We start from the raw sequence: 54,598 nt of genomic DNA, 5'->3' as shown, positions 1-54,598 counted from the left end.
CGTGAGCCGGAACGCCCATTAAGCCAATGGCCGCGGGCATAGTTGGCCCCATCGCTCCACTGGCTGCGCAGGTTTGGAAAGGTCGGATAGGGCCGCGCATCCCACGCCCAGACATAGGCATTGGACACGTCCACCATCGGGCCGCCATAGCTGGATGAAACTGGATTGATATCTGCGTCGGACCAATAGCCAAGGACCGCCCTGAGGTATTGCGTCTGCAGAAAGTCGTCCCGAAGCCCGTTTGAATATTTCGGCAACCCGGATTCTGAAGATTTTGGGTCCAGAAACTTGTTGGGCTGGTTGGTGCCTTTGTCTACTGCCGCACAACCGAGCTCAGTGAACCAGATTGGCTTGGACTCTGGCAACCAAAGGGTCGGGTTATCGCTACGCACACCATTGATTCGCTCGTGATGCGGTTGTGACCACCAGTTGCGAACGTCCTTATAACGCCAGATCCACGGCTCGTTATGTGAACCATCCCCGATCGGCGTACGGATTTGTGCCGCCTCTTCTTCGGGCGAGGCATAATACCAGTCATAGCCTTCGCCACCTTCGATGTTCCCACGCAGATAGGAAAGATCGTAGATGGATTTTGCGCCGGCATCCGCATCCACGTGATCTTCACCGTCCCGCCAGTCGGACAGAGGCATGTAGTTGTCGATACCGACGAAATCTATGTTGTCATCCGCCCAAAGCGGATCGAGGTGGAAGTAGCGATCCCCACTGCCATCATTTGGCTGGTAGCCGAAATACTCGCTCCAGTCCGCCGCATAACCGATCTTTGTGTCTGGCCCCAGAATACTACGCACTTGCCCTGCCAAAACGCGCAGCTGCTCAACGGCCGGAAATCCGTTTAGGCCACGAATCTGGGTAAGACCACGCATTTCCGAACTGATACAGAAGGAGTCCACCCCACCTGCCGCCTTACACAAGGCAGCGTAGTGAAGAATAAATCGGCACAACCCCCATTCCTGCGGGCCAGAGTAGGAAACCGTGCCGTTTCCGATAACAAAATCATCCGCTCGCGCCTGACCAAAGAAATCGGACACCTGAACATTGGCCTCAGCCATCTGGTCCGGAGACCCGTCCCGCCCAGGCGCAACGCTCAGGGTGATGCGACCGCGCCAGGGAAGGTGCGGCTGATCGCTGGCGTCTGACCACGGGTCGGGCAATCCGTTTCCACCGATCTGATCCATCAGGATAAACGGGTAGAACATGACCCGCTTCGCCTCTTGCTTAAGGTGTTGGATCGCTTGAATGACCGACGCGTCCGCTGGTGTCGCGCCATAGACGGGCTCGTTATTTTCCTGACGAACGATCTGGGCGGTTGCCCTTGTCAGCCCCGCGACACCCCAGGGCATATTTTTGCCTTCGATACCATTTTGCAGAACCTTTGGTTGTATCTTGCATTGACCGCATCGCAGATCACTTCCGAACCAGGACACAACCAAAGAGGCGGCTTCACAGCCCGGAAGTTCACTTTTCAAGGCTTGTGTGGACGTCACGAGATCAGGCAAACCAGAGGTCGAATTCACATTGGCCGCCCAACTGCGGCCGCGGCCTTTTGTGTAATTCACCTGCTGGGACGCCAATGCATATTCACCGGTCCCAGGCATTAGCGCCACGCCTCGTACCATACGTGACAGGGAATTTTCGGTATTAGGCAAACTAGGCTGCTCTTGCCGCACGACCTCGAACGAGAACTGCGGGACGCGGTTTCCAAAAGCGCCCAGGTTCAAATTCTCGATCACAATATAGGCGGTGCCACGATAGGCCGGGACGTTTCCAGTCCCTTCGATTGCTTCGATCAACGGATCGGGCAGCTGATCGTCGGTGCCAGGATAGACGCGCATATTCAAACTGCTGCGCTCAATCTCTTCGCCATCCGCCCAGACACGCGGCACGTCAGATATTTGCCCCGCGCCCAACGCGACCGCTAATGAAACTGAATAGCTGTAGCTGTTGGTGGTCGTTGTAACCTCGGGCTGCTTGGGGGATCCCTTGCCACCCCCAACCGATTGCGTGGTAGAGCTGGTGCTGCGGGTTTCCAGAAAATCCGAAGCCCAGATAACCTGCCCCCCGATACGCATTCGACCAAAGATGTTGGCGACAGCGGCGCCCTCGCCTGTTTGGGTCAGGCGAAAACGGTCCAACCGACCGGTTTCCACAACTTCGCTGCCGCTGCCCATGACCGATTGGCTCATCAGCCGCTGGTCGATGACCCGGCCAAGCGTCGCGCCAATGGCACGGCCGATCACTGCCGTGGACAGGCCCGCAACCGTGCCGCCAATGGCTCCGCCAACTGCGGCACCCGCCGCAGACAGTAATATCGTCGCCATTTAGATATCCTCCGTGGGGAACTCAAAACAAGAAACAACCCGCCGTCGCCACGGGTCGCTTAGGGCGCTTTCAACGACGCCATGTCCAGAATACGCGTGAATGAAACGAGGGATGCCGCCACAGGTGCTGACAATCCCCAAATGCTTGGCAACGCCACTTTCCCGCATTCGAAACAGCAACACGTCTCCGACCGAAAACCATGCCGGATCTTTCTCGACAAGATGGCGGCGTGCTGCGGCCCACATACGCTCTTCGCCCTGCGGTTCAGACCAATCCATGCTATAGATCGGGACGGCCTCGGGTTCGTGCCCAAGCACCGAGCGCCATACGCCACGTAGCAACCCCAGACAGTCCGTACCGGCGCCTTTGACCGACGCCTGATGGACATACGGGGTGCCCAGCCAGCTTCTGGCCTCATCAACAATGCTTTGCTTTGTCGGGATCATCGTCTGCTGCCCCCCCTGTTTGCCCCGTTTTTCTTGGGAACCGCCATCACCCAATCTTCGGAAGGCAGGTCAGGAAAGCCCTGAAAATTCGTGATATTATTGAACTTCAAGCGGCAGGTCGTCATGCGCTTGTCGCAACCTGCGGTCAGCCTCACCCTGTCGCCTTCGGCCAATCCTCCGCTGATTGCAGACCACAAAACGACCGATCGACCTGTGTCGGTCTTTTGGTCCTTCTTGACCGCCCCCCACAGCCCAGCCGCACGGCCTGTCAGCACATCAAGCCGACCACGTTCGAACCATATCTCAAGGTGAGTTTCCGCCCCTCGCAGCTGCAAAATACTGCCACCCGTCAAACCGACGATCTCAGCTTCGGCAGAGTATCCCGGGGCATCGGTGTTGAACCCGCACGCCTTGTCGCCCAGCACGGCTGTGCAGGGCTTTTGGTAAATCCGGCCCAAAGGTCGGTTCAACTTATCTGTCAGGCCCCGCAGTTCGGCATGAAAAGCCCCACCTGCCCGTCGCAATTCACCAATTGATCCGCGGAACTGCAACATTCGCTGCGATGGATCGGCCCAGTTCACAAGCCATGCCCGCACCTCGGCCCCGTCGAAGCGACCGGATTCGATATCCTCTTCGGTTACCGCGACATCCGATAACGCACCCATTGCTTCCGAGTTATCAATGGACAGCCCCGTTGCCTGCTCGATCGCGGCCGCCGTCAGACCCGAACTTGCATTGAAGTCCAGGCCTTCAAAGCTCAGCTTCAGGTCATGGTCGGTAAAGCCAAACTGAACACCGTCTGTGCGCGTAATAGCCCAACACCGACAGGTCGTTGACAGACCACTCTGCAGATGGGCCTGCAGTGCCTGTTTGTCACCAGCCATCAGACACGCACCTCGACCACTGGCACGTTCGGAACGTCCCCTGCCTGAAAACTCGCGACACTTGTCTGGATCTTGTCGGTGTCAAACCTCACTGGCACATCGAATTCAAAGCCGGCGGTGATATCAACCCGTTCAGGCGGAGGCGAATAGAACGTGACCAACCCCGAGTTCAGATCCACCTCGAAGTCGACACCTTCACGCATCTCATCCTGCTCGACGCCCACGCGGACGGTTCCCAATACGGGTTTGACGACCGGCCTTATATAAGTGAATCCACCCGAGGAATAGGTCTTTACCAGCTGGAATTCTGTCGCTACGCCATCACCTTGCGCAATGATCTGGTCGCCTTGGGCAACTTCGCCCGTAGCCGCACCAGATTTGAAATCGGACCAGTCTTTCCAGCGAAATCCAAACATCTGCCCCTGCCTCGCCTCGAAGAACGAGATCAACGTTTCGATGTCATCCAAGGATCGCATACCCAGACCGGCATCATAGCGACGCCGCGAATGCGCCCAGGGGGTATTGCGCTCTTCGAACCCGTTCGCCAGCGTCACAATATCCGTGCGCCTCTCGGGCCCACCGACCGAACCAAAACTCAGGCTGGCCGGAAATCTCACCTCGTGGAAATTCATGGTCTGCTCCCTGATCTACCTATTGCGATTGCCACGGCCCAGCGCGCGGCTCATCTGGGCCGCGATCTGGCTTTGGCTTCGACGGAAACCCTGCACGTCCGGGGTCGTGATGTTCATCACCACGTTCACCGCAGAGCCTCCGCCAGACATGCGCACGCCCAACTTCCCATCGGTACCGCGGGCCAGCGGCATGATGGCCTCGGGGCCAGCCTCGCCCATCAGCCCGGTGCCGCCACGCATTGGAAACGTGGTTGGACTGCTGATCACTCCGCCGTTGGCAAAGGGCATCACCCGTCCTTGGCTGAAGCTGCCGCCGTCAGCAAAAGGAAGAATGCCCTTCACAAAACCTCCGATCCCATTGGCTAGAAGGCCGCCGAAATGATCCGTGACCGGTTTGATCGCAGCAGAATAAGCGGTACGGATCATCGAGTTCTTCAACACGTCCAGCGCATCGGACAGGTTCATTCCGTCCATCACGACGCCATCGAACGCCCGTCGCAGGCCACCGGACATGCCACGCTCCAGCGTTGCAACATCCTTGCCCGTTTCCTCAAAGGCTGCTTTGATGCGCTTCATCTGCCCATCAAATGCCGCAGCCATCGATGCCGCATCACCCAACGAGTCGCCAAGCGCCTCGCCCCGCTCCTGCAGGTCTTCCAACCCGTTACGATCCGTCATCACGCTCTCCTTTTGTCTTGTCCGGATAGGCCGCCAGCAACGCATCCAAACCCATTCTGTTCATCGAAGGCATGCCCGCGCCATGCCCCAGCATCAGCCGCAACTCGGCCGGGGTAAGGCTCCAGAATTGATCCGGTGTCAGGCGTAGGCTGAGGTATCCGGCCCGCATCAATGCGGGCCAGTCGAACCCGCTCATGCCTGCCCCGGCACCATGAAGGCCCTTGCCAACAACTCGGCCGCAGCACACGCGCCGTGCATTGGCCCCCCCTCAATTTCGGCACTTAGCAGATCGGTGCGGGTGACATTGGCCCCGCCCCCCCGCAGTCCGGCGACGATAAGCGCCAGAACATCACCGCTGGAATAGGCGCCGCCTTCGAACCTTTGCACCAGTTCAACCAGTGTCCCTGTGCCCAATTCCCGTTCCAGTTCCGCCAAAGCGCCCAACGTCAGCTTCAGAACTCGTTGCTCTCCATCGATGGTCAGTGCCACCTCACCTGTCCACGGATTGGCCATCGTTACAGCGCCGTAAAGGCCAGAGCACCGGCGCTTGCCATGCTCATTTCATAGGTCGCTTCGCCATTGTGAGAGCCCGCATATTCGATGCCGGTCACCTGGAACGCACCCTCAACAATCCCGAAATCCGGGATGATGATCTGGAAACCCGGTGTCTCACCGTCAAAGAACAGCTGTCGCGCGCGCTCATCCGTTCCCGCGTCCTTGAATACGCCCGAGCCCGAAATCGAGGCCGACTTGACCCCCGCGCCCGACAAAAGCTCGCGCCAACCACCCTGGCTTTCCAGGCTGGTCACATCGACACTTTCCGCGTTGAAACTGACCCGCGTGGCACGCAGCCCCGCAATGGTCTCGAACAGACCTGAGCCGTTCATATCCACTTTGACCAACAGGTCTTTTCCGTTCTGGGCAGTCATTTGCTCTCTCCGTTGATTGCTTAATCGTCTTCCACGCGGGCGCGGAATTTCAGGTCGATCTGGCGGATCGCGCCGCCCGTTCCGGTCCGACGGGCGGAGGCACGTTCGAACCACAGCCCGACCAATCGGCCTCGATCCAGGGTCAGCCCCGCACTGTCCAGGGCGTCACAAACTGCCCCCGCCAGCGTTTTTGCTGCACCGAACCCGGCAGCTTCGGACACGACGGACACCGTGAAACGATGGACGGCACCGGTCCCCGATCGGTCCGAGGCATCGCGCACCTCTTCCGGGCCCAGCGTGACATAGGTTTGCGGAACTGAACCCGCTGGAACGGCGTCATAGATCGCTCCACTTGAAAGAGTGCTGATCTGTGTGTCTTCCGACAATTTCTGGTAAATTGCCGCCTGCAACGCGGCGGAAACGCCATAGCTCATACCGCCACCTCCTCATCCGCAAAGCAGATCAGGTACTGGCCGCACAGGTCTCGCTCGGCGACGGCGCGGATAACGAAACGGCGTGTGCCTTCCGCAAACCGCTGATCCGGCGAGGGGCGCATGGTCGATCCTTCGGGCGCGCCACGAACCACAATCCGGTAGCCGACACGCGAAACCGGCAACCCTGCAACATTTCGCTCTGACCCGCTGCGCGCAGTGACTTCGGCCCAAACCGAGCCCAAGGCGACCCATGTTTCCAGATACCCACCGGCGCCATCAGCGGTGCGCACGGAGGATTCAAGCAACAGTTTTCTATTCAGCCGGGGCGCCTTCATTGGGCCACCCCTGCACCAAAACGAACCACACGATAGCGTTGGATCAGGCTGGTCACGCCAAAGGGCATACAGCCGGCACCCAACGTGGTCTCATCCCGATATTCATAGTAATGCGCTGCCAACAGTAGAGCCGCCTGCCCAAGATCTGCCGGCAAGCTTGACCATTCCCTGGCAATACCGGCGATAAACGCGATCTTCACGGATCCGCCGGTCGAAATAGCGGGCAAGACAGCCCCGGCAGGGCGTATCCGCGGGCGCTGGCTATCGCGATCCAATCTGTATCTGTCAGACGAAACGGCGGTTTCAGTACCCGCTGCATCCGTCAAACTGACCGTATTGATAGTCGAGACCGGTGCCACAGGCAGCACTTCGCCCGCAGGGTCACGCCAACTGTTAAGGCTCCAGGAAAACTCACGTGTTATAAGTACCTTCCCGGTACGCGCCTCAATCGCAGCAATCGCCGCCCTTAAGAAGCCCTTGAGCACCTCATCCTGCACGCTGGCACCAGTAAAGCCTGTTCCCAGCCTCAAATGCGCCTTGAACTGATCCACCGGCAGCGCCGCATCCGCGATGGCGGTTTCTTCGATCAACATCATCCATTCACTCCGCAATCTCGGACCCCTCCGGGGCCGTAACTTCAGGAATTGACGGGCACGCGCCGCCCCACGTTGCTCGGACGGAGGGGAGCAGCTAGACAACGCAGGGGATCTCACCCCGACCCGCGCCCGCCGCCCCGAGGGGCAAAGGCCCCCCAGGAATTCAGCCCGCTTTAGGCGGTGCCGAATTTCACCAGCTTGATCGCAGCAAAGTCGCTGACATCGCCGCCGACGCGCTTGGTCGCATAGAACAGGACATGCGGTTTGGCGCTGAAGGGATCGCGCAATACGCGCAGGTCCGGGCGCTCGGCAATGGTATAGCCCGCCTGGAAGTCACCGAAGGCAATCGAGAAACTGTCGGTTCCCGCATCCGGCATGTCTTCGGCGATCAGCACCGGATAGCCCATCAGACGTGCCGGCTCACCCGCTGCCAGACCGTCCGACCACAAGAAGCGGCCATCGCTGTCTTTCAGCTTGCGGATCAGACCAGCAGTTTTCGAGTTCATCACGAAGGTCCCGTTGACCCGGTACTGCGCACCCAGAGCATAAACCACGTCCACAATGGCATCCGCCTCGACACCGCCATCGATGCCGGTGGGGACATAACCAATGTTACCCCAATCCCAAACATCGTTGTCGACCTTGGCGTGGTTCAGAATACCCTTGGGTTTGTCCGCACCGTCGCCGTTGATAAAGGCCGAGGCCTCGGCGCGTGCAAACTTGTCCGCGATACGACCGGCCAGCCAACCCTCGACATCGAACGCGCTGTCATCCAGCAGTCGCTGCGAGGCTTTGGGCAGTGCGCTCAGCTCGTGCAGCGGGATCGAGATCCGGTCAATCGACGGGGTGCTGGTTTCGCTCGCCGCAGCATTTTCATCTGCCCAGCCCGCACCGACATCCGTGTGGTCGATCAAAACATCGAACGAGTTCGCCTCGACATTTACGATCGAAGCAATCGAGCGGATAGAGGCCGTAGATTTCAGCACCGATTTGATGATCTCGGCGGTTTGCGGGTCAATCAGGTACCCACCGTCACTGTTCACAGCGCTCGAGAGGGATTTCACCTCCATCTCAAGCCCACGCAGGCCGTCATCCTCACCCGAACGCACATAGGCATCAAAGGCCTTCTGATGCGGTGCGCCGTCCTCGATTGAGGCCGCAAGATGCGGACGTGCCGCGATGGTTGATTTACGATCCAGCATGGTCAGTCGCTCTTCTGTCTGTTGCAATTTGGTCTTAACTTCAGCCTTGAGGCCCTTGAATTCGTTCACGAAGCCAGTCATCGCCTGCTTCACCTCCTGAACCAGGGGCACACCCTCTCCGGTCAAGGCCGGGGTTTCGGTCTTGCTCATCAGCACTTCCTTTTTGGGGGTGAGGTTTCGGCGCGCTAGGTTCGCGCCAGCTCCTGCCGGGCGTGATCAAACACCTCGGCAATACTGCGCCAGGTGTTCTCGGCCTCGGGGTCCACTCCCTTTGCCGCCACCCGCGCACTGGGCAACATCGGGAAGGTCACCAAAGACACTTCCCACAGCTCCAGTTCGGTCAGGACCCGCTGGCCCTTGTCATTCTTCACGGCGCGCTTGGTACGATAGCCAATCGACAGGCCATCCATTGCGCCCGCCCGGATCAACTCGGCCGCCTCGCGACCTTTCTGAGTGCTTTCCAGCAGACGTCCCTTGACCCATAAGCCCCGGTCATCCTCGTGCACCTCATTCCAGACACCAATGGGCTGCGCCGGGTCATGCTGCCAGAGCATCTTGACCCGTTGACCCGCTATGGCCAGCCCCTCAAGCGAACCGCGATACGCACCTTTCTGCACTACGTCACTGCCCTGATCTATCTGTCCAAACAGGCTGGCATAACCTTCGATCACCGCGTCCTCGGTCACCGAAAGACCCTCTCCGAACCGTGCGAACTTATGCTCCAATTCCATAAACTTCTCCATGTAACTTGCTGAATTCATGGCGTTACTGAAAGGAATGACTGAAACGCCTGCGCCAGGATCACCGCTGCCACGCCATACACCGTCAACCACAACCGCCTCTCCAGCCGCTCCATCATCTCTTCGATCTGATCCAGCCGCTGGCACAAATGCGCATGCTGAATCTCGGCCACCCGCTCATGCGCGGCCAGACGCAGGCCCGGCGCGCATTCGAACGGAGGATATGCGTCACCCATCCGCACGCTCCGGCAGCCCCAGCAAGGCGCGCTTTTCGGCATCGCTCAGGAATTCGGCCCCATTGACCCGCGCCCATTGCGCGTCCCGTTCCGCCGACAGCGCGGGCACCTGATCCAGATCGGGCTTCAGCACCAATTCTTCACCGGAAAAACCCGCCAGCCACTCCGACACCGCCGCCGCCACCCGCGTCACCAGAGGCAGCACTGTCAGGCGATAGAACGCCCGGTTGGCCTCCTGATAGTTCGAATAGGTCGCGTCGCCTTGTATCCCCAGCAGCATCGGCGGGACCCCAAAGGCCAGCGCGATCTCGCGGGCGGCGGCTTCTTTAGTCTTCTGAAACTCCATGTCAGAGGGCGAGAAACCCATCGGCTTCCAATCCAGCCCCCCCTCCAGAACCATCGGACGACCCGCATTGCGCGCCCCGCGATAGTTCTGCTCAATCTCATCCGAAAGACGCCTGAACTGATCTTCAGCCATGACCCCATGGCCATCACCGCCCTTCCAGACAAGCGCCCCCGAAGGCCGCGCCGCATTATCGAGCAGCGATTTCGACCACCGAGACGCGCTGTTATGCACATCAATCGCCATCGCCGCCGCCTGCATCGGCGAGAACCCATAATGATCGTCTTGCGGGTGGAACGACTTGATATGGCAGATATTTTCCGCCGCGAACCGGTGCTTCTTACCGCCCACAGCGTAATCATACGCCTTGGGCCACCCATCCGCCCCCGGCACCACGCTCATCCGGTCCGAGCGCAACACATGCAGCTCAACCGGCAGCCCTTCTTCGGCCTGGACCGCTTCGACATAGGCATTGCCCGACAGCAGCAACTGCCCAAACAAGGCCTCCATCAACTCCGCCCGCCCCTGCGCCGCATTCGGACGGCGCATGAGGCTCAGGATCGGATGTACATCAAACCGCTGCGCCTGATCCTGCAGCACCAACGGCAAAGCCGCCGCTGCCTCGGCAATCAACTTGACCGAGCGGAACCCCACCGGGTTCCCCGAAAACCCCGTCCGCGTCAGCGAGACCGTGTCCCGAGGGCTCCACGCCACGCGCCCACCCGTCTGCCATGCCACCACAGGCCCCGCCGCGCTCGCCTTCGCCTCGGGCGCCTCATCAGCCGATCCACGACGCAAGAAATCGAATACCATCTGTGCTCCTTTCTGCCGCCGCTCTGCCCGGCTTGTTGAAAAGAGTTATGACGGAAAGAAGTTTAAGCCTTGGGAATGGGGCGTACGGGGGTTGGGCAACGGATCGCGAGCATCAATTTTGTGTATTGCTAACTTCACCTTCGATCCGCCAGTCGCGCAATAGATTTAGCAAACGGCGTTCAAGTTCTTCGGCGTCCTCGAGGGTGATAAATTGGGATTTGATTGCGTAGTTGAGCTGGCCAAGCTCGGTGTCGGTTCTGACGCGACACCTTTCCCCATCGCTGTATGTTGTACACGAAACTTCACGTTGCTGGCTGAGCTCTCGATAAAAGGGAGAACTCGCATGCGCGACATGAAAAAACTGACGCTCGCATCTTTTGCCACCCGGTCTCCGGGCCCCGCTAAAGGTATTGGCGCAATATACTGCCTGCAACCCACCCCCCGGCGGCCCATAGTCCAAGCCGGCGGCATATGCCCGAGGGACTCTGTATCCTTCGCTGCCAATATGCTGGAACCGCCAAGGTTCGTCTTTGACCACATGATAGCCGACTAGCAGCACCATTGCCCCGACTATTAAGATTATAAGCGGTGCAAAAATAATCTTTTCAGTAAAGCTGAACAAGGCTGATGTCATGAGCAACAAGGCAATAAATGCGCAAACTTTTGCCGCGAAGAACTTGTAGGCTAGGCCAGAATTATTGACGTCATCGTGGTAGTCCCACATCGCGTGGCCGAGGAAATAGAGGGCGAGAAAAAAGAAAAGTATGCCCGCACTAATTGCCAACAAATACAATTTTTTCTTCATGGACGCCTCAGTGGACTTACGAGAAGGAACTATAAGATCTTGTTTCAATTTGATTTTTAAGATCAAAACTCAAGATTGCCAAACCCAGTTAAATCAAAAGCTGTTTACGTGTCGAAACAAACACCTTGTAGATGAAGGTAGCCTAACAGTCCTCAAGCCACCTCAAAAGTGTGGATTTCATGCCCTTACTCTCACAACGCCCGCACCCTCGGCCGCCGAAACGCCCCCGCAGGCCCCACAACCAACTCATGCAACGCCCAGACCAGTGCGTCGACCCGGTCGGGTGAGCCCTGACCCTCGAACCCCCGCGCGGTCATCTGGCACATCTGCTCCTCCAGCGCGCCCAGCCCAGCCACATGGCTTATCCGCCCCTGTTCGTACAAAGCCGCCACAGGCTCGGCCCGCGCAACCTTGCCGCGTGACGCTCGCACCGCGCGGTACGGGACCAAAGGGTCCACCTGCCGCACGACCTCTTCCACCAGTTGCCCACCCTGATTGACCTCGGCAACCAACCGCTCGGCCCCAAACTCATCCATCGCGTCAATCGCCGCCTGCGCCCAGCCCGCCGGGCCAACGCCTTGCACCGTCCGGTCAGCCAAGACATAGCACCGCCAGTCCTCGGGCTGCCCTTTCAAGCACGCCCCAACGACGACGATCCCACAAGCATCCGCATCCGATCCCGCCGTCACCGCCGGGTCCAGCGCCACCACGATGCGGTCCAGCTCGGGCACCTGCGCGCAGCGCGCTGCCTCTAGCATAGAACCCGTCCACAGCGCCCCCTCGGCATCCGACAGCAGCACCCCGTCCAACTCCTGCCGCCCCAGCCGTGTACCGGCATAGCGCGCGCGCACCTCGGCTAGAAACGACCCCGCTAAATTGGCCCGGTTCGCCTCGGTCGGCGCATGGGTCTGCACCGTGGACGGCGACGCCAGCAGATCCTTCAAAACCTTCACATTGCGCGGCGTGGTCGTCACACAGACCCGGGGCTGGTCCCCCAACCGCAGCGCAAATTGCAACATGTCCCAGGTCTCGCCCCCCTTTTTCCACTTAGCCAGCTCATCCACCCAGGCCGCATCGAATTGCGGCCCGCGCAACCCCTCAGGATCATGGGCCGAGAACGCCTGCGCCTCGGCCCCATTTGGCCAGACTAGTTTTCGCTCTGACGCCCTCCAAATAGGTCGACGATCCGGTGGTGAGCATTGCAATATCCCACTATCGCCAAAGATCATCACGTCGCGCACCTGATCAAACGTCTCGCCAAGCAGAGCCACCCGGCGCGCCTTACCCGTGTCCAACGGCAAAGACCCCTCAACCATCGACCGAACCCACTCGGCCCCGGCCCGCGTCTTACCAGCGCCACGCCCCCCAATGATCACCCATGACCGCCAATCGCCCTCGGGCGGCAACTGATGCGGCAGAGCCCAGAACTCAAACAGGAAAGGGAGGGCACACAGCCCCCCCTCCCCGATCTCACTCAGAAATCTGTCCTGCACCGCAACAGGCGCGGAGGCGAGCCAGCCTGCACCCGATCTCAGATCGTGCCCGATCAAGGTCGAGCGCATAGCCCCCTTGGGCAATTCCGGCTTGTCTGTGATGTTGTTCGACAAAGCTTGTCTCCACTTTTTGGCAACTTCGGATCAGCCCCTCAAGCTGTCCCAGTTGCTTGCCTGTACCAGCAAGATCTGCATCCTCCCCGGCACCGATCTGCTTGCGCAGTTCTTCCGCTGCTTTGCGCAGATCGCGAATGGATGTCTCGAGCGACCGCAACAAGTCAGCCGTCTGGGAAATCCGCTCTTCCGGGGTAATTAAAGTCATGTTTGCGTATTGACCTCATGCGTGAGTTTTCTCCGCACGAGAGAAACGAAAAACGGCCGCCGGGTGTTACCCCGGGGCCGTTGCCCACTTCTTCTAGCATGACACAGTTCGTACCAAATTAAGTTCGAAAAGTCAATGAATTGCGCAACACCCACGCAACAGGGAACGTGCGGTGCAGGTTAATATTTTCTTCCCTGCCGGAGTCTTTAGCTGCTGCCAGTCAAATCCTGCGCCAGCATCAGCGCATTCATATCCGGATCATAAAACGTGGCCGTGCTGACCATCCCTTCGATCGTTTCCGTCGCACCATCGAAGGCCACCCCTGCGGCCTCTAACGCACTGCGGGCAGTGGTGATATCGGCGACCTCAAACACTGGAACGCAGTTCCCCGGCGAAGGCTCGGCCTGCTCTCCTAACCCCAATGTGACACCGTCCACATTGGTGTGCATCTCACTCCAACCCGCTTCATCTATGTGGTGGGCAAGTTCAAACCCCAGTTTGTCATTGAACCATTCAGCGCTGGCATGGCGATCCCGAACCGAAATCGCAAGGGTGATCGTGTTTTTCAAAGAAACAAGGGGCATCAATCTTTCCTTTTGAGCTAAATTATATTAACTATACTTTATGGACATTAATTTGCTTGTCAAGCTGACCTCCCGAGCTTGGTCGCTGAATATTCTGGCACTCATGCATTCCGGCACTCCTGGCAGGCAGGCCGCTCTGCTTGCTGCCACCAGCGCAGGAAGAACTGCCTTCGCGGCAAGCCTGGACCATCTCATACGCCTTGACCTGATCGAAAGGAATCCGGGTCACGGGCACCCATTGCGCCCTGAATTCCGATTAACCCTGCCGGGGATCGAAGCCGCCAGTATGGCCAGCGCAATCGTAAACGCCGTTCCGGATGACACCAAGTTCAAGTTCGTCCGCAAATCCTGGACCGTTCCAATCCTGGCGCTCACCGGCACTCCGCATCGCTTTTCCGCCATCAAATCAGATCTGGCAACAATCACGGATCGGGCGCTGTCCTCCTCCCTTCAACAACTAGAGGCGCTGAACTGGATCCGAAGGGACATTGAAACTGCCGCACGGATGCCCTTCCCGACATATCGAGCTGTGAGAACCGGGTCTGCGATCAACCAGGCGGTCAATCTAACCGCTTAAAGGTTGCAAACAGCCCACAACGATCCTTTTCGCCGGATGCGATCCCTAACGCACAGCTTGACATTCCGCCCCGCAACCTGCATGAGCCCCCTAACAAAGCGCTGACGCGTGAGCATTGGCAGGTCCGACCTGCTCCACAGCGCTCGATTCACCCTATAGTTCCCCTTCACGCAGGGTTCTGAATGCGACGGCCGGATGCCGCGGGAAACGCCTGTGCATCCAGAGTCTTAGCGTAACCCTGTTGGCATCGCATATTGCGCTGCTGATTTATGTCGTCCGTGGTGATCCAGTCACCAGGGGCAAAAAAGGAATGATATTTGTTCGACTTTGATATGCTGGGCCTGGCCCCGGCCCTGAACGACGCTTTGAAACGCGCCAATTTTTCACAACCCACTCCGATTCAGAACCAGGCAATCCCCATGGCATTGCAGGGGCACGATATTCTGGGCCTTGCCCAGACCGGCACCGGCAAGACGCTGGCTTTTGGCCTACCCCTGATCGACCACCTGCTGGCTCAGACCGGCAAGCCTGCGCCGAAAACCGCCAAGGCTCTGATCCTTGCCCCGACCCGTGAACTGGTCAACCAAATCGCAGATAGCCTGCGCAATTTGACCACGAATACGAAGCTGCGTGTGGCGACAGTTGTTGGCGGTCAGTCCATCAGTAGGCAGATTTCGTTTCTGGCACGCGGCACAGACATTCTGGTTGCCACCCCTGGTCGTTTGATCGACCTGATGGAACGCAGAGCGGTCGACCTCGGCTCGGTACGTCATCTGGTACTGGACGAAGCCGATCAGATGCTGGACATGGGCTTTATTCATGCTCTGCGCCGGATTGCACCGCAGTTGGGCACGCCCCGCCAAACGATGCTGTTCTCTGCCACTATGCCCAAGCAGATGGAAGAACTCAGCCAGGCCTACCTGACAAACCCGCAACGCATTCAAGTGTCCCCTCCGGGTAAAGCCGCCGACAAGATCACCCAATCGGTTCATTTCCTGAGCCGCGCGGAAAAACCGAGCAAACTGCGGGAGATTTTATCTGCGGATAAAGAAGCTCTGACGCTGGTGTTTTCGCGTACAAAACATGGCGCCGAGAAGCTGATGAAGGGCCTAGTGGCCGACGGCTTCAACGCCGCCTCGATCCATGGCAACAAAAGTCAGGGACAGCGTGACCGGGCGATCAAAGCTTTCCGCGCAGGCGAGATAAATGTCTTGGTGGCGACAGACGTGGCCGCTCGCGGCATCGACATCCCGGGCGTTGCCTATGTCATCAACTACGACCTACCCGAAGTGCCGGATAACTACGTCCACCGCATTGGCCGAACCGCCCGTGCCGGTCGCGAAGGCGAGGCGATCGCTTTCTGTGCACCGGATGAACTGGATCAACTGAAGCAGATTCAGAAACTGATGAAAATTGAGGTTCCGGTCGCCAGCGGCACAATGCCCGAGTTCGCCGAACCCGCAAAATCGCGGAAAGGCGGAGGGTTCCGTCGCCGTGGTCCAAAGCCGCAAGCAGCTAACAAGTCGGGCAATCCCGGAGGCCCAAAACGCCGGCGACCGCGTCGATCCTCCGCCGCCTAAATCTAAAAGGCGCCGCTATTAGCGGCGCCTTTTTTAGTTTCCGGTGCTTTGGCGCTCGGCCTCAATCTCACGCCATTTGGCGACGTTTCGATTGTGCTCATCCAGTGTCTCGGCAAAAGCATGTCCGCCGGTGCCATCTGCAACAAAGAAAACAAAATCAGTCGCTTCGGGCGAAACTGCGGCTTCAAGACTTGCAAGACCAGGATTTGCGATAGGTGTTGGCGGGAGCCCATCAATCACATAAGTGTTCCAAGGCGTTGCACGGCGCAGTTCGCTGCGGCGCAGGCCTCGGCCCAACGCGCCCTGCCCCTTGGTGACACCATAGATTACAGTCGGGTCCGTCTGCAGCTTCATGCCTCGCTCAAGCCGGTTTACAAATACGCTGGCAACCTGTCCACGCTCATGCGGAACACCAGTTTCCTTTTCGATGATTGACGCCAAAATCAGCATCTCTTCGGGGGTATTGATTGGCAAATCATCCTGCCGCCCTTCCCAGGCGGCGTTAATGCGCAGTTGCTGCTTATCCTGCATCGACTGCAGGATTGCCGCCCGATCGGCACCTCGCACAATGTCATAGCTGTCCGGTGCCAGCGCCCCTTCGGCCGGTATTTCAGGGATATCTCCCGTCAACGCGTCGATCTGCTTAAGACCCTCGACCACCTGCCAGGATGTAACACCTTCAGCAATCGAGACCCGGTACCGTGTGTCTGAGTCTTCGCGCTTTTGGGTATAAGCCGCGGGTATTTCTTCTTCCGCTACATCGAACGATGCGATTTCATCGAAGTCCAATGTTGCGGGGTTCAATTCGCGTACACGGGTTTGTATGCGGGTTACACCGATCCTGTACTCAATCTCGGATCCGCAGGTACTGGCCCCGCTCCGCGTAATCTCATCAATGATCTGCTCCATCGAAGCACCCTCGCGGACCAGAAAGCTGCCTGCCTTCAGCTGAGGTGCCTTGTCGGTATAATCCGCCGCCATACGGAATATCGTAGCGCTGCTGATCGCGCCCTGATCCTCCAGCTGTCGGCTGACCTGCGTCATGTTCGAGCCACGTTCGACCTGCAAACACATCGCAGCTTCCAGAGGGCCCGCATTCTTGTATCGCGCCTGCCCCCACAAAATCAGTCCACCGGCAAGAAACAGGCCGACCACCAGGATGGTCAGCATGTTGGAGGCCAAAGCGCGCCACATTTAGCTGGCCTTTCCGAAGATCACACTTGCATTGGTGCCGCCAAATCCAAACGAGTTTGACAATGCGACATCAATCTTGCGCTCACGCTTAGCATTCGGAGCCAGATCAATCTGCGTCTCGACCGCTGGGTTGTCCAAATTGATCGTCGGTGGCGCAACCTGATCGCGGATTGCGAGGATCGAGAAAATGGCTTCGATCGCGCCTGCAGCGCCCAACAGATGGCCCGTGGCCGATTTGGTCGAACTCATCGTTACATTCGCCGAATGCTCGCCCAGGAGACGCTCGACCGCACCCAATTCAATGGTATCGGCCATGGTCGATGTGCCATGCGCGTTAATATAGTCTAGGTCCTTCGGCTCCAGCCCCGCGCTGCGTAGCGCTGCGTTCATAGAACGCTCTGCGCCATCGCCGTCCTCACTGGGTGCGGTGATATGATAGGCATCACCGGACATGCCATAGCCCAGAACTTCGGCATAGATTTTCGCGCCACGCGCTTTTGCGTGCTCGTACTCTTCCAGAACAACGATGCCCGAACCTTCACCCATGACAAAACCGTCTCGGTCGACGTCATAGGGGCGGCTGGCTGCTTTGGGGTTATCCGCGTATTTGGTCGACAGCGCCTTGCAAGCGTTGAATCCAGCGATACCGATTTCGCAAATGCACCCTTCGCCACCACCGGCAACCATTACGTCAGCGTCACCGGCACGGATAATGCGGCTTGCGTCACCAATAGCGTGAGCACCGGTCGAACATGCAGTCACAACCGAATGGTTCGGGCCTTTGAATCCATGGCGGATCGACACCTGACCCGAGGCCAGGTTAATCAGCGCGCCTGGAATAAAGAATGGCGACACCCGTCGAGGGCCCTTGTCGCGGATCAGGTTAGCCGTTGCTGCAATGGAGCCCAGCCCACCGATACCTGAACCGATAAGAACGCCGGTGCGCAAGCGCGCCTCTTCATCCTCGGGCAGCCAGTCGGAATCCTTGCAGGCCATTTCTGCAGCTGCAATCGAGTACAGAATGAAGTCTTCGATCTTGCGCTGCTCTTTCGGCGGCATCCAGTCGTCAGGATTGAATGTCCCGTCGGTGCCGTCGCCTCGCGGAACTTCGCAGGCATACGTTGTGGTGACCCCACTTGCCTCAGCATCAAATTGCGTGATCGGGCCTGCACCGGATTCCCCATCCAGCAACCGCGACCATGTTTCCTCGACCCCGCTGGCCAATGGAGTGACCAACCCAAGACCGGTTACAACGACTCTGCGCATAAAATGCCTCTTGCCTGCTTCCTGTTTGAGAAACGCTCATACCCCGGGCCGGGGTGCGGGGGCAAGAGCAAGGCGCAATCATCACACAAGCAGATTGAGCGGAACACCTACAGTATACACTCTTGCAATGCGGCTCCTGGCCAGATGAAAGCCCGCCCTTTCACTGGACATGAAAGGGCGGAACCTGTTGTTTTGGAAGAAATCTTACTGAAACGCCGCAACCGGTTCGTGCGCTGTGCTGGCAACATTCAGCGCATCTGAAAGCTCGAGCGTCTTTCTGAACAGCGCGCGGCCAACCAAGGCGCCCGAAATATTCGGGATATAAGCCAACCGCGAGATATCATCTGTCGTGCGGACCACACCGCTTGCGATGATCGGTGTGCGAGATGTCTCTGCCAGCCCCGAGATCAGGCCCAGCTGTGCCTCAACGTCTTCCATGTCGCTATCGATATCAGTGACCAGAATTGCCGCAAATGGCGTCTCTGAAAACGCTTCGATAAAGGCCTCTGGTGTAAACGCACTTTGACTACGCCAACCGTCGGTCATCACTAAGCCTTGCCAAACGTCTACGGCCAGAACGATTTGGTCCGGATAAAGTTTGGCCAATTCTTTCACCAGATTTGGATCCCACGCAGCCATAGTGCCGATAACAATCCGGCCTGCGCCCTTGTCGATCCAGTGCTCGACTTGCTCGCGCGTTCTCATACCACCTGCCAACTGCACAGGAATTTCGGCAGAACGGATGATCTCTTCAACCATCTCCGAATTGGTATCGCGCCCTTCAATCGCGTCAAAATCGGTCAAGTGCATCCACTCGGCTCCAGCATCGGCCCAACTGCGTGCCGTTTCTGCGGGATTCACGTGCCAAATCATGGCCTCATCCAGACGACCCTTGTCCAGTGTGACACAGCGGCCGTTCTGCAGTTCCATCGTAGGGTAAATCCTCATGAGCTTGCTCCTCCGCTCAATCGCAACGTCAATAGAGGATACCATACCCTCAACTCTATCGGCGAGAATTTCCAGTTTCGGCAAACCAAAGGCAATTTGCGGCACGATCAAGGAGAAAGGTTAAGCCAGTTTGGGCGGCCCGTTTCTTTTCAGAAGGTTCACCTGACTTCCCATATAGTCGCGCTCGGCCATGAGCTCATAACCCAGCTTTGCCGCCAGATTCTGCGACGCGTGGTTTTCAGCATCAATCAGGGAAACCAGTGGTCCAGGCATTATTCTGTCAAACCAATCATGTGCGGCCTGTGCCGCTTCAAAACCAAATCCCTGCCCCTGGGCTTCTGGTGCCAATAGCCATCCGGCCTCGGGAAAGCTGTCGAAGTCGTCGCCTAACCCTCGGTTACGATAGAAAAAGCCAGCTTGACCTATCATCTGACGATTCGACTGTCGAAAGACGGCCCATTGGCCAAAACCGGCCATCTGCCAGTGGCCGGCATTCCTCAGAAAGGATTCCCACGCTTCGCCCCGCGATAGCGGTTCCCGGCCAAGATGGCGCACAACACAAGGGTTCCGCCAAATCTCAGCGTAACGACTAAAGTCGTCGGGACGCATAGCGCAAAGCATCAGACGTGCCGTATTTATCATCGGGGTGGATCGTAGCATGCCCTGCCCGCTCAGAATTTCCTGCCTCGCGTAAATGGTTGCGGGTCAATAGCTATCTGGCAAGCGCGAATTCCGGCTGGGCAAAAAAAACGGCGCCTCCGTTGCCCGGAAGCGCCGTTTTAGCGGATAAAGAAGGTCTTAAGACGCTTCAGAGATGAATTTGACGGCGTCGCCAAAAGTTTGGATGGTTTCGGCTGCGTCATCAGGAATCTCGATGCCGAACTCTTCTTCGAAGGCCATAACCAGCTCAACAGTGTCCAGGCTGTCTGCACCCAGATCGTCGATGAAGGACGCGTTTTCGGTCACTTTATCTTCTTCAACACCCAAGTGCTCAACAACGATCTTTTTAACGCGATCTGCGACGTCGCTCATGTCTATTCCTCATTTCATTTCAGGGCATAGTGCCCGGTTCTGCCCTTGCCCGCTCAGGCTGGCCTTGATGTGCCCGTTCTGGGCGGTTTAGGTCCCCGATTACCGGGTAAGTAGAAGGTTGACCATCCGGCCAGCCCCTGCATATGTGCGCCGCCTATAACACAGACAACGCCCGAGGCAAACGCTTTCGCGCCCACCTCGATCCGCGCTCACAACATGGCCATACCGCCGTTCACATGCAAGGTGGTTCCGGTAACATATCCGGCTTCGGCACTTGCAAGATACAGCACAGCCGCAGCAATTTCCGAGGGGTCACCCATACGACCGGCAGGAACCTGCGTCAAAATCCCAGATTTCTGATCCTCGGTCAGTTTGTCGGTCATCGCAGTCGTAATGAAACCGGGTGCCACCGCATTGGCGGTGATTCCACGGCTGGCAACCTCATAGGCCAACGATTTGGTCATGCCCACCATGCCTGCTTTGGATGCAGCATAGTTGGCCTGACCCGGGTTCCCTGTCGCACCCACCACCGATGAGATATTAATGATCCGGCCCCAGCGCGCTTTCATCATGCCCCTCAAAACACCTTTGCACAGCCGGGCAGTAGATGTCAGGTTGACGTCGATCACGCTCTGCCATTCTTCATCGGACATACGCATGAACAGATTGTCTCGCGTGATCCCGGCATTATTCACCAGGATATCAACCGATCCCATTGCCTCAGCAGCCTGCTTCGGAAGGGCTTTCACCGCCTCGGCATCACTCAGGTTGCAGGGCAGAACATGGGCGCGTTCACCCAATTCGTCGGCCAGAGCCTGTAGCGGCTCAACTCGCGTTCCAGACAAAGCCACAGTTGCGCCGGCTGCATGCAAACTTCGCGCAATTTCTCCACCGATCCCGCCCGATGCACCGGTGATCAGTGCGTTCTTACCTGTCAAATCAAACATTCGGTTTTCCTCTTGATGCTCGGTGTCTCACGATTCGGCCTGTGTCACATTCTGCACGTCATCAGGCGTACCGACAGCTTTACCAACGATCGCACGGTCAATTTTGCGAATCATACCGGACAGAGCTTTGCCCGCCCCGATTTCCCAAGTTTCACTCACGCCTTGCGCAACCATGTACAGTACGCTTTCGCGCCAGCGAACCGAACCTGTGACCTGCTCGATCAGCAACCCACGGATCAGATCGGGATCTGTGACAGCCTCGGCCCGCACATTGGCAACCAATGGCACGGCAGGAGCTTTGATTTCGACATTTGCCAGGGCTTCGGCCATGACATCAGCGGCAGGTTGCATCAATGCACAGTGGAAAGGTGCGCTGACGGGCAACATGACCGCGCGCTTGGCGCCTTTTTCTTTGGCGATTTCTGCGGCGCGTTCCACAGCAGCCTTTGCGCCTGATACCACGACTTGTGTGGGATCATTGTCATTGGCAGCCTGACAAACTTGACCCTGCGCAGCTTGGTCTGCAACAGTGCGCACAGCATCAAGATCCAATCCAAGAATAGCGGCCATTGCGCCCTCTCCAACGGGAACCGCACTCTGCATCGCTTGCCCGCGGGTGCGCAAAAGGCGTGCCGTATCAGCGACCGACAATGCCCCTGCCGCAGCGAGCGCGGAGTACTCCCCCAGCGAATGCCCAGCGACAAAACCAGCATCCGCAATCGAAATCCCATTGGCCTCCAGGGCTCGCATCGCAGCCATCGAGGTCGCCATTAGCGCTGGCTGCGCGTTCTGGGTTAGGGTCAGGTCCGCAATATCACCTTCCCAGATCAGATCGCTCAGCTTTTCCCCAAGCGCCTCGTCCACCTCGTCGAATACAGCCTGTGCAGCCGGATAGGCCTCGGCCAGAGCCTTGCCCATACCGATAGTCTGGGCACCTTGCCCCGGGAAAACAAATGCGCGTGTCATTGCAACCTCTTGGATGACGTTAGGTTGCCGCGGGGTGTAAACCGACAGACCGCGCGGCACAAGCTTTGCCTGATCTCTGCACTTTGGCACCGGCTCTGTGCATCCCTTGCTATTGTGTCCTAGGCTTGTAGCGGTAGGTTGTTGCATACGATCCACCTTCCGGAGCCTCAGATGCCTTCGTCAAACACCTTCTCAAGCTATGGAAGCGTAACCAAGACTTTTCACTGGCTGACAGCGTTACTTATCTTCACCGCATTCCCTCTGGGGTGGGTCGCCAACGGATTGGCCCATGCGATTTATGATCCGGCCATAGCCACAACCGAAGATGACATTGCACGCGCCGCCAGCCTTTTTTCTCTCCATAAAACCGTCGGGGTCACTGTTTTCTTTGTCGCGCTCGCGCGTATCATGTGGGCGATAGCGCAAACCAAACCCGGTCTATTGAACGCCGAGAACAAGCCCGAGGCCTTTGCAGCTGAAACCGTGCATTGGCTGCTTTACGCATCTTTGGTTCTGGCCCCACTAACCGGGTGGACCCATCACGCTGCCGCCGAAGGTTTCGCTCCGATTTTGTGGCCCTTCGGGCAGGGCCTACCCCTTGTACCAAAATCCGAGTATCTGGCAGAGCTGACCGGAAGCCTGCATTGGCTGTTCGTCTGGACACTGGCCGGTTCAGTCGCGCTGCACGTCGCCGGGGCGCTAAAACACCACATTATCGATAAAGACAGCACGCTGCGCCGAATGATGCCGGGCGCCTCGGATGCACCGGAACCGCCAGAGCAAAGCCATTCAATGACCCCCGCATTGGCCTCTTTGGCCATTTGGGGTGCCGTTCTGGTCGGAGGATGGTCAATCGGCGCGTTTGACCACCAATCTACAGCTGGCACAGAGGTCGCAGAACTGACCCAGGTACAGTCCGACTGGAACGTCCAGGAAGGCAATCTAAGCATTACCATCACCCAGCTGGGCAGCCCGGTAACCGGCAGCTTTTCCGATTGGACCGCTGCAATCGCTTTCGAAGATCCGCCCATGCCGGGCCTAGCAGGATCAGCAGATGTCACAATCGCGATAACATCGCTCAAGCTCGGGACAGTCACAGATCAGGCAATGGGTGTTGATTTCTTCGACAGTGCGCAATTTCCAACCGCTCAATTCAAAGCTGATCTCTTCAAAACTGAGGACGGGTACGAAGCGCGCGGCGCGTTGACCATTCGCGACAAGAGTGTGGACGTAGTGTTGCCATTTACCCTCGACCTTCAGGGTGACAGCGCAGCTATTTCAGGACAGCTTGAACTGAACCGGCTGGATTTCGACATCGGCACTTCGCAGTCGACCGAGGATTCGCTGGGTTTTGTTGTTACAGTATCAGTTGATCTTACAGCAAAACGTGGCAACTAAGAAAATGGGCCGCCGAAGGGTTACTCCGGCGGCCTCGTTTCAACTCGTTGTAATGGTATTAGTCGGCCTTCTGGGCTTCGACTGAAATCTGAAGCTCAACTTCGTCGCTTACGAATGGCGCAAACTGACCAAGGTCGAACTCACTACGCACTAAGGTGGTGGTTGCGTCGAAACCGGCCCAGGGCTTTCCTGCCATAGGATGTTCACCCACCTGGTTCAGCTTGGCATCAAGAACAACCGATTTGGTCACGCCGTTCATAGTCAGATCGCCAGTGATGTTGGCAGTGTTTTCGCCCGTGACTTCGATACCAGTAGAGGTAAAGGTCACCATTTCTCCTTCGGTCACACCAAAGAAATCCTCGGACATAAAGTGGTCTTCACGTGGCTTCCAACCGGTAATCATCTCGACCACTGGCATGGATACTGTAACACTGGATGCAGCCGGGTTTTCCTGATCGAACATGATCTCGCCTTCAAACCCCGAGAACATGCCATGGGTGGTCGAGAAGCCAAGGTGGTTATAGCTGAAAAGAACTTGGCTGTGGCTGGAGTCCAGAACGTATTTTTCGGCGCCGGCAAATGCCGTTGTGGCCGAAACCGCGAGCGCTGCTGCAAGAAGGGTGGATTTCATGATAATCTCCGCAATTTTGTAGATGCAAACCTCTTGGGTTGCTCGACAACGAAAATGTGCTGCCCTAGGGCAGCACACAAGTAATATTATTTCACAATATCTGTTCTTAATTGAACAGAATAAAACTCAGGCGAAAATTGTTACACTTCCGCTAAGTTGACCTTTGAGCGCTCGGCTGACATCCGCCGATTCAAGCGGCAATTTCATCAACAAGCTGCCGTCCACATCGAACAACTCGATCTGGTCTTCAATGAAACGGGCACCACCCAGGCTGTCATAGCTCCGGCGCAAAACTGTCTGCGGGCGGCCATTTTCATTCTTTTGCAATACCCGGACCTCGCGGCGGATCGGGTCAAAATACGCATCAGGACGCGCGTCCAGAACTTCGATGGTCAGAAGGCTGACACCTACCAGAAGGAACATCAGCGAGGCCGCCAATTTGATCGGCCAGACTTCGGTGGCCATTGCCGTGCTGGGCATCAACCACATGGAAAAGGCAGAAACTATCAGTAGCGCACCGGCCAGACGGGCCAGAACCATCCGAGCTTTCCAATTTGGTGCAAAGCTAATGAGCACCGGCACTGACTTTTCAAAACTTACGCCTGTGGCGGATTTCTCGAAGGTATTTGTGTTAATCGCGGTCATTTTCAGTACCCTGTTTCTCAGGTTGCCGTTCCAACTTTTGTCAGTCCGGTTAATTTCCGGTATACAAAACAACTTTGAGCCGAAAAGCGTCAGGAATTGGGCAGCGCAGAGGAAATAGCGCGACTTCACAAAGGCATCTGTGGCAGGCCTTGCCCCCAGCGTACAAACGTGTATATCGGGCCATCCTTCGCAAACGACATGAATCGCGCAGCCTCTCGTGGCAGGGTCGCGAAGGACGAAACGGCCCCGCCTATGAAATGCGCCTTGATAGAAACAGGAGTGCACATGCCACTATATGAGCATGTAATGATCGCGCGTCAGGATTTGTCCAACGCGCAGGCAGAAAGCCTCGTCGAACATTTCGGCACCGTTCTGGCTGACAATGGCGGCAACGTCATCGACAGCGAGTACTGGGGCGTCAAGACGATGGCCTACAAGATCAACAAGAACCGCAAGGGTCACTATTCCTTCCTCAAGACCGACGCTCCCGCTGGCGCCGTTCAGGAAATGGAACGCCTGATGCGCCTGCACGACGACGTTATGCGCGTTCTGACCATCAAGGTCGACGAGCACAACGAGGGCCCTTCGGTCCAGATGCAGAAGCGCGACGAGCGCGAAGGCCGCCGCGAGCGCCGTTGATTAACGCCTGAAGAAAGGACACTAAACCATGGCCGCAAAACCATTTTTCCGCCGCCGCAAGGTCTGCCCGTTCTCGGGTGAGAACGCGCCGAAGATCGACTATAAAGACACTCGTCTGCTGCAGCGTTACATCTCTGAGCGTGGCAAGATTGTACCTTCGCGCATCACCGCCGTTTCGGCGAAAAAGCAGCGTGAACTGGCCCGTGCTATCAAGCGCGCCCGCTTCCTCGCCCTGCTGCCCTACGCCGTTAAGTAAGGAGATACTGACATGCAAGTTATCCTGCTGGAACGCGTTGCGAAACTGGGTCAGATGGGCGACGTCGTTGACGTCAAGTCCGGTTATGCCCGCAACTTCCTGTTGCCTCAGGGCAAAGCGCTGAGCGCATCGGACGCCAACATCGCGTCGTTCGAAGCCCAGAAAGCGCAGCTTGAAGCCCGCAACCTGGAATCCAAGAAAGAATCTGAAGCGCTGGCTGAAAAGCTGGACGGACAGCAATTCATCGTGATTCGCTCGGCCTCGGATGCCGGCGCACTGTACGGATCGGTCACCCCGCGTGACGCCGCAGACGCCGCTACCGAAGCAGGTTTCACCGTCGACAAGAAGCAGATTGCCTTGATCGCACCGATCAAGGACCTGGGTCTGCACACAGTCGCAGTTAAACTGCACCCCGAGGTTGAAGTGAAAATCGAAATGAACGTTGCCCGTTCGCAAGAAGAAGCCGAACTACAGGCATCGGGCAAATCGATTCAGGAACTGGCCGCCGAAGAAGAAGCCGCCGCAGAATTCGAAATCGCCGAGCTGTTCGACGATATCGGTTCCGCCGCTTCCGACGACGACGATCTGGTTGCTCAGGATGCTTCGGCCGAAGAAGACGAAGCCAAAGCCTGATCCTCGGGTTTCGAATTGAACAAGAAAGGCCGCACGATCTGTGCGGCCTTTTTTATGCCTCCGCCCGGCGAAATCCAGCTTGGGCCCCGGCCTTTGCTTGCGGTCATCAATAGGTTTCCTATCATCGCATAATAACTATTCGGAGACGATCAATGACATTTCTTCTGCGCCGCAGTGTATTGGCATTATTGATAATTGCACCCTTTGCGGCGTGCGGAGGGCCCGATACCCCAACCCAGAACACGTTTGATCCTCCGCTCTATCCCAACGAAACACCGGAACTGCGGGCCTCCATAAACAAATGGGCCGACCACTACGAAGTGCCGCGCGAACTGGTGCACAAGCTAGCAATTCGCGAAAGCACTCACCGACCTTGGGCTGTGAATCGGCCCTATTATGGCTTGCTGCAAATCCTGCCGGCCACAGCTCGTTCAATGGGGTATACTGGAAACGCCAAAGGCCTTTTGGATGCAGACACAAATCTCGAATTTGCCGGGAAATATCTGCGGGGCGCTTGGCTATTGTCCGACGGGGACCAGCAACGCGCCATATTCCTTTACGCAAAAGGGTTCTATCCCGAAGCAAAGGCACGTGGGATGCTGGTCGAAACAGGGCTACGTCCGGAATAACCGGATTTACCCCGAAACGAATCATCTGAGACTTGCTGTTTCGGACCATTCTGTTGCCATTACATCGCAATATGACTACACAAGGCGAACAATTTGCTTGCACAATGCCCTGTGGTTGACGCAACGTATACCCCTAAGGACAAGTCTGGCATGTCTTGGGGGAGAGATATGCCGCCACAAGGGTTGGACAGGTGAAACTTATAGATTTGGCCGCGGTCGACCACACAGAGAAGTCGGCCGCTGACGTTATAAACGCCGTCTGCGAAGAGCTTGGCTTCGACTATGCGTCTTATGCCACCTTTAACCCTGTCAAAGGTGATGTGCAGGGCTATGCAAACTATCCAGATGAGTGGAAAATCCACTATGGCAGCCAGGGCTTTCATCACTTCGATCCGACGCTTTATCAATCTGTCCTAAGCATTGCACCCGTTGATTGGGGACGCTTTGATCAGGACGAGAAGTTCAACGCGGTATTTCGTGACGCCCATGATTTTGGCATTAGTTCCAGAGGGTTAACAGTTCCTGTTCGAGGACCTTATGGTGAATGCGGACTGTTAAACGTTACCCGGGACTGTTCGGATTCCGAATGGGATAAGCTAAAGAAACATGTCATGGGTGATCTGCAACTTGCTGCCGTTCAAGCCCACGATACTGTTATGCAATCCGGCTTGCTGGCCAAAGCTCTTTACCTGCCCACGCTGTCCACACGCGAACAGGAAATCCTCCAATGGGTAGCTGACGGAAAGTCGCAACAAGATATCGGTGATATTTTGTCTATTTCACACCGTACCGTCGAAGTTCATATGCGGTCCGGGCGTGAAAAGTTGGGCGCGCTGACCACCTCACAGGCTATTGGTCGTGCGATCGGCCTGGGCCTAATTGCCCCTGGTTAATCAAAAAAAAGCACTTCTACGGGAAATCCCTAATAGTCTGCGCTTATTTCTTGGTTAACCTAAACCCTACGGTAACCAGACTGTAGGGGGATGGAAATGATCATCGTTATTGATGGTATTAATCAACATAAGTTCAAAGATGTCTTGGATGACATGTTCAAACTGCGCGCTCGTGTTTTCGGCGATCGCCTTGGTTGGGAGGTCAATATTGAGGATGGGCGCGAGCGCGACCACTTCGATGATCTGCATCCAGCACATGTAGTCAGCATCGACGACGAGGGGGACGTTGTCGGGTGCATGAGACTACTGCAAACCAAAGGACCGCATATGCTGTCCGATGTTTTCCATTCGATCCTGGATGGAGAACCTCCAATTCGGAGCGCGCAAGTCTGGGAAGCCACCCGGTTCTGTGTCGATACTAAAAAACTGGGCCGAGGACGCGGTGAAAACTCTGTATCCTATGTGACCAGCGAAGTTATGATTGGCTCTTTCGAATATGCCAAAGCGGCTGGCGTTCTTGACTCGATCGCGGTGATTGATCCAGTTATGAACCGCGTTCTGCAAAGGTCCGGTAACGCGCCTTATGACTACCTCGGTAGCGCTAAGCCCATGGGTAAAGTCGTCGCCATGGCCGCTTTGATGGACTGCTCAGATGAGAGAATTTCCGGAATTCGGGAATATGCGAACATCGCTCACGATGTATTCCTGACGGACGAGAAGGCAATAGATCTGTATACCAGAAACAAAACACCGGCAGATACAGGTGTGGCGAATTACGACCACCAACCACTAAGCCAGATGGAAAAATACTTTGTCGAACAGATGAATTCGGCAACCACAAAAGCCGAAGTCGAAGCTGTATTGAACCTGATCGAAGCAGTTTCGGATCGGTTCACCCCAGAGCAGAAAACTGCTCTGCTAAGGACCCCCCGTGCTTTTGCTCATGAGGCCTGACCCCCTCACCTCATAAGCATAAAGCCACCCACACGGAGCCGTCTTTTTCAGACGGCTCCGTTTTTTGTGCCCATAAGAATTCTATGGGCAGAAGAGGATTACTCCTCTTCCAATGCCTCTACGGCTTTCTGCAGGTCGTCTTTGCTGACTTCTTTATCCGCAACCTGGGCCAGCTCGACGATATAGTCGATGACTTTGTCTTCGAAGATCGGCGCGCGCAGTTGCTGCTGCATCTGAGCGTTCTGCTGCACGAACTCAAAGAACTGGCGTTCCTGACCAGGGTATTGGCGCGCCTGGTTCATGATCGCTTGGGTCATCTCGGCATCGGTGACTTCAACTTCGGCCTTCTGGCCCAGCTCGGCCAGCAACAGGCCAAGACGCACGCGGCGTTCGGCCAGCTTGTTGTGCTCGTCAGTCGGCTCGATCTCATCGTGGTCGTGGCCTTCCACTTCCGGGTTTTCTTCGTGCCACAGCTGGTGTGCAATCTGCTTGGCCTCGGCCTCTACCAGCGACGGTGGCAGATCAAACGAAACCTTCACGTCCAATGCGTCCAACAGAGCACGCTTCATAACCGCCCGCGAAGCACCGCTATATTCCGCTTCCAGACGTTCTGAAATCTGGCCTTTCAGCGCTTCCAGGTCTTCTGCACCAAATTTGGTGGCCAGCTCGTCGTTGATCTCGGCGGCGACGGGTTCTTTCACATCCTTGACGGTGCAGGTAAACACAGCGTCTTTGCCGGCCAGATGCTCGGCACCGTACTCTTCGGGGAAGGTGACGTTTACGTCTTTTTCTTCCTCGGCCTTTACGCCAACCAGCTGCTCTTCGAAACCGGGGATGAAGCTGTTGGAACCCAGAACCAGCGGATAGTCTTCAGCGGATCCGCCCTCGAACTCTTCGCCATCAACCTTGCCGACAAAATCGAACACAATCTGGTCGCCGTCCTTGGCTTTCGAGCCTTTGCGGCGAGATTTGAAATCCTGCGCGGTTTCGGCCAGGTTGCCCAGCGCTTCTTCAACGGCCGCGTCATCGGCTTTGACAACCAGCTTTTCCAATTCAACCGATTTCAAGTCGACCTCAGGGATGGCAGGCAGGGCCTCATAAGACATCTCGACATGTACGTCGTCGCCTTCTTTCCAATCCTCATTGGTCATCTTCACCTGAGGCTGAAGTGCCGGACGCTCACCGCTGTCTTCGAAATGCTGGTTCATTGCACCGTCGATGCTTTCTTGCATCGCCTCGCCAAGCAGACGCTGACCGAACTGCTTTTTCAACAGTGCCATCGGTACCTTGCCTTTGCGGAAGCCCTTCATCTCGACTTCAGGCTGTGCTTCGACCAGTTTCTCGTTAACTTTGTCGTCCAGCTCAGCTGCGGATACGACAATGTTATAGCCGCGTTTCAGACCTTCGTTCAGCGTCTCGGTAACCTGCATTATGGTAGTCCCCATAGGATTCGGGGCGCGCAAAACGGCGCGCCGGGCAAATTTGAGGCCTTCTATTTGCCCAGCCGCCCGCGTGCAAGGGGCAAAGCCCGGATCAGCCTTGTTTTGCCGCCGATTTGACCAAAAAAACGCCCCGGACCTGGCCGGAGCGTTCTTGAGGAATTGTTCGCGGGATCAGAACTTCCAGCGCGCACCCAGCACCCAGGCCTCGTTGTCATCGAAACTCGTGGTGTCATCGAAATCATGGTTACGGTATTTCAAATAGGCATCGGTATTGATACTGTCGATGCGCTGTACGACAGCGATACCCCAGGCCTTAGTACTCGAGCCGTCGATCGAGAAATCAGATCCGTCGAAATAGTCGATGCCGATACCAGTCTTACCCCATGACACCCAATCGTCTTCATACGCAAGCTTCGCATACCAGTAATTCGGGTCACTGGCACCGCTGGAAGTGTCATCTCTTGAACCCAAAGCTGCGGTTACGCTGAAACCACTGGGCAGCAGAACCGAGGCGGACCCGATTGTGTCTTTTCTCTCCCCGGATCCGCTATCGTAATCGCGCACGGCGTAGGCGAGGGATGCAGCAATCTCCACCCCGTTGGATATGGTATTTCCATAGGACACCGACACATCGTAGTAATCATCGTCATCGCTGCTGGACAGGATGTTCTGACCATAGGCTATCGCTGCCGAAAACCCGTTGAAATCTGGCGTGTCATAGCGAATGCGCCCGCGCCTTGAACCATCGAAGTTATCAGATGTGTCACCAACGGTAATGCCGCTTAGCATTCCATCAGACTCACGATAAAAGAAGGCGCCATTCTCATCATTGGTGAACGAATAGAGCGCCGTGCCAACATAGGATAGATCGGATTCGGCCGCTCCATCCGAGGCCATGCTGCCCTGCCCGGCAGAAAACTTACCATAGCCGCCCTTCAACGCAAAATCGACGTGCCGAATATCTTCACGGTTCCAACCATCGGCATTTGTCCCATCCTGGTTGGCGCTCCCCGTGCTCGGCAGGCCCAGACCGGATTCGAAACGGAAGGTAAACTCATTGCTACCGTAGGGTTGCATCAAAAACAGCCCTACCCGGCTGTTGGACAGATCATTGTCCAGCAAACGGGTTTCCGTCTCATCCCCGTCGTCAACTGAGACAATTACGGGGTTAAACTGGCCATACAGCTCAACATAACCGCCGCTGTTGTTGTTATATCTAAGCTCCGCCGCTGCTGGGATGGCCGATGCAGCGGTCAGACAAGTCGCAATCGTGCTTATCGATACTTTCTGGGTCATAGTCATTCACCATAATGGATCCATTTACGGGCACTGCTCGCTTGTGCGCGATTTCTCTATGATCCCCTGTCTCGGGCCCATTCAGCTCGCGCATCTTGTGCGAATATAACCGCAGCTGAAGGGTGTTAATTTGATCTACTTCAAAACGATAGAATATATGTCATCCAAGTCACCCAGACCGCTTGCCGCAATACTGACGCCTGATCTGAATTTCACCATACGCTCATTTCGGGACATCGAATACTGCAGCGGCGGATTTTCGCCGAGGCGATTAAGGACCTACTTCCCGCAAAACCCGTGGCAACTGTTCGGGCAAATCTTCAGCGATCAACCCTGGCCCGAAAGATCGCGCACATTCCACATGCAGCCATGCCGCAGTTTCCGCGGCCTGCAAGGGCGAGAACCGCCGTGCCAGCAACCCGGTGATAAACCCCGCCAACACGTCGCCGGCGCCGGCTGTCGCCAACCAGGGCGCCGCACGTTCATAAACGGCCGAATTCACTGAGCATTGCCCGTTCGGATCCGCAATCACGGTATCGGGTCCCTTGAACAGAACCACGCACCCTGCCCGCCCGGCTGCCTCTCGGGTGGCGTCCACTTTGGAATAGGCCGGACCCTTGATGGGAACCGCTTTCAGTTTTTGCGCAATGTCCGGGAACAACCGTGCAAACTCGCCGCCATGCGGGGTGAGAACACAGTTTTCATGCAGCATCTCGAACAGGGCTGCAGGATCATCCGCGAAAGCCGACAGTGCGTCAGCATCCAGAACCGTTGCGCGCTCCGCAGCCAACGCGACCGGCACCAGATCGCGCGCACGGTCTAGCCCTAGACCGGGGCCGAGACACAGAGCGTTCAGCCGCTCATCCTCTAGGATTTTCGACAGACCATCCGCGCTCTCGACCCGCTGCAACATGACCGCCGTCACTTGCGCCGAAACCTCCATCAGAGCCGCAGGAGGCACGCCCAGAGTCACCAGCCCCGCCCCAATCCGCAGCGCCCCCCGCGCTGCCAGCCGCGCAGCACCGGTTTTACCGGGGCCTCCGGTCATGATGAGGGCGTGGCCGTGCGAGTATTTGTGCTCAAACGAAGCTTTGCTGAGATTCTGTGGCAATCCACTTTCATCTACCAATCGAGACAGCACTCTCCTCAAACGTCGCTCGCTATGCAGATCAGCCAAAGACTTGCGCGAGATCGAACCGAGATCGCTTGGCGAAGACAACCCAATGTCAACTATGACGGTCTTTCCACAGAACTGGGCCCCTACGTCCAGAAGATGTCCACGCTTTTTGCTATGAAACGTCACTGTTAGGTGGGCGCCAACAATTACACCTTCGTCCCCCAGAATCCTACCGCTATCAGCGCAAAGACCAGACGGAATGTCGACCGAAACGACGCGCGGCCACCACGGATCGGCATCCGCCTCCGAACCTATCTGAAGCTTGGCAAGAGCAGGTTTCAATCCACCAATCGGACGTATTAGCCCTGTTCCAAACAAAGCATCCAATATCAAATCAGGGCCTTGCGAACTTGACGGTCGGGCTGCGTGTTTCTCCAACTTGGAAACTTCACGTTTGGTCGGTGTCGGCAGGGTAAGCTTAGAAACTTCCCCCAACTCCTGCCACCGCTCATAATTCACCCGCGCATCCGGCGGCAGCTTCTCTAGGTCGCCATACAGAAACACCGCGACTTCCCACCCTTGCTCCCGCAAAAGCCTGGCCACGACGAACCCGTCCCCGCCGTTGTTTCCTGGCCCACACAAGACAACTGCCCGCAACGGATCCTCTTCATCTGGCCGCGGATACGTCAGGGAACGCGAGGGGCTGGCCCCTCGCCTGTTCAACTCTGGCCACTCCTCGAAAATCGCCTCGACAACACCCTGCCCAGCCCGTTCCATCAGCTCAAGACCGGTCACCTCACCGGACTCAATGGCCGCTTGTTCGATCGCCCGCATCTGTGCTGCAGTCAGTAAATCTGTCATGCTGAACCCTCGTGCGATTCTATTTTGACTATTTTTTGTGCAAACTGTTCAAAATTTCACCGGCCATCCAATTTCCATGCAACCTGGCATCGCCATTTTCTCATTCACATTGCCGCCCGATCTTAGACGTGGTCAGTGCCATCCTGACAAGAGTTAAAGGGAGCCCGGTATGAAGAAGATCGAAGCGATCATCAAGCCGTTCAAACTGGACGAAGTGAAAGAGGCGCTGCAGGACGTCGGAGTCCAGGGCCTCAGCGTGATCGAGGTCAAGGGGTTTGGCCGTCAGAAAGGTCACACTGAACTTTACCGCGGCGCGGAATATGTGGTCGACTTTCTGCCCAAGGTGAAGGTCGAGGTTGTGCTGGACGACGATCTGGTCGATGCCGCCATCGAAGCCATCGTTTCCGCCGCCAAAACCGACAAGATCGGCGACGGCAAGATCTTTGTCTCACCCGTCGAACAAGCAATTCGCATCCGTACCGGCGAAACCGGTTCGGACGCACTGTAACAAGACCAAATCTTCAATTCAGAGGAATCAAGAGAATGAGCAAGGACGCAGTTCTTCAGCTAATCAAGGACGAAGGCGCCGAGTATGTCGACGTCCGCTTCACTGACCCGCGCGGCAAACTGCAGCACGTCACCCTGGTGGCCGATCAGGTAGATGAAGACTTCCTTGAAGAAGGCTTCATGTTCGATGGCTCTTCCATCGCTGGCTGGAAGTCCATCGAAGCCTCGGACATGAAACTGATGGTCGATACCAACAGCGCCTATGTCGATCCGTTCTACGCAGAGAAAACCATCTGCGTGCATTGCTCAGTTGTCGAGCCCGACACCGGCGAAGCTTATGAGCGTGACCCGCGCGGCACCGCCCAGAAAGCCGAAGCCTACTTGAAGGCAACCGGTATCGGCGACGTGGCCTATATGGGCCCAGAGGCAGAATTCTTCCTGTTCGACGATGTGCGTTTTTCCAACAGCATCAACAAAGTATCCTACGAAGTTGATGCAACTGATGCGTCCTGGAACACCGACACCGAATACGAGATGGGCAACATGGGCCACCGCCCGGGGGTTAAGGGCGGTTACTTCCCGGTCAACCCGATCGACGAAGCCCAGGATCTGCGTTCGGAAATGCTGTCGACCATGAAGCGTCTGGGTATGAAGGTCGACAAGCATCACCACGAGGTTGCGTCGTGCCAGCACGAGCTGGGCCTGATCTTTGACAGCCTGACCAAACAGGCAGATGAGCTGCAGAAGTTCAAATACATCATCCACAACGTGGCGCATGCATACGGCAAATCGGCGACCTTCATGCCGAAGCCAATCGCAGGCGACAACGGTACCGGCATGCATGTGAACATGTCGATCTGGAAGGACGGCAAGCCTCTGTTTGCTGGCGACAAGTATGCTGATCTGTCGGACGAGGCACTGTTCTTCATCGGTGGTATCCTGAAGCACGCCAAGACATTGAATGCCTTCACCAACCCGGCGACCAACAGCTACAAGCGACTGATCCCCGGATTTGAAGCCCCCGTCCTGCGTGCTTACTCGGCTCGTAACCGTTCCGGTTGTGTCCGTATTCCATGGACCGAAAGCCCGAAAGCCAAGCGCGTCGAAGCCCGCTTCCCTGATCCGGCCGCAAACCCCTACCTGGCGTTTGCCGCGCTGCTGATGGCTGGTCTGGACGGCATCAAGAACAAGATCGATCCGGGTGAAGCCATGGACAAGAACCTGTACGATCTGCCGGCCGAAGAGCTGGCCGACATCCCGACGGTTTGCGGTTCACTGCGTGAAGCTCTGGAAGCCCTGGCATCGGATCACGACTTCCTGCTGCAGGGCGACGTGTTCACTAAAGACCAGATCGACGGCTACATCGCACTGAAGATGGACGAAGTCGAAACCTACGAACACACGCCGCATCCGGTTGAATACGGCATGTATTACAGCTGCTAATCCAGCATTTTCGACGAAAACTCTATAGGGGCGTCCATCGGGCGCCCCTTGTTTCGTTTGGCCCGATCTTTCACACTTGCCATTACCCCGGTTAGGAGAGATCGCATGTCAGCCGAAACCGCATTCGCACCGTTCTCGGATTTCGTCACTTCGAAAGAGGAACTGGAACGCATCACCGGCGCGCCCCTTCCCCAGATCATCGCCAAGGAACAAGCCGCGCTGGACGGCATGTGTCGCGACTTTATCGCCAAGTCGACCTTCTGCCTGATCGCTTCGGCCAATCCGGGTGGTTATCTGGATATCTCTCCTCGTGGGGATCCCGAAGGGTTTGTTCGGGTGATCTCAGACACTCTGATCGCCATTCCCGACCGCCCAGGCAACAAGCGGACTGACACGTTTCACAATATAATACAGGACCCGCGTGTTAGTGTGATCTTCCTAGTGCCTGGCAAGTTGGAGACTTTGCGCATCCGAGGAACCGCGCGCATATGTATTGACCCGGACTTGCTGAACAGTATGGCAGTGAATAATCGCGCGCCCAAGCTAGCCCTTATGATTCATATCGAGACCGCTTTTGCACATTGCCCTAAATGCGTCATCCGGTCGGATCTGTGGCAACCTGAAAACTGGCCAGATTCATCAGGGCTTCCCAATATGAATGCCATGATGGTCAAGCACGCCAAAATCGACAAAACGCCGGATGAATGGTTTGATAGCCTGAAGGGCACCGGGGAACTCGACCTTTATTAACCCCTTTTCGTGTGCGGCTTCCCTGCCTAGGCTGCCCCTGTCATTTCATTGGATCGGATTACAAGATGCTTCGGCTTGCTCTTATTTTGGCAATCTCTCTACCTGGCTTTGCGGCAGCGGCCCCCTGTGGCAACACCGGAAATGGATTTGAGACCTGGAAGCGGGATTTCGCGAAGCAGGCCCAGCGCGCGGGAGTAAAAAAGAAGGGATTGCAGGCGCTGAGCCAAAGCCAATACGCCACCCGAACCATTGCCGCGGACCGAAACCAAAAGAGTTTTAAATACTCGCTGGACAAATTCATGCAGATCCGCGGCGCGGATACCATCGTAGCGCAGGGCCGTAAGCGCAAAGCCAGGAACCCTCAGTTCTATGCGACGCTCGAGCGCCAGTATGGGGTGCCAGCAGGCGTTCTGATCGCTATTCACGGAATGGAAACAGGATTTGGAAATTTCATGGGTGACAGCCAGGTTGTGTCAGCAATAACCACTTTGGCCTATGATTGTCGCCGATCCGAGTTCTTCGTCCCCCACGCTATCGGAGCACTGAAGCTGGTCGATCAAGGCAGCATTACGACCAACACTGTTGGTGCCAAGCATGGTGAGCTGGGACATACACAGTTTCTGCCGGGCAATGCCCTGGAATACGGTGTGGATGCCACGGGTGACGGTCAGGTCGATTTCTACAATATGACCGATGCGCTGGCCTCGACCGCTAATTTCCTGCGTAAAAAGGGCTGGAAGCCCGGACGCGGATATCAACCGGGCCAACCGAATTTTGCGGTCATTCAACAGTGGAATGCCGCGACGGTGTACCAAGAATCCATCGCAATCATGGCTGCTCGAATCGACGGATGATTGTGTCGGTCTGTCATGTAGGGCGACCGCAATTCAGACACATTGTCGCCACAGACGCTAAATAGCCCTTAAAATGCCTAGGTTTCCAATGCGTAATCAATCTTGCCGATTTCTCATTTTTTTCCATTTCCGCCCAATTCTTTCCCTTATCTGTTGATAATTTGAGTCATCTGACGGAATGCACAAAGGAATGCGCAGTGACTCCGAAGCACAGCTATCACGGCGGCCTGCAGTTCACAGGCAAGACCAATGGCGCGATCGAGCGGTTTGGTGCCATCGTGGCGGCAACCCTGGAAGATTACGGCCATCTTGTTGAGCGCAAAACGATCTTGAACACGACCGAGGCGAGCATCGTCTCAAGTCAGTACCTCGTGCGCCTTACGCTGGATACCCAACTGGCTGAAACAGAAGACCGGTTTGAACGGCGGGACCGTGCGGCCGGTCTGAGAACCGTCTCGAAACCCCGGGTGACCCTGCCCGAAAACCGGTTGACGGTCACAATTACCCCTGTTTCCGCCTTGCTGGACGACAGCGAGATCTCGGAGCTTATGCTTGTTGTGATCCTGTATCGCATGGTCGATATCTGTGCGACTCAGCGCGTGGAATGGCTGTCTCCGAATACAGTCCTGACCATGGAACAATTCATGAGTGCTTTTGACACTCTGGCGCCCGTTAAACAGCGGGACAGAAAACAAATTTTCGAATCCGTTTCCGGGCCGTTTGCAGGTCTTGAATTAACGGAGACAGAAGATCTGGATGAGCCAAGAAACAAAACGCAGACCTCACATGCGCGGCCAATCCAGCTGTCAGACGAGCAGTTGCTTAGCATTGCTTTTCGGACAGAACCGATCGAGCAGAAACCGGATGATCGGACCGACACTCCCCCCCTCGACCACGAGAAACCCAATGATATCCTGCGACTTACCAGTTGGGGACTTACGGGTGCCGTGGCCAGCGTGTCGGTCCCGATCGCGGCCTCGATGGCTGCCGTCAACCTGATCCGAGGTGAAGATTTCCGCCTGAATACTCAGGTACTTGCCTATTCGGTTGCAATATCAGCGCTCAGCACCAGCGGTGCCTTTGCGGGTGTGGCTACTGCTTTAGGCATGTAGACTAATTCCAATAAGACCCTCCTAGGAAGCCCCGCCGTCAGGTGGGGTTTTCTTTTTGGCGCAGGCTTCCAGGCTCAAGAACATAGGTGTGGATCGAAAAAACCACAGCCCGCGTTTTCGGCAGCCGCAACAATGTTTGCCTCTCGCTGCGCAAATAGCACGCGGCTCCGGGTGAACTGACCTCGCGCGGTTCTGTAGCGCTTCGAGGCTGATGCAGATCGGCATCCTCATACCACAGCGCATTAAACCGCCAGAGCGGCTTATCGGGCTGAATTCCATCAAACAACCGCTGGACACGGCGCGCGATGCTTTCGTCGTAGCTGTTGACCGGTACATGGATGTCGATCAGGGGACGCATGAATTTTTCTGACAGTCGCCAACTGGCTGGAAAACACAAAACCGCGCCAGTCAAAACATGTTCGTCCCCTTGCTTTTGCAAGATACAGATATCCTCCTGCACCAGTCTGCAAAGGGTTTCCATTGGGGCCTGCCGATCAATCTGGACCTTCTGCCCATCGGCTCTCGTGACGAGGTCTGAGCATCCGGGGTACGCATATTGCAACACCAGGTCCAAGACTTCTTGTGCGGCTGGTTCGGCTTCGGGCGCCAGCGCAAGAACATCAGCGTGACGCTCTTTCAGCAACGCTTCCCGATATTCCATCTGGGCCGCGAACGCTTCGTCCTGATGCAACCAAGTTTCCATACTGGCGGGCTGAATACCCGGCAGCGGGCGGGGTTTCAAAGGATCATAGGGAGTAGAGGTCTGCAAAATGGTCGTCATGAGCCCGACCTAACATCGACACTTCGACTTGTCGGTCAAAAAGCGACGGATGGCGGTCGCAAATTATCAAGACGCTGAAAGAATGCTTCTTCACGCTCGATAGACAGGCAGGGAGGGCTACTTTGAACCGTCACCATAGAGATATCCGCAAGATCGACCCCACCAAAGGCACAGCGCTTGGGGACGGCACTCCCAATGATTTGGACCGGATCGAGATCGGCCCCACACAGCTGGCCTTCGCCGAATGGGAAGCCGCCGGCCTGTCCTTGCCGAACCTTGAGAGGATGCGTGAGTATCGGTGGAAACGTCTGACCAAGGCCATCGTTGATCGTGGCTATGGTGGCTTGTTGATGTTTGATCCTCTGAACATTCGATACGCCACAGACAGCACCAACATGCAGCTCTGGAACACGCATAACCCCTTCCGCGCAGTGCTGTTATGTGCCGACGGGTATATGGTGATCTGGGACTATAAAAACTCACCTTTTCTAAGCAAATTCAACTCGTTAGTGAAGGAACAGCGGTCGGGCGCCGACCTGTTCTATTTCGATCGCGGCGACAAGGTCGATGTTGCGGCGGATGTGCTCTCGAACGAAGTGCGGGCGCTGATTGATGCGCATGGCGGCGGTAACAAGCGGCTGGCTGTGGACAAGATCATGCTGCACGGTTTGCGCGCCCTTGAGGCCCAGGGGTTCGAGATCATGGAAGGCGAGGAAGTCACTGAAAAGTCCCGCGCCGTGAAAGGCCCGGACGAAATTCTGGCGATGCGATGTGCCAACCACGCCTGCGAGACCGCGGTGGCCGAGATGGAGGCATTTGCCCGCGCTAATGTCGGAAACGGAAGAACCTCGGAAGACGACATCTGGGCCATTCTGCATGCCGAAAACATCCGGCGCGGCGGGGAATGGATCGAAACCCGCCTGCTGGCCTCGGGCCAACGCACCAACCCGTGGTTTCAGGAATGTGGTCCCCGGATCACGCAAAAGAATGAAATCATCGCCTTCGATACCGATCTGATCGGGTCTTACGGCATCTGCATCGATATCTCGCGCACCTGGTGGATCGGGGATGAGAAACCCCGCCCGGATATGGTCTATGCCATGCAGCACGCGCATGAGCATATCATGACAAATATGGAGATGCTGAAACCCGGCGTTATGATCCCTGAACTGACCGCCAACAGCCATAGGTTGGATAGCAAGTTTCAGGACCAGAAATACGGTTGCCTGATGCACGGCGTTGGCCTGTGTGACGAGTGGCCTCTGGTCGCCTATCCGGACAAGGCCGTTGCAGGTGCCTACGATTACCAACTGGAACCGGGCATGGTTCTGTGCGTCGAAGCTGCGGTTGGCGAGGTAGGTGGAGATTTCTCAATCAAACTCGAAGATCAGGTTCTGATCACTGAGGATGGGTATGAAAACCTGTCCACCTATCCCTTTGACCCACAGCTTATGGGGCTGGCCTGACCCCTCAGTTCGGCCAGTTTGACCGTTTGACGTTCCCATGCCAGTCCTCGATTTCGGTGCTGGCAAAAGATGTCGGCTGTGTCCAGTTCTGACCCGCGGCAAAACTGATGACCGCAGTTACGGCGATAGCGATCAGTAAATCTAAGCGAAGATTTGTGCCATGTGGCTGAGAAGTGAGATGTACCACTGTTGCCTCCGTGGCTGGTTGTGTTCGACAGGCTCAAGATGAGGGTGGCATTCGCTTTATTAAAGTGAATGTTTGATTGGCAATACATCACAAAAATTGATGCAATCTATCGCACCAGAACTCCGCCGGCCCCTGACCCAGTCTCACCTTCCCGTGACGCTTCTTACATAGGGGTTGAGACCCCTCGCTGGCGGCCACAATATTGAGGCACCTCATGACGTAAGGAACTGCCATGCCCACCGAACGCATCACCTTTGCCGGTCACGACGGCCACCAACTGGCTGCGCGCCTCGACCTGCCAGACGGGCCTGTCCTTGCTACGGCATTGTTTGCCCATTGCTTTACCTGTTCAAAAGATATCCCGGCCGCGCGCAGGATCGCAGCCCGTCTGGCAGCGATGGGTATCGCGGTGTTACGGTTTGATTTCACAGGCTTGGGTCATTCAGACGGCGAATTTGCAAACACCACCTTCACCTCGAATGTTGAGGATCTGATCGCCGCCTCACGGTATCTGGCTGGACGGAACATGTCCCCGTCTCTGCTGATCGGGCATTCTCTCGGAGGGGCAGCGGTTCTGCGCGCCCGAGCTGGTATTTCGAGTGTTAAGGCCGTTGTGACGCTGGGCGCGCCTGCCGATCCAGGGCATGTCTCGCACCATTTCGACGCCGCACTGTCGGAAATCCAACAAGAGGGATCGGCCGAGGTAACTTTGGGTGGTCGCCCGTTCCGTATTGGCAAAGCGTTCGTCGAAGATATCGCCCAATCCGCGCTAACCCCTGCGATTGCGGATTTGAAGGCCGCGCTGCTGATACTTCATGCGCCACGCGACGAAACGGTTAGTATCGACAATGCAAGCGCGATCTTTCTGGCAGCCAAACATCCCAAAAGCTTCGTGACGCTGGACGACGCTGATCACCTGATTACACGCGCGGCGGATGCGGAATATGCTGCAGATGTAATAGCGGCTTGGGTTACGCGCTATGTGGTGCTGCGCCCGCCTGCCCCACCACCGGGTGCGCCCGAAGGCGTAGTGCGGGTGACTGAGGCCGATCCCAACGGATTCCAGCAAGACATTCAGTCCGGCCCCAAGCATCATGTTGTAGCAGACGAACCGGCCTCATATGGAGGCACCGACCGCGGTATGTCGCCCTATGGCTTTGTGTCATCGGGTCTGGGAGCCTGTACTTCGATGACAATCCGGATGTATGCGCGGCGCAAGGGCTGGCCACTAACAGGCATCACTGTCGATGTTTGCCATAACAAGGTCCACGCACAGGATGCGGGTCTGATCACTGACAACAAGGTCGATCTGTTCCGCCGCAAAATTCGGCTCGAGGGCCCCTTGGATCAGGATCAGCGCGCACGTCTGCTTGAAATCGCCGACAAGTGCCCTGTTCACAGGACACTTGAAGGAACAGCGAAAATCACGACGGAATTGCTGTCGTGATCCGCATCAGCGCCGCCGCGGTGACGGGCGGTGAATAGGCGGCCGGGCAACTGGTGGCCGGGCAACCGGTGGACGTGCGGGGGGCTTGGCGACCGGGGGGCGTGGGCGCGCCGGGGGCTTGGCGACCGGAGGTTTGGGTTTGACCGGAGGCTTACCCTGCGGTGGACGATTTACATCAATGTCCACATCAACGTCGTGATAATAGTCGTTCCAAAGCATCGAGTCATAGAACGGATCATATCCGTATCCCACACCAACCGTCACGCCGTCGCAGGCAGACAAGGTGATACTGGTCAAACCGAATACCAGCGCGGCGATCGACCGTTTCATCAGCTTACGAGTCATCCAAACCTCCTCACTGAAGCGACCGGAATGACGCGAATACGGCATTCAGGTCGTCCACATAGCCAGGATCGGCGCCGTCTCTTAATACGGCCACTGCGACAGCCACGCGATCACGCGGCAAGTCAATCACTGTGGCCGTGAAATTTATCCCCCGCCGATCACGGGTACCGGTACCGCGGATAACCCGCGCTGGCAGACCTCCGATCTGGGTTGCGACTGTTTCCGAAACGATCGGATCTTTGACTAGAAACTTGTCGATATCCTGAAGGTATCGCAGGCCACCGTCGATGGATGACACACCAGATGGCGAGACAAATCCAATCCATACGCTGTCATCCGTTACCGGTTTGATCCCCATGACCCGGGCAACCGCGCGGGGATCGTTCAGCTCGGTGTCATCGACCTCACGCGGGCCGCCAGTACGAACCGACCAAAAATCTGGTACCGCAAAGCTGAACAAGGCGCGCCCTTCATCAGTATAGGTGATCGGTGTTTCGGCTTTTGCACTCCCTGCCCCGGCGCAAACAACCGCGCAGGAAAGGGTTACAGCCCTCAATAGATTAGGCATATCTGAATAACCTGTTGTTTCTATTGCTACAGCTTGAACTGTGTCGACCGGTTTTGTCCAGCCTCTTGTTGGCGCAACAAAAAACCGCGCCGGGATCGCTCCGGGCGCGGTTCATGTCAACTAGGTTGACTGTGGTTTAGGTGCGGGCGTCGCCCACCAGCTTCCACAGGCCGGGGATCAGCAGCGCGGCCAGCGCGAGCTTGATCGCATCACCCACCAGGAATGGTGTCAGGCCCCATGCCAGGATCGGCTGGTCCCAGCCATAGAGCTGGCCCAGCCACAGCAGGCCGGGGACATAGATCAGAACGTTGGCCAGTACCAGCGCCAGCGCCATTTTCACGACCGAACGGTCCCAGCCGCGCGCGGCCAGCGTACCCAGCATCAGGGTTGCCAGCACATATCCGACTAGGTAGCCGCCTGTGCCACCCATCATGTAAGTAAGGCCGAATTTTTCAGCCGAAGAGCCCGCGAATACGTCAAAGCCCAGCGCGCCGATCAGCAGATAGCCCATCATAGTTACCAGACCCAGCCGTGCGCCATAGGCGGTGCCGATGGTCAGAACCGCAAATGTACCCATGGTGATTGGAACTGGCCACATCGGCACTTTAATCTTGGCGGCGACTGCCAAGGCAACGATGCCCAAAGCAACCATAACCACCTGTTTGACGCGCAGCGCCGTCCCTTCACGTGGGCCAAATGCATTGGCCAATACGTTAGCATTCATGTTGTTTCTCCCTAAACGGACCGAGATTCTGCAACAGGAATGCCCTGTCAGCGCCGCATCTGCAAGATGATTACGCTACCGCAGCATGTATTCCGTATTCATTTCGTATGATTTCCGGGGGCCGGACACGGTCCAACGGACCCTCCAGCAGGGCCAGCCCGAGAAATCATAGACTGCGTCATAGCTGTCCGGCGGGCAATTATGGTGATCCGCAGCCTGCGCCTGGCCCAGCTTGAGAGCGTGGAAATAACGCCCGTCATCAAAATGCACCGCAACGCTTTCGCCCTTGTCGTGCCACAGGTATCGGCGCGTTCCCATCATCTCGGGCTGGCCCGGAATGCGCAGAGTTACCGTCTCGTCATAGATCAGACCGTCTTTGGACCTTGTGAATCGCGCAGAGCCATCGGCCAAAACCACCTGCCCGGCCCGCGCATCCCGAATGGTGCGTGACAGGCTCCAGTCCCCTTCGAAGTCGGTCAGTCCGTTTGGAAAGGTCATTCGGGATAATACCCGTCTGTGATCCCGCCTGCGTCGTCAATAAATCGAATGATGACACCGCTTTGCAGAACATCATAACACGCCCAGATATCTGAAGGCGGCCAAACCGAGCAATACTGATCGCCCTGCACGGCCCACTTTCCGGTGCTGGGACGACCCGAAAAATAATGGGTCACCCCGCTTTGGTCGAATGTTTGCCAGATGCCGTCGCCATAAGTTAGTTTTTTGCCCGACAAGGTTTCGGTAATTTCATCACCCGTCAGCGGCCAGAACTCTGTCGCTGCCGCAACACCAGGCCAAAGGGATAAAATCAGGGCAAACCGTCTCATCACCGCACTCGCGCCTTGTTCCGTAGGGCGGCTGGGTTTAAACCGCGCCGCAACGACCTCTGCCAAATCATAAAAAGGTGCCGCTGCCAATGATTCCACGTTATTCCCGCCCCGACATGGTCGCCATCTGGTCGCCCGAGACGAAGTTCCGCATCTGGTACGAGATCGAGGCCCATGCCTGTGACGCCATGGCCGATCTGGGCGTGATCCCGCGTGAAAACGCCGATGCCGTGTGGAAGGCCAAGGATGTGGAATTCGATGTGGCCCGCATTGATGAGATTGAGGCCGTCACCAAACACGATGTCATCGCTTTTCTGACCCATTTGGCAGAGCATGTCGGCAGTGATGAGGCGCGTTTCGTGCATCAGGGCATGACCAGCTCGGACGTGCTGGATACCTGTTTCAACGTTCAGCTGACCCGCGCTGCCGACATCCTGATCGCCGACCTCGAAGGTTTGCTGGCCGCTCTAAAACGCCGCGCGATCGAACATAAGGACACTGTCCGCATCGGCCGCAGCCACGGCATCCACGCCGAGCCCACCACAATGGGCCTGACATTCGCGCGCTTCTATGCCGAGATGGATCGCAACCTGTCCCGCATGCGCGACGCACGAGCCGAGATTGCAACAGGTGCGATCAGCGGCGCGGTCGGCACCTTTGCCAATATCGACCCTCAGGTCGAAGAGCATGTCTGCGACAAGCTGGGACTGGTGCCCGAACCGATCAGCACGCAGGTCATCCCCCGCGACCGCCATGCCGCGTTCTTTGCCACGTTGGGCGTGATCGCCAGCAGCATCGAAAACGTTGCCATTGAAATCCGTCACATGCAGCGGACCGAGGTTCTTGAGGGGGCCGAGTTCTTCTCGATGGGGCAGAAAGGGTCGTCGGCGATGCCGCACAAGAAGAACCCTGTACTGACCGAGAACCTGACCGGGCTGGCGCGCATGGTGCGCGCGGCGGTGATCCCGGCGATGGAGAATGTGGCGCTCTGGCACGAACGCGACATCTCACACTCCTCGGTGGAACGCATGATTGGGCCGGACGCTACGATCACACTGGATTTTGCTCTGGCTCGACTGACGGGCGTGATCGACAAAATGCTGATCTTCCCCGAGAACATGATGGAGAACATGAACAAGTTCCCCGGTCTAGTGATGAGCCAGCGGGTTCTGCTGGCGCTGACGCAGGCAGGGGTCAGCCGGGAAGAGGCTTATGCTATGGTTCAACGCAACGCGTTGAAGGTCTGGGAACACCGCACAGACTTCAAAGAAGAACTTCTGGCGGATACTGACGTGACCGCCGCGTTGAGCAAGGAGGAGATCGAAGAGAAATTCGATCTCGGCTATCACACCAAACATGTCGATACGATCTTTGCCCGGGTGTTTGGCGAGTAAATTTTCGTCAAGCTCACGCAATACAGACCCGCACAATGATCTTGTGCGGGTTTTTCTTTGTCTGGTTACGTCAAGATTGGTCGAGCTTTCATACTTGTGAATAAATTCGCGCGATCAGTTGTTAGCTTTTGTATAGAACGCGCTATGCTTATTCTGAGCAGCCCTACGAACGGAGACCAAATATGCGCCTCATCCTAGCTTCGGTTATTGCAATTCAGGCCCTTACATTTGCCCCCATGGTTCATGCCGCAGGTGGCGGCGGGGGATCGACGCCGCCAAAAACAACAAATACCACCAAGAAATGTCTGTTCGGACGGGTCTATGATGAGGCCGCGGGCAAATGCGTAAAGCCCAGCAACACCAATTTCACTCAGGATCAGCTGTACCACGCCGTGCGTGAACTGGCCTATGACGGGCAGTTCAAAAACGCCCAAGGCGTGCTGCGCGTGATGGACCAGAATGACGATCGCGTCATGACCTATTGGGGCTTTACCTATCGGAAGATGGGCAAGCTGGAACTGGCGAACCTGTTCTATGAAGGTGCAATTAACGCAAATCCCGACAATATCCTAGCACGTTCCTATATGGCGCAAGGCTTTGTTGCCGAGGGCAAAACCGATCTGGCGATTGCCCAGTGGCGTGAAATCAAGGCGCGCGGCGGCGAAGGAACCTGGGCAGAGGTTTCCCTGCGCGAGGCGATCCGCACCGGACTGACCTACAACTACTAAACTTCAGCCTTTCTTTACCCGACTCTCTGTAATCTGCCTGTGGAACAGGAACTTTGGCACCGCAGGCAGATGCAGAACACAAACACATTGGTACAGGTGGCCCCGGGGGCTTCTGCCCAGCTGGCCAAAGAAAACGATGACGACCTTCGCTTGGTGGCCCGCAGCCTCAGCAGCCGACAAAAGGCGGCGGTGGTTGTGCGTCTCTTGCTGAATGATGGGGCGGACATTCCGCTGGAAGAGCTCCCCGACGATTTACAGGAAAAGCTAACCCACCAGCTGGGCAAAATGGGCCTTGTCGACCGGGTTACCTTGGACGCAGTTGCCGGTGAATTTGCAGATGCGCTGGACAGTGTTGGCCTGTCCTTTCCACATGGTCTGGCGGGCGCTTTGGATGTGGTGAACGGCAAAATCGCCCCGGCAACTGCGGCGCGTTTGCGTAAAGTGGCCGGGATAAGCCAGATCGGCGATCCTTGGCAGCGATTGCGAGAGATCCCTACAGAAGATCTGGCCGAAATGGCGCAGGCCGAAAGCACCGAGATTGCGGCCGTGATGCTATCGAAACTTGAAACCGCCAAAGCTGCGCAACTGCTAGGGCACCTTCCCGGCCCAGTTGCTCGGCGTATTACCTATGCGGTTTCGAAAACTGCAAATGTCAGCCCAGAGGCCGTCGAGCGGATCGGGTGGTCGCTGGCGGCTCAGATGGATCAGCGCCCTGCCACAGCGTTTGCCGACGGACCGGGTGCCCGCGTTGGCGCGATACTGAATCAGTCCGCTGCCTCGACCCGGGACGGCCTGCTGAGCGCATTAGAAGAAGAAGACGCCGATTTTGCCACCATAGTTCGCCAATCCATTTTCACCTTCGCCCATATCCCGTCCCGCATTCTGCCCCGTGATGTACCGGCCATTCTACGCGGTGTGGAACAACCTGTCCTGGTTACAGCGCTCGCCGGTGCAGAAACGGAAGGAGACAGGGCATCGGTTGACTACCTGTTGTCCAACATGTCGTCGCGTATGGCCGAAAACCTGCGCGAAGAAATGGATGAGGTCGGAAAAATCAAACAACCCGATGCAGAGGAGGCGATGACCCAGATCATTGGCGCCATCCGGACACTTGTCGATGAGGGAACCATCACGCTCCGGGATGATGACGGCGACGAATAAAGAGAGAAAGCGCGCCAAAATTTCTGGCCGAGCAGAAAGCTTGTGGTTACCTCGATCGGCTTGTATGTCTGACCCGGCAATTCACAACAGACGCCGAGACCTTCTGATGCCCGTTGAAAAGTCTGAACTAAGCAGGTCCGAGCTTGGCAAATACTATGTATCCGGCATGTTCCTGAAAGGCGTTATCAAAGCGCTACGGTTGCTGCCCTATGAGACACGCATTGCCACAATGGGCGCCATAGCGAGAAACCTTGCACCGTTGGTCGGGTTCTCGAAAAGAGTACGCAGCAATCTGAAACTCACCTGCCCGGACCTGACTGAATCCGAAGTGAAACGTATCTGCAAGGCCGTTCCTGACAACGCCGGGCGCGCGATCATGGAGCACTTCTCGCCCGAGGATTTCACAGAACGCCAACGCTTTGCCAAAGTCACGGGTACGGGTCTTGCCGCCTTTGATTCCGCCTTGGCGGAGGGGCGACCTGTGATGATGATCACTGCTCATTTCGGCCATTACCTGGCCGCGCGTATTGCCCTTCAAGAACGCAGCGGTCAGCCTATTGGCTGCCTCTACCGTCGAATGGCGAACCCCTACTTCAACGACATGTATGTCGATGCGTTCTACAAAACCGGCGCCCCGATGTTCGAACAAGGCCGTCGCGGGATGGTCGAAATGGTGCGGACACTCAAAAAAGGCGGGATCATCGCTATTGTGTCAGACCTGCACGCACATGGCGGGGAAGAGCTGACTTTTTTCGGCAAACCGGCCGTGACGTCGGTTTTGAATGCTGAACTGGCAATGAAATACAAAGCCGTCCTGATTCCGTGCTATGCGGTGCGTCAGCCCAATGGGGTTGATTTCGAAATCATCCTGCACGAACCGGTCCCACATACGGATCCAAAGACGATGACCCAGTTCACCAATGATGACCTCGAGGCAGTTGTCCGACAGCATATGGGTCAGTGGTTCTGGATTCATCGTCGCTGGAAAACCTGGAACGGGCTAGGCGTCCAAGCCAAAGACATGCCTTGATCAGCGAACGCGTGCTGCCGCAATAATCGGCCCATGGCCAACCCCTTGCACCAACACAACGGCCGGTAAACCTGACGTCAAAGATACCTTATAGGTCTTAGGCGCTGTCCCGTCCCATTGCCCGGCTACTGTCCAGGCCTCGACCACATTGGCATAATCCAGTTCTTGTCCGGCCAACTCTCCGCGCCGGATCGAGGCATGGCGCATTGGCGTGTATTGCACCACCCGGATTTCATAGACCTGATCCGGTGGCAAACTGATCGAGGAAACGTCGACAGTTACGTTATCTCCTGTACGCGAGGCCGAAACCGACGCCAGCGGAGCGGCCTTGGAATGGTCGCCGATCAGGTAATCCAGCTTTGCCGTATCTGCCCCTACAATATCCTGCTGACCATTCACTACCATCTGAGGCGTATAGATCACCGTACGCCCGGAATTCCCGGCATAGCTGCGCTGACGCTCAGTATGGGTGGGGTCGGCATATTCATCCTCCCATCCGATATAGTCCCAATAATCCACATGCAGCGCCAACCCGATGACGTCATCCCGATTGGCCAGATCGTGCATGATCCGGTCAGCCGGGGGGCAGGACGAACATCCCTGCGAGGTGAACAGCTCCACCACTACGGGTCCGCTTTCTGCAATGGCCGAAGTAGCCAGAAACAGGGACGCCAACGCGGTTGCGGTTGCAGATTTGAACATGTTTGCTCTCGGGTTTCATGGGGTGCATTACTGGTTTAGACGGAACGCTGATCAAGCACCAATCAAGGTTTCTTGAGACTGGTGACACAAGGTTTTCGCAAAAATGTGTGCAATGGTATACAAAAATTGCCGCACCTGGTCTGTTGGACCTTGAACCGCGCGCTTGGGTGATGCAGATAGCCCTCAGCGAATCCCATATTCCACGTCATTTGAGAGGGAGGCCACAGATGCCCATCAAAGTCGGACAGGATACCGCCAAGACACGCCGCAGCCTGAGCGTGAATGGCAAGTCCATCTCGTATTACTCGATCCCCGCCGCGCAAGAGGCCGGCCTGGGTGATTTCTCGAAACTGCCCGCCGCCCTGAAGGTGGTATTGGAAAACATGTTGCGGTTCGAAGATGACGGGTTCTCCGTCTCGGTCGACGACATCAAGGCCTTCGCCGAATGGGGTGCCAAAGGTGGCAAGAACCCGCGTGAGATCGCCTATCGCCCTGCCCGCGTGCTGATGCAGGATTTCACCGGCGTTCCGGCGGTGGTCGATCTGGCCGCTATGCGCGACGGGATCAAGGCTCTGGGCGGCGACGCTCAGAAGATCAACCCGCTGAACCCGGTTGATCTGGTCATCGACCACTCGGTCATGATTGACGAGTTTGGCAACCCGCGCGCGTTCCAGATGAATGTTGACCGCGAATACGAACGCAACATGGAGCGGTATCAGTTCCTGAAATGGGGTCAGGGTGCCTTCAACAACTTCCGCGTTGTGCCCCCCGGAACCGGCATCTGTCACCAGGTGAACCTGGAATATCTGGCGCAGACCGTTTGGACCGACACGGATCAGGATGGCAACGAGGTTGCCTATCCCGACACGCTGGTCGGCACTGACAGCCACACCACCATGGTCAACGGCATGGCCGTTCTGGGCTGGGGCGTTGGTGGGATCGAGGCCGAAGCCGCTATGCTGGGTCAGCCGATCTCGATGCTGATCCCCGAGGTTGTCGGCTTTGAGCTGACCGGAGATCTGGTTGAAGGCACCACCGGCACCGATCTGGTTCTGAAGGTCGTCGAAATGCTGCGCGCAAAGGGTGTTGTAGGCAAATTCGTCGAATTTTTCGGCGAAGGTCTGGACCGTCTGCCGCTGGCCGACCGGGCAACCATCGCCAACATGGCCCCGGAATATGGCGCGACATGTGGTTTCTTCCCGATTGACGGTGAAACGCTGCGCTATCTGCGTAACACCGGCCGTGACGAAGATCGCATCGCGCTGGTCGAAGCCTATGCCAAGGAAAACGGCTTCTGGCGCGACGCAGATTACGCGCCGATCTACACCGACACCCTGTCGCTCGACATGCGCACCATCGTTCCCGCGATCTCGGGCCCTAAGCGCCCCCAGGATTATGTTGCTCTGACCGGTGCCAAGGCGGCGTTCACCAGGGAAATGGCCGAGACGTTCAAGCGACCCATGGGCAAGGAAGTCGCCGTCAAAGGCGAAGACTACACCCTAGAATCCGGTAAAGTTGTGATCGCCTCGATCACCTCCTGCACCAACACCTCGAACCCGTATGTCATGATCGGCGCTGGTCTTGTGGCCCGCAAGGCCGCAGCCTTGGGTCTGAACCGTCAGCCTTGGGTCAAAACTTCACTGGCACCGGGATCGCAGGTTGTATCTGCTTATCTTGAGGCCGCTGGCCTGCAGGAAGATCTGGACAAGATCGGCTTCAACCTTGTCGGCTACGGCTGCACCACCTGTATCGGCAACTCGGGTCCAATCCAGAAAGAGCTCTCTGAGGCGATTGCCGAGGGCGATTTGGTAGCCACGTCGGTCTTGTCGGGGAACCGCAACTTCGAAGGCCGTATCAGCCCGGACGTCCGCGCCAACTATCTGGCCTCACCGCCGCTGGTCGTGGTCTATGCGCTGGCCGGTACGATGGATATCGACCTGACGTCCGAGCCGATTGGCCAGGACAAGGACGGCAACGATGTCTTCATGAAAGACATCTGGCCAACCCAGCAAGAAGTGGCGGAATTGGTCGAACAGACGGTCACCCGTGAGGCGTTCCTGTCGAAATATGCAGACGTCTTCAAAGGCGACGAGAAATGGCAAGCGGTCGATACCACCGATGCCGAAACCTATGACTGGCCACCGACCTCGACCTATATCCAGAACCCGCCCTACTTCCAGGGCATAGGGACCGAGCCGGGCACAATTTCGAACATCGAAGACGCTAAGGTTCTGGCCATTCTGGGCGATATGGTCACCACTGACCATATCTCGCCTGCAGGCTCGTTTGCCACGACAACACCGGCTGGCAAGTATCTGACCGACCGTCAGGTGCAACCGCGCGAGTTCAACTCTTACGGGTCGCGCCGTGGCAACCACGAGGTCATGATGCGCGGCACCTTTGCCAATATCCGCATCAAGAACGAGATGCTGGACAGCGTCGAAGGTGGTTACACCAAAGGCCCCGATGGCGAGCAGACTTCAATCTATGACGCGTCGATGGCCTATCAGGAACAGGGCACGCCGCTGGTTGTATTCGGTGGCGAGCAATACGGCGCCGGATCGTCGCGCGACTGGGCGGCCAAAGGCACGGCTCTGCTGGGTGTCAAAGCGGTGATCGCCGAAAGCTTTGAGCGTATCCACCGCTCGAACCTGGTTGGCATGGGCGTTGTACCGTTCGAATTCACCGGTGGCGACTCGCGCAAGACGCTGGGCTTGAAGGGTGATGAAACCGTCTCGATCCACGGTCTGGATACGATCCAGCCGCTGCAAGAGGTGCCCTGCACCATCACCTACGGTGATGGTTCTGAGAAAACCATAACCCTTAAGTGCCGCATCGATACCGCGCCCGAAATCGAATATATCGAAAACGGTGGCGTGCTGCATTACGTGCTGCGGAACCTGGCCAAGGCCGACTAAGATCTCTGAGCAATCTACAAAGGGCGCCCGGTCGGGCGCCCTTTGTACGTTCCATTTGCGCCAGGATGCTGTGCCTGGCTTTTTCACCGACCTCCCACTTGGTTCTGCCCAACCAGAGGGGCTACGGTGACAGCACCAAGATGGATGATTGTGACCAGATCATTCAGAAGACTGGTGTTTCTTCCCTCACCCTGCCGCGTTAATCGGCCTTAGCCTTTTCCAAAGCGGGCCGAATAGTTCCTTCGATGACGCGCTGGGTAATCGGCCCAGCAAAGCGCAGGATAATGGTTCCGTCGCCGTCGACTACATAGGTTTCCGGTACGCCGTAAACGCCCCAGTCCAGCGCCATGCGTCCCTGTTCATCCCGGCCGATACCCGTATAGGGATCACCAAGTTCGTTCAGGAATGCCTCGGCATTTTCCAGCTTGTCCTTATAATTGATACCGTAGACAGGAATGCCTTCATCCGACAGGGCCTGCAGGTTCGGGTGCTCTACCCGGCAGGGCGCGCACCAACTGGCCCAGTAATTCACAAGCTTGATCTGTCCATCGCGCAGCGTTGCGTCGTCAAATTGTGGCTTGCCTGCAAAATCTGTTAATACAACCGGTGGCGCGGTTTGGCCCTCACGGGCCGAGGGCAAAGCGTTTGGATCATCACGGAACATGCCAATACCGGCAAGTACAGCAAAGGCACCAAATATCAACGGAGGCGCAATCATCAGGGGCGAGATCTTAGCCATTGCGCTTTATCCTCTGTTCAACTTTTTCCAGTTCAGCCTGGCTCTTGCGGCCCCGCATCACGCTGACCAGAACCAGTGCCAGCAAAAGCCCGATGGAAACCACATAGGACCAGAGCACCGTATCGGCATATTTTCCAAGATCAGGGATCATCCGTTTGCCCTTTCCCGCGCCAGCAGAGTCTTGGTCCGACGCGTGCGAATTTCAGTACCCGTGCGGTAAAGTACCAAGGCGATGAACAACAACACGAACCCGACAATGCAGAGCAGCAGAGGATAGAAATAGATATTGCTGACCTTCTCTTCAGTATCCGCTCCAGTCACAGCACCAGCCCGCAGGACAGAAGCGCCCTGATGCAGCCCCTGATTCCAGAAATTCACCGCATAACGGCTGAGGATAGCAAAGACCGACCCCACCAGACACAGGATCGAGGTCAGATCGGCAGCCGTATCAGGGTCTTCGATCGCCTCCCACAAGGCGACATAGCCCAAATAGAAGAGGAACAGGATCAGGAATGAGGTCAGACGTGGATCCCAGGCCCACCAGGTGCCCCACATGGGCTGCCCCCAAATCGCCCCGGTTGCCAACGCAATCAATGTCATCACGATGCCCACAGGTGCGGCCGCGCGCGCAGCCAGCGCACTGACATGATGACGGCGAACCAGCCAAACCAGAGAGGTCGCCAGCATCATAAGCCAGCAGTTAATCGCCATCAGCGCGGCGGGCACATGCAGGTAAATGATCTTGACGGTCGATCCCTGCTTGTAATCATCGGGTGTGAAGAAAAATCCCCACACCAGACCAATGACGATGCAAACCAAAGCCGCGCCCCAGAAGAACGGCATCACCCGTTCACTGGTGGCAAGAAACTTGCGCGGATTGGCATATTCCCAGAGGGTATTGGCTTTGGCTGCGATAGACATGGGCCTTATCTAGTCCGAGTCGGGTTCATTCTCAATTGACATCCGTCAAAGTTACACTGTGTCACCGTAGGTTAATGCGCAACACGGCGGCGCTGGCAAAAGGTAACAGGGCAATCGTCGCCGCAGTGATCCCAGCCAGCATCAACAAGGGTGTCTGCGTTTCCATTCCGGTTGCGCCGCGGCGCGCGACCTCGGCCCCGAAGATCAATGTCGGTACATAAAGAGGCAGCACAAGAAGCGACAGCAGCAATCCGCCGCGTTTCAAGCCGACCGTAAGA

The 54,598-nt window shown here is 56.7% G+C and carries 64 protein-coding genes (2 of these 64 cut by a window edge); 21 read left to right on the top strand and 43 right to left on the bottom strand.

From position 1 onward, the window contains the following. From AC2FH9_RS08865 to AC2FH9_RS08775, 19 genes are all read right to left on the bottom strand, one after another. Positions 1-2,339, bottom strand: partial view of a baseplate multidomain protein megatron gene (locus AC2FH9_RS08865; RefSeq protein WP_496871262.1) — the 5' portion only. It extends 1,624 nt beyond the left edge of the window; 2,339 of the gene's 3,963 nt are visible here — the first part of the coding sequence; it begins with the start codon at positions 2,337-2,339; its stop codon lies beyond the left edge, outside the window. Next, on the bottom strand, positions 2,340-2,786 hold the full coding sequence (locus tag AC2FH9_RS08860; RefSeq protein WP_496871261.1) for an NlpC/P60 family protein: 447 nt from the start codon (positions 2,784-2,786) through the stop codon (positions 2,340-2,342). Then, entirely contained in the window at positions 2,783-3,670 is an 888-nt protein-coding gene (locus AC2FH9_RS08855) for a phage/gene transfer agent baseplate hub protein (protein ID WP_496871260.1), read from the bottom strand. Before AC2FH9_RS08855 ends, AC2FH9_RS08860 begins: the two co-directional genes overlap by 4 nt. Next, complete coding sequence (locus tag AC2FH9_RS08850) at positions 3,670-4,302, bottom strand: phage distal tail protein, Rcc01695 family (protein WP_496871259.1); 633 nt, start codon at positions 4,300-4,302, stop codon at positions 3,670-3,672. The genes AC2FH9_RS08855 and AC2FH9_RS08850 overlap by 1 nt, the downstream gene beginning before the upstream one ends. A gap of 15 nt (positions 4,303-4,317) precedes the next feature. Then, positions 4,318-4,980: an RcGTA-type gene transfer agent tail tape measure protein gene (locus AC2FH9_RS08845; RefSeq protein ID WP_496749547.1), complete on the bottom strand. Its 663-nt coding sequence runs from the start codon at positions 4,978-4,980 to the stop codon at positions 4,318-4,320. After that, positions 4,967-5,176: a rcc01693 family protein gene (locus AC2FH9_RS08840; RefSeq protein WP_496695809.1), complete on the bottom strand. Its 210-nt coding sequence runs from the start codon at positions 5,174-5,176 to the stop codon at positions 4,967-4,969. The genes AC2FH9_RS08845 and AC2FH9_RS08840 overlap by 14 nt, the downstream gene beginning before the upstream one ends. Continuing rightward, the gene (locus tag AC2FH9_RS08835) at positions 5,173-5,493 is read right to left on the bottom strand and encodes a gene transfer agent family protein (protein ID WP_496749545.1); all 321 of its coding nucleotides are present in this window, start codon (positions 5,491-5,493) and stop codon (positions 5,173-5,175) included. The genes AC2FH9_RS08840 and AC2FH9_RS08835 overlap by 4 nt, the downstream gene beginning before the upstream one ends. Positions 5,494-5,495: 2 nt before the next feature. Beyond that, positions 5,496-5,909 (bottom strand): phage major tail protein, TP901-1 family, encoded by a 414-nt coding sequence (locus tag AC2FH9_RS08830; RefSeq protein WP_496749544.1) that lies wholly within the window; start codon positions 5,907-5,909, stop codon positions 5,496-5,498. 20 nt (positions 5,910-5,929) lie between these two features. Further along, positions 5,930-6,343, bottom strand: coding sequence for a DUF3168 domain-containing protein (locus AC2FH9_RS08825; protein ID WP_496871258.1), 414 nt, complete (start codon positions 6,341-6,343; stop codon positions 5,930-5,932). Next, positions 6,340-6,678, bottom strand: a complete 339-nt coding sequence (locus AC2FH9_RS08820) for a phage head closure protein (protein WP_496871257.1) — start codon at positions 6,676-6,678, stop codon at positions 6,340-6,342. Before AC2FH9_RS08820 ends, AC2FH9_RS08825 begins: the two co-directional genes overlap by 4 nt. After that, a complete protein-coding gene (locus tag AC2FH9_RS08815; protein WP_496871256.1) occupies positions 6,675-7,274 on the bottom strand; it encodes a head-tail connector protein in 600 nt (199 codons plus the stop codon). Before AC2FH9_RS08815 ends, AC2FH9_RS08820 begins: the two co-directional genes overlap by 4 nt. Positions 7,275-7,447: 173 nt before the next feature. Further along, positions 7,448-8,626, bottom strand: coding sequence for a phage major capsid protein (locus AC2FH9_RS08810; protein WP_281971923.1), 1,179 nt, complete (start codon positions 8,624-8,626; stop codon positions 7,448-7,450). A 35-nt stretch (positions 8,627-8,661) separates the two neighbouring features. Then, positions 8,662-9,207, bottom strand: a complete 546-nt coding sequence (locus AC2FH9_RS08805; protein WP_496749694.1) for an HK97 family phage prohead protease — start codon at positions 9,205-9,207, stop codon at positions 8,662-8,664. Between the two features lie 26 nt (positions 9,208-9,233). Further along, positions 9,234-9,452, bottom strand: coding sequence for a GTA head formation protein, RCAP_rcc01685 family (locus AC2FH9_RS08800; RefSeq protein WP_496695820.1), 219 nt, complete (start codon positions 9,450-9,452; stop codon positions 9,234-9,236). Further along, entirely contained in the window at positions 9,445-10,608 is a 1,164-nt protein-coding gene (locus AC2FH9_RS08795) for a phage portal protein (protein WP_496871255.1), read from the bottom strand. Before AC2FH9_RS08795 ends, AC2FH9_RS08800 begins: the two co-directional genes overlap by 8 nt. Before the next feature lie 112 nt (positions 10,609-10,720). Beyond that, positions 10,721-11,413: a hypothetical protein gene (locus tag AC2FH9_RS08790; RefSeq protein WP_496691055.1), complete on the bottom strand. Its 693-nt coding sequence runs from the start codon at positions 11,411-11,413 to the stop codon at positions 10,721-10,723. 191 nt (positions 11,414-11,604) lie between these two features. Next, positions 11,605-12,975: a DNA-packaging protein gene (locus tag AC2FH9_RS08785; RefSeq protein ID WP_496871254.1), complete on the bottom strand. Its 1,371-nt coding sequence runs from the start codon at positions 12,973-12,975 to the stop codon at positions 11,605-11,607. Next, positions 12,884-13,228: a hypothetical protein gene (locus tag AC2FH9_RS08780; protein ID WP_496749535.1), complete on the bottom strand. Its 345-nt coding sequence runs from the start codon at positions 13,226-13,228 to the stop codon at positions 12,884-12,886. Before AC2FH9_RS08780 ends, AC2FH9_RS08785 begins: the two co-directional genes overlap by 92 nt. Before the next feature lie 206 nt (positions 13,229-13,434). Continuing rightward, a complete protein-coding gene (locus tag AC2FH9_RS08775) occupies positions 13,435-13,812 on the bottom strand; it encodes a VOC family protein (protein ID WP_496749534.1) in 378 nt (125 codons plus the stop codon). A gap of 40 nt (positions 13,813-13,852) precedes the next feature. Between AC2FH9_RS08775 and AC2FH9_RS08770 the strand changes: the two genes are divergently transcribed. Both AC2FH9_RS08770 and AC2FH9_RS08765 read left to right on the top strand, forming a co-directional pair. Continuing rightward, positions 13,853-14,389 carry a winged helix-turn-helix transcriptional regulator gene (locus tag AC2FH9_RS08770; protein WP_496871253.1) on the top strand — a complete coding sequence of 179 codons (537 nt, stop codon included), beginning with the start codon at positions 13,853-13,855 and terminating at the stop codon, positions 14,387-14,389. 317 nt (positions 14,390-14,706) lie between these two features. After that, the gene (locus tag AC2FH9_RS08765) at positions 14,707-15,969 is read left to right on the top strand and encodes a DEAD/DEAH box helicase (RefSeq protein ID WP_142633162.1); all 1,263 of its coding nucleotides are present in this window, start codon (positions 14,707-14,709) and stop codon (positions 15,967-15,969) included. 33 nt (positions 15,970-16,002) lie between these two features. Here AC2FH9_RS08765 and mltG read toward each other — a convergent pair whose 3' ends face one another. From mltG to fabD, 7 genes are all read right to left on the bottom strand, one after another. Next, positions 16,003-17,163 carry an endolytic transglycosylase MltG gene (gene mltG, locus AC2FH9_RS08760; RefSeq protein ID WP_496691052.1) on the bottom strand — a complete coding sequence of 387 codons (1,161 nt, stop codon included), beginning with the start codon at positions 17,161-17,163 and terminating at the stop codon, positions 16,003-16,005. Continuing rightward, on the bottom strand, positions 17,164-18,429 hold the full coding sequence (gene fabF / locus AC2FH9_RS08755; RefSeq protein WP_496695829.1) for a beta-ketoacyl-ACP synthase II: 1,266 nt from the start codon (positions 18,427-18,429) through the stop codon (positions 17,164-17,166). A 204-nt stretch (positions 18,430-18,633) separates the two neighbouring features. Continuing rightward, positions 18,634-19,377, bottom strand: a complete 744-nt coding sequence (locus AC2FH9_RS08750; RefSeq protein ID WP_496691050.1) for a 1-(5-phosphoribosyl)-5-[(5-phosphoribosylamino)methylideneamino]imidazole-4-carboxamide isomerase — start codon at positions 19,375-19,377, stop codon at positions 18,634-18,636. A gap of 120 nt (positions 19,378-19,497) precedes the next feature. Further along, a complete protein-coding gene (locus tag AC2FH9_RS08745) occupies positions 19,498-19,998 on the bottom strand; it encodes a GNAT family N-acetyltransferase (protein ID WP_496691339.1) in 501 nt (166 codons plus the stop codon). Between the two features lie 177 nt (positions 19,999-20,175). Then, entirely contained in the window at positions 20,176-20,409 is a 234-nt protein-coding gene (locus AC2FH9_RS08740) for an acyl carrier protein (RefSeq protein WP_005982462.1), read from the bottom strand. 209 nt (positions 20,410-20,618) lie between these two features. Further along, positions 20,619-21,356 carry a 3-oxoacyl-[acyl-carrier-protein] reductase gene (gene fabG, locus AC2FH9_RS08735; RefSeq protein WP_496749528.1) on the bottom strand — a complete coding sequence of 246 codons (738 nt, stop codon included), beginning with the start codon at positions 21,354-21,356 and terminating at the stop codon, positions 20,619-20,621. Positions 21,357-21,383: 27 nt separating this feature from the next. Next, positions 21,384-22,322 (bottom strand): ACP S-malonyltransferase, encoded by a 939-nt coding sequence (fabD, locus tag AC2FH9_RS08730; protein WP_496705917.1) that lies wholly within the window; start codon positions 22,320-22,322, stop codon positions 21,384-21,386. A gap of 171 nt (positions 22,323-22,493) precedes the next feature. On the opposite strand from fabD, the gene AC2FH9_RS08725 reads away from it, so the two are divergent. Further along, entirely contained in the window at positions 22,494-23,720 is a 1,227-nt protein-coding gene (locus AC2FH9_RS08725; RefSeq protein WP_496749527.1) for a cytochrome b/b6 domain-containing protein, read from the top strand. A 58-nt stretch (positions 23,721-23,778) separates the two neighbouring features. Here AC2FH9_RS08725 and AC2FH9_RS08720 read toward each other — a convergent pair whose 3' ends face one another. Then, positions 23,779-24,351, bottom strand: coding sequence for a YceI family protein (locus AC2FH9_RS08720; RefSeq protein ID WP_281971916.1), 573 nt, complete (start codon positions 24,349-24,351; stop codon positions 23,779-23,781). A 126-nt stretch (positions 24,352-24,477) separates the two neighbouring features. Next, complete coding sequence (locus tag AC2FH9_RS08715; protein ID WP_496695836.1) at positions 24,478-24,996, bottom strand: hypothetical protein; 519 nt, start codon at positions 24,994-24,996, stop codon at positions 24,478-24,480. A gap of 285 nt (positions 24,997-25,281) precedes the next feature. Between AC2FH9_RS08715 and rpsF the strand changes: the two genes are divergently transcribed. From rpsF to AC2FH9_RS08685, 6 genes are all read left to right on the top strand, one after another. Next, on the top strand, positions 25,282-25,635 hold the full coding sequence (gene rpsF / locus AC2FH9_RS08710; protein ID WP_142633142.1) for a 30S ribosomal protein S6: 354 nt from the start codon (positions 25,282-25,284) through the stop codon (positions 25,633-25,635). Positions 25,636-25,663: 28 nt separating this feature from the next. Further along, positions 25,664-25,891, top strand: coding sequence for a 30S ribosomal protein S18 (gene rpsR, locus AC2FH9_RS08705; protein WP_005608650.1), 228 nt, complete (start codon positions 25,664-25,666; stop codon positions 25,889-25,891). Between the two features lie 12 nt (positions 25,892-25,903). After that, positions 25,904-26,524 (top strand): 50S ribosomal protein L9, encoded by a 621-nt coding sequence (gene rplI / locus AC2FH9_RS08700; RefSeq protein WP_142633139.1) that lies wholly within the window; start codon positions 25,904-25,906, stop codon positions 26,522-26,524. A gap of 152 nt (positions 26,525-26,676) precedes the next feature. Beyond that, positions 26,677-27,153 carry a transglycosylase SLT domain-containing protein gene (locus AC2FH9_RS08695; protein WP_281994455.1) on the top strand — a complete coding sequence of 159 codons (477 nt, stop codon included), beginning with the start codon at positions 26,677-26,679 and terminating at the stop codon, positions 27,151-27,153. 191 nt (positions 27,154-27,344) lie between these two features. Then, positions 27,345-28,046 carry a helix-turn-helix transcriptional regulator gene (locus AC2FH9_RS08690; RefSeq protein WP_185956601.1) on the top strand — a complete coding sequence of 234 codons (702 nt, stop codon included), beginning with the start codon at positions 27,345-27,347 and terminating at the stop codon, positions 28,044-28,046. A gap of 96 nt (positions 28,047-28,142) precedes the next feature. Further along, positions 28,143-29,000: an acyl-homoserine-lactone synthase gene (locus AC2FH9_RS08685; RefSeq protein WP_496871252.1), complete on the top strand. Its 858-nt coding sequence runs from the start codon at positions 28,143-28,145 to the stop codon at positions 28,998-29,000. A gap of 98 nt (positions 29,001-29,098) precedes the next feature. Here AC2FH9_RS08685 and tig read toward each other — a convergent pair whose 3' ends face one another. The 3 genes from tig to AC2FH9_RS08670 form a co-directional block, all read right to left on the bottom strand. Further along, a complete protein-coding gene (gene tig / locus AC2FH9_RS08680; RefSeq protein WP_496871376.1) occupies positions 29,099-30,430 on the bottom strand; it encodes a trigger factor in 1,332 nt (443 codons plus the stop codon). A gap of 183 nt (positions 30,431-30,613) precedes the next feature. Further along, the gene (locus AC2FH9_RS08675; protein ID WP_496871251.1) at positions 30,614-31,738 is read right to left on the bottom strand and encodes a porin; all 1,125 of its coding nucleotides are present in this window, start codon (positions 31,736-31,738) and stop codon (positions 30,614-30,616) included. A gap of 271 nt (positions 31,739-32,009) precedes the next feature. Further along, positions 32,010-33,716 (bottom strand): NAD(P)H-hydrate dehydratase, encoded by a 1,707-nt coding sequence (locus AC2FH9_RS08670; RefSeq protein ID WP_496871250.1) that lies wholly within the window; start codon positions 33,714-33,716, stop codon positions 32,010-32,012. A 169-nt stretch (positions 33,717-33,885) separates the two neighbouring features. Here AC2FH9_RS08670 and AC2FH9_RS08665 point away from each other — a divergent pair, with 169 nt between their 5' ends. The 5 genes from AC2FH9_RS08665 to AC2FH9_RS08645 all read left to right on the top strand — a co-directional run bounded on the left by AC2FH9_RS08665 (position 33,886) and on the right by AC2FH9_RS08645 (position 38,382). Beyond that, a complete protein-coding gene (locus AC2FH9_RS08665) occupies positions 33,886-34,224 on the top strand; it encodes a P-II family nitrogen regulator (RefSeq protein WP_142633129.1) in 339 nt (112 codons plus the stop codon). Positions 34,225-34,259: 35 nt separating this feature from the next. After that, positions 34,260-35,666, top strand: coding sequence for a type I glutamate--ammonia ligase (gene glnA / locus AC2FH9_RS08660; RefSeq protein WP_142633127.1), 1,407 nt, complete (start codon positions 34,260-34,262; stop codon positions 35,664-35,666). A gap of 105 nt (positions 35,667-35,771) precedes the next feature. Next, a complete protein-coding gene (locus AC2FH9_RS08655; RefSeq protein ID WP_281994452.1) occupies positions 35,772-36,416 on the top strand; it encodes an MSMEG_1061 family FMN-dependent PPOX-type flavoprotein in 645 nt (214 codons plus the stop codon). Positions 36,417-36,481: 65 nt separating this feature from the next. Beyond that, positions 36,482-37,270: a lytic murein transglycosylase gene (locus AC2FH9_RS08650; protein ID WP_142633122.1), complete on the top strand. Its 789-nt coding sequence runs from the start codon at positions 36,482-36,484 to the stop codon at positions 37,268-37,270. A 197-nt stretch (positions 37,271-37,467) separates the two neighbouring features. Further along, complete coding sequence (locus tag AC2FH9_RS08645; RefSeq protein WP_246097123.1) at positions 37,468-38,382, top strand: hypothetical protein; 915 nt, start codon at positions 37,468-37,470, stop codon at positions 38,380-38,382. 37 nt (positions 38,383-38,419) lie between these two features. On the opposite strand, the gene AC2FH9_RS08640 is transcribed toward AC2FH9_RS08645, so the two are convergent. Beyond that, on the bottom strand, positions 38,420-39,163 hold the full coding sequence (locus AC2FH9_RS08640) for a heme-dependent oxidative N-demethylase family protein (RefSeq protein ID WP_496871249.1): 744 nt from the start codon (positions 39,161-39,163) through the stop codon (positions 38,420-38,422). A 122-nt stretch (positions 39,164-39,285) separates the two neighbouring features. On the opposite strand from AC2FH9_RS08640, the gene dddP reads away from it, so the two are divergent. Then, a complete protein-coding gene (gene dddP / locus AC2FH9_RS08635) occupies positions 39,286-40,629 on the top strand; it encodes a dimethylsulfonioproprionate lyase DddP (protein WP_496871248.1) in 1,344 nt (447 codons plus the stop codon). Positions 40,630-40,633: 4 nt separating this feature from the next. On the opposite strand, the gene AC2FH9_RS08630 is transcribed toward dddP, so the two are convergent. Continuing rightward, positions 40,634-40,816, bottom strand: coding sequence for a hypothetical protein (locus AC2FH9_RS08630; RefSeq protein ID WP_496871247.1), 183 nt, complete (start codon positions 40,814-40,816; stop codon positions 40,634-40,636). A 232-nt stretch (positions 40,817-41,048) separates the two neighbouring features. On the opposite strand from AC2FH9_RS08630, the gene AC2FH9_RS08625 reads away from it, so the two are divergent. Beyond that, on the top strand, positions 41,049-42,263 hold the full coding sequence (locus AC2FH9_RS08625) for a bifunctional alpha/beta hydrolase/OsmC family protein (protein WP_496688463.1): 1,215 nt from the start codon (positions 41,049-41,051) through the stop codon (positions 42,261-42,263). Positions 42,264-42,269: 6 nt separating this feature from the next. On the opposite strand, the gene AC2FH9_RS08620 is transcribed toward AC2FH9_RS08625, so the two are convergent. The 5 genes from AC2FH9_RS08620 to AC2FH9_RS08600 all read right to left on the bottom strand — a co-directional run bounded on the left by AC2FH9_RS08620 (position 42,270) and on the right by AC2FH9_RS08600 (position 44,727). Then, a complete protein-coding gene (locus AC2FH9_RS08620) occupies positions 42,270-42,608 on the bottom strand; it encodes a hypothetical protein (RefSeq protein WP_496688465.1) in 339 nt (112 codons plus the stop codon). A gap of 10 nt (positions 42,609-42,618) precedes the next feature. Next, complete coding sequence (locus AC2FH9_RS08615; RefSeq protein WP_496688467.1) at positions 42,619-43,176, bottom strand: hypothetical protein; 558 nt, start codon at positions 43,174-43,176, stop codon at positions 42,619-42,621. A gap of 136 nt (positions 43,177-43,312) precedes the next feature. Further along, the gene (locus AC2FH9_RS08610; RefSeq protein WP_496688469.1) at positions 43,313-43,900 is read right to left on the bottom strand and encodes a biotin transporter BioY; all 588 of its coding nucleotides are present in this window, start codon (positions 43,898-43,900) and stop codon (positions 43,313-43,315) included. Between the two features lie 75 nt (positions 43,901-43,975). After that, positions 43,976-44,398 (bottom strand): DUF6314 family protein, encoded by a 423-nt coding sequence (locus tag AC2FH9_RS08605; RefSeq protein WP_496871246.1) that lies wholly within the window; start codon positions 44,396-44,398, stop codon positions 43,976-43,978. Beyond that, complete coding sequence (locus AC2FH9_RS08600) at positions 44,395-44,727, bottom strand: hypothetical protein (RefSeq protein ID WP_496871245.1); 333 nt, start codon at positions 44,725-44,727, stop codon at positions 44,395-44,397. The genes AC2FH9_RS08605 and AC2FH9_RS08600 overlap by 4 nt, the downstream gene beginning before the upstream one ends. A gap of 89 nt (positions 44,728-44,816) precedes the next feature. Here AC2FH9_RS08600 and purB point away from each other — a divergent pair, with 89 nt between their 5' ends. The 4 genes from purB (at position 44,817) to AC2FH9_RS08580 (ending at position 49,040) form a co-directional block, all read left to right on the top strand. Further along, positions 44,817-46,121 (top strand): adenylosuccinate lyase, encoded by a 1,305-nt coding sequence (gene purB, locus AC2FH9_RS08595; protein ID WP_142633106.1) that lies wholly within the window; start codon positions 44,817-44,819, stop codon positions 46,119-46,121. A 182-nt stretch (positions 46,122-46,303) separates the two neighbouring features. Then, positions 46,304-46,849 carry a tetratricopeptide repeat protein gene (locus tag AC2FH9_RS08590; RefSeq protein ID WP_142633104.1) on the top strand — a complete coding sequence of 182 codons (546 nt, stop codon included), beginning with the start codon at positions 46,304-46,306 and terminating at the stop codon, positions 46,847-46,849. A 69-nt stretch (positions 46,850-46,918) separates the two neighbouring features. Further along, complete coding sequence (locus AC2FH9_RS08585; protein WP_496871244.1) at positions 46,919-48,010, top strand: flagellar motor switch protein FliG; 1,092 nt, start codon at positions 46,919-46,921, stop codon at positions 48,008-48,010. Between the two features lie 106 nt (positions 48,011-48,116). Further along, positions 48,117-49,040, top strand: a complete 924-nt coding sequence (locus AC2FH9_RS08580; RefSeq protein ID WP_142633100.1) for a lysophospholipid acyltransferase family protein — start codon at positions 48,117-48,119, stop codon at positions 49,038-49,040. Here AC2FH9_RS08580 and AC2FH9_RS08575 read toward each other — a convergent pair whose 3' ends face one another. After that, positions 49,041-49,742 (bottom strand): DUF1223 domain-containing protein, encoded by a 702-nt coding sequence (locus tag AC2FH9_RS08575; RefSeq protein WP_496871243.1) that lies wholly within the window; start codon positions 49,740-49,742, stop codon positions 49,041-49,043. Positions 49,743-49,969: 227 nt separating this feature from the next. On the opposite strand from AC2FH9_RS08575, the gene acnA reads away from it, so the two are divergent. Then, on the top strand, positions 49,970-52,660 hold the full coding sequence (gene acnA, locus AC2FH9_RS08570) for an aconitate hydratase AcnA (protein ID WP_496871242.1): 2,691 nt from the start codon (positions 49,970-49,972) through the stop codon (positions 52,658-52,660). Positions 52,661-52,859: 199 nt separating this feature from the next. Here the strand turns inward: acnA and AC2FH9_RS08565 are convergent, their stop codons facing one another. The 4 genes from AC2FH9_RS08565 to ccmB all read right to left on the bottom strand — a co-directional run. Beyond that, positions 52,860-53,399 (bottom strand): DsbE family thiol:disulfide interchange protein, encoded by a 540-nt coding sequence (locus AC2FH9_RS08565; protein WP_142633094.1) that lies wholly within the window; start codon positions 53,397-53,399, stop codon positions 52,860-52,862. Further along, positions 53,392-53,550, bottom strand: coding sequence for a heme exporter protein CcmD (ccmD, locus tag AC2FH9_RS08560; RefSeq protein ID WP_185956600.1), 159 nt, complete (start codon positions 53,548-53,550; stop codon positions 53,392-53,394). Before ccmD ends, AC2FH9_RS08565 begins: the two co-directional genes overlap by 8 nt. Then, on the bottom strand, positions 53,547-54,320 hold the full coding sequence (locus tag AC2FH9_RS08555; protein ID WP_142633092.1) for a heme ABC transporter permease: 774 nt from the start codon (positions 54,318-54,320) through the stop codon (positions 53,547-53,549). The genes ccmD and AC2FH9_RS08555 overlap by 4 nt, the downstream gene beginning before the upstream one ends. A 61-nt stretch (positions 54,321-54,381) precedes the next feature. Then, positions 54,382-54,598, bottom strand: the 3' end of a protein-coding gene (gene ccmB / locus AC2FH9_RS08550; RefSeq protein ID WP_496692360.1) for a heme exporter protein CcmB. It continues 440 nt past the right edge of the window; 217 of the gene's 657 nt are visible here — the last part of the coding sequence; its start codon lies beyond the right edge, outside the window; the stop codon is at positions 54,382-54,384.

This window comes from Ruegeria sp. CDSC081 (assembly GCF_059610485.1).
The sequence above is the reverse complement of the archived record's forward strand: the minus strand, read 5'-3'. Positions and strand labels throughout refer to the sequence as shown.

What these genes read in the sequence shown, in the direction of transcription:
- AC2FH9_RS08775 (WP_496749534.1), bottom strand. Translation starts at nt 13,812, where the DNA reads ATGCCCCTTGTTTCTTTGAAAAACACGATCACCCTTGCGATTTCGGTT.
- AC2FH9_RS08600 (WP_496871245.1), bottom strand. Translation starts at nt 44,727, where the DNA reads ATGAGACGGTTTGCCCTGATTTTATCCCTTTGGCCTGGTGTTGCGGCA.
- fabG (WP_496749528.1), bottom strand. Translation starts at nt 21,356, where the DNA reads ATGTTTGATTTGACAGGTAAGAACGCACTGATCACCGGTGCATCGGGC.
- AC2FH9_RS08720 (WP_281971916.1), bottom strand. Translation starts at nt 24,351, where the DNA reads ATGAAATCCACCCTTCTTGCAGCAGCGCTCGCGGTTTCGGCCACAACG.
- AC2FH9_RS08565 (WP_142633094.1), bottom strand. Translation starts at nt 53,399, where the DNA reads ATGGCTAAGATCTCGCCCCTGATGATTGCGCCTCCGTTGATATTTGGT.
- ccmD (WP_185956600.1), bottom strand. Translation starts at nt 53,550, where the DNA reads ATGATCCCTGATCTTGGAAAATATGCCGATACGGTGCTCTGGTCCTAT.
- AC2FH9_RS08670 (WP_496871250.1), bottom strand. Translation starts at nt 33,716, where the DNA reads ATGACAGATTTACTGACTGCAGCACAGATGCGGGCGATCGAACAAGCG.
- AC2FH9_RS08665 (WP_142633129.1), top strand. Translation starts at nt 33,886, where the DNA reads ATGAAGAAGATCGAAGCGATCATCAAGCCGTTCAAACTGGACGAAGTG.
- fabD (WP_496705917.1), bottom strand. Translation starts at nt 22,322, where the DNA reads ATGACACGCGCATTTGTTTTCCCGGGGCAAGGTGCCCAGACTATCGGT.
- rplI (WP_142633139.1), top strand. Translation starts at nt 25,904, where the DNA reads ATGCAAGTTATCCTGCTGGAACGCGTTGCGAAACTGGGTCAGATGGGC.
- rpsF (WP_142633142.1), top strand. Translation starts at nt 25,282, where the DNA reads ATGCCACTATATGAGCATGTAATGATCGCGCGTCAGGATTTGTCCAAC.
- AC2FH9_RS08555 (WP_142633092.1), bottom strand. Translation starts at nt 54,320, where the DNA reads ATGTCTATCGCAGCCAAAGCCAATACCCTCTGGGAATATGCCAATCCG.
- AC2FH9_RS08840 (WP_496695809.1), bottom strand. Translation starts at nt 5,176, where the DNA reads ATGAGCGGGTTCGACTGGCCCGCATTGATGCGGGCCGGATACCTCAGC.
- purB (WP_142633106.1), top strand. Translation starts at nt 44,817, where the DNA reads ATGATTCCACGTTATTCCCGCCCCGACATGGTCGCCATCTGGTCGCCC.
- AC2FH9_RS08715 (WP_496695836.1), bottom strand. Translation starts at nt 24,996, where the DNA reads ATGACCGCGATTAACACAAATACCTTCGAGAAATCCGCCACAGGCGTA.
- AC2FH9_RS08805 (WP_496749694.1), bottom strand. Translation starts at nt 9,207, where the DNA reads ATGGAATTGGAGCATAAGTTCGCACGGTTCGGAGAGGGTCTTTCGGTG.
- AC2FH9_RS08580 (WP_142633100.1), top strand. Translation starts at nt 48,117, where the DNA reads ATGCCCGTTGAAAAGTCTGAACTAAGCAGGTCCGAGCTTGGCAAATAC.
- AC2FH9_RS08575 (WP_496871243.1), bottom strand. Translation starts at nt 49,742, where the DNA reads ATGTTCAAATCTGCAACCGCAACCGCGTTGGCGTCCCTGTTTCTGGCT.
- AC2FH9_RS08685 (WP_496871252.1), top strand. Translation starts at nt 28,143, where the DNA reads ATGATCATCGTTATTGATGGTATTAATCAACATAAGTTCAAAGATGTC.
- tig (WP_496871376.1), bottom strand. Translation starts at nt 30,430, where the DNA reads ATGCAGGTTACCGAGACGCTGAACGAAGGTCTGAAACGCGGCTATAAC.
- AC2FH9_RS08780 (WP_496749535.1), bottom strand. Translation starts at nt 13,228, where the DNA reads ATGACTTTAATTACCCCGGAAGAGCGGATTTCCCAGACGGCTGACTTG.
- fabF (WP_496695829.1), bottom strand. Translation starts at nt 18,429, where the DNA reads ATGCGCAGAGTCGTTGTAACCGGTCTTGGGTTGGTCACTCCATTGGCC.
- AC2FH9_RS08820 (WP_496871257.1), bottom strand. Translation starts at nt 6,678, where the DNA reads ATGAAGGCGCCCCGGCTGAATAGAAAACTGTTGCTTGAATCCTCCGTG.
- AC2FH9_RS08750 (WP_496691050.1), bottom strand. Translation starts at nt 19,377, where the DNA reads ATGAGGATTTACCCTACGATGGAACTGCAGAACGGCCGCTGTGTCACA.
- AC2FH9_RS08860 (WP_496871261.1), bottom strand. Translation starts at nt 2,786, where the DNA reads ATGATCCCGACAAAGCAAAGCATTGTTGATGAGGCCAGAAGCTGGCTG.
- AC2FH9_RS08850 (WP_496871259.1), bottom strand. Translation starts at nt 4,302, where the DNA reads ATGAATTTCCACGAGGTGAGATTTCCGGCCAGCCTGAGTTTTGGTTCG.
- AC2FH9_RS08585 (WP_496871244.1), top strand. Translation starts at nt 46,919, where the DNA reads ATGCAGAACACAAACACATTGGTACAGGTGGCCCCGGGGGCTTCTGCC.
- AC2FH9_RS08835 (WP_496749545.1), bottom strand. Translation starts at nt 5,493, where the DNA reads ATGGCCAATCCGTGGACAGGTGAGGTGGCACTGACCATCGATGGAGAG.
- AC2FH9_RS08740 (WP_005982462.1), bottom strand. Translation starts at nt 20,409, where the DNA reads ATGAGCGACGTCGCAGATCGCGTTAAAAAGATCGTTGTTGAGCACTTG.
- AC2FH9_RS08855 (WP_496871260.1), bottom strand. Translation starts at nt 3,670, where the DNA reads ATGGCTGGTGACAAACAGGCACTGCAGGCCCATCTGCAGAGTGGTCTG.
- acnA (WP_496871242.1), top strand. Translation starts at nt 49,970, where the DNA reads ATGCCCATCAAAGTCGGACAGGATACCGCCAAGACACGCCGCAGCCTG.
- AC2FH9_RS08650 (WP_142633122.1), top strand. Translation starts at nt 36,482, where the DNA reads ATGCTTCGGCTTGCTCTTATTTTGGCAATCTCTCTACCTGGCTTTGCG.
- AC2FH9_RS08810 (WP_281971923.1), bottom strand. Translation starts at nt 8,626, where the DNA reads ATGAGCAAGACCGAAACCCCGGCCTTGACCGGAGAGGGTGTGCCCCTG.
- AC2FH9_RS08695 (WP_281994455.1), top strand. Translation starts at nt 26,677, where the DNA reads ATGACATTTCTTCTGCGCCGCAGTGTATTGGCATTATTGATAATTGCA.
- rpsR (WP_005608650.1), top strand. Translation starts at nt 25,664, where the DNA reads ATGGCCGCAAAACCATTTTTCCGCCGCCGCAAGGTCTGCCCGTTCTCG.
- AC2FH9_RS08725 (WP_496749527.1), top strand. Translation starts at nt 22,494, where the DNA reads ATGCCTTCGTCAAACACCTTCTCAAGCTATGGAAGCGTAACCAAGACT.
- AC2FH9_RS08815 (WP_496871256.1), bottom strand. Translation starts at nt 7,274, where the DNA reads ATGATGTTGATCGAAGAAACCGCCATCGCGGATGCGGCGCTGCCGGTG.
- AC2FH9_RS08625 (WP_496688463.1), top strand. Translation starts at nt 41,049, where the DNA reads ATGCCCACCGAACGCATCACCTTTGCCGGTCACGACGGCCACCAACTG.
- AC2FH9_RS08610 (WP_496688469.1), bottom strand. Translation starts at nt 43,900, where the DNA reads ATGAATGCTAACGTATTGGCCAATGCATTTGGCCCACGTGAAGGGACG.
- AC2FH9_RS08675 (WP_496871251.1), bottom strand. Translation starts at nt 31,738, where the DNA reads ATGACCCAGAAAGTATCGATAAGCACGATTGCGACTTGTCTGACCGCT.
- mltG (WP_496691052.1), bottom strand. Translation starts at nt 17,163, where the DNA reads ATGTGGCGCGCTTTGGCCTCCAACATGCTGACCATCCTGGTGGTCGGC.
- AC2FH9_RS08800 (WP_496695820.1), bottom strand. Translation starts at nt 9,452, where the DNA reads ATGGGTGACGCATATCCTCCGTTCGAATGCGCGCCGGGCCTGCGTCTG.
- AC2FH9_RS08825 (WP_496871258.1), bottom strand. Translation starts at nt 6,343, where the DNA reads ATGAGCTATGGCGTTTCCGCCGCGTTGCAGGCGGCAATTTACCAGAAA.
- AC2FH9_RS08785 (WP_496871254.1), bottom strand. Translation starts at nt 12,975, where the DNA reads ATGCGCTCGACCTTGATCGGGCACGATCTGAGATCGGGTGCAGGCTGG.
- AC2FH9_RS08745 (WP_496691339.1), bottom strand. Translation starts at nt 19,998, where the DNA reads ATGCTTTGCGCTATGCGTCCCGACGACTTTAGTCGTTACGCTGAGATT.
- AC2FH9_RS08615 (WP_496688467.1), bottom strand. Translation starts at nt 43,176, where the DNA reads ATGCCTAATCTATTGAGGGCTGTAACCCTTTCCTGCGCGGTTGTTTGC.
- AC2FH9_RS08830 (WP_496749544.1), bottom strand. Translation starts at nt 5,909, where the DNA reads ATGACTGCCCAGAACGGAAAAGACCTGTTGGTCAAAGTGGATATGAAC.
- AC2FH9_RS08640 (WP_496871249.1), bottom strand. Translation starts at nt 39,163, where the DNA reads ATGACGACCATTTTGCAGACCTCTACTCCCTATGATCCTTTGAAACCC.
- AC2FH9_RS08590 (WP_142633104.1), top strand. Translation starts at nt 46,304, where the DNA reads ATGCGCCTCATCCTAGCTTCGGTTATTGCAATTCAGGCCCTTACATTT.
- AC2FH9_RS08620 (WP_496688465.1), bottom strand. Translation starts at nt 42,608, where the DNA reads ATGACTCGTAAGCTGATGAAACGGTCGATCGCCGCGCTGGTATTCGGT.
- AC2FH9_RS08605 (WP_496871246.1), bottom strand. Translation starts at nt 44,398, where the DNA reads ATGACCTTTCCAAACGGACTGACCGACTTCGAAGGGGACTGGAGCCTG.
- AC2FH9_RS08790 (WP_496691055.1), bottom strand. Translation starts at nt 11,413, where the DNA reads ATGAAGAAAAAATTGTATTTGTTGGCAATTAGTGCGGGCATACTTTTC.
- glnA (WP_142633127.1), top strand. Translation starts at nt 34,260, where the DNA reads ATGAGCAAGGACGCAGTTCTTCAGCTAATCAAGGACGAAGGCGCCGAG.
- AC2FH9_RS08770 (WP_496871253.1), top strand. Translation starts at nt 13,853, where the DNA reads ATGGACATTAATTTGCTTGTCAAGCTGACCTCCCGAGCTTGGTCGCTG.
- AC2FH9_RS08795 (WP_496871255.1), bottom strand. Translation starts at nt 10,608, where the DNA reads ATGGTATTCGATTTCTTGCGTCGTGGATCGGCTGATGAGGCGCCCGAG.
- AC2FH9_RS08655 (WP_281994452.1), top strand. Translation starts at nt 35,772, where the DNA reads ATGTCAGCCGAAACCGCATTCGCACCGTTCTCGGATTTCGTCACTTCG.
- AC2FH9_RS08845 (WP_496749547.1), bottom strand. Translation starts at nt 4,980, where the DNA reads ATGACGGATCGTAACGGGTTGGAAGACCTGCAGGAGCGGGGCGAGGCG.